This window comes from Pseudomonas sp. NDM, from assembly GCF_003105095.1.
In the GTDB taxonomy this organism is placed as follows: Bacteria; Pseudomonadota; Gammaproteobacteria; order Pseudomonadales; family Pseudomonadaceae; genus Aquipseudomonas; species Aquipseudomonas moraviensis_A.
Genome location: NZ_QETJ01000007.1, coordinates 56,031 through 99,141 on the forward strand (window position 1 = coordinate 56,031; position 43,111 = coordinate 99,141).

Below are 43,111 nucleotides of genomic sequence, written 5' to 3' on the forward strand. Positions count from 1 at the left end.
ACGCAGAACATCATCGCCAGTGCCACACCGTATCGGCACTCCACGGTTCGATTCTCCGCAGGGATTATCAACACCCCGCAGGACATCGAGCAAACCCTCAGGGTCATGCGCACTTTCGCCTGAACCGGCCTGGACCGAAGTCAGCCTCCAGCCAGCGGTTTTTTGCGCGGGCTGAGGCTGACCTCGGCTATTCGAATGATTGAAGCGCGCCTATCCATGGGCAGGAACAATGACATGAATAAAAACAACGAGACTCCCGGAGAACTGGCGATTTTCCTGTTCTGCTCGACCGTCTACCGGCTGTTTTCCGGGGCATTGCTGGTGTCGCTGACCTGGACCATTCTCAAACAGAGCAACGACGATTACCTGCCGTTGGCACTGGCGATCTTCTGCTCGTTCATACCCGCTTTCATCACCCCGATGATGATCAAACGCCTGTCGCGCAAGATGAATGGCCGGCAGATGAGCAGCTTGTTCATTCTGTGCCTGGCCGGTCTTGCCATGATCTCCGGGCTTTCGAGGAACTACACCGCCGGGCTGCTGATCACCAACCTCTTCGTCTGGTTGATGGTGATGTCACTGGAGGCCAGCCTGGACATGTGGTTTACCCAGCTGCAACGAGGGATGAACGAAGTCAGCGTGCGCCGCATCAGTGGCGCCACTACCGCCACCAGCCAGGCCGCATTGATGATCGGCCCGCTGCTCGCGGCGGGGCTGATGCCGATTTTGAGCGGTATCGGTTTTGCTCTGGTGCTCAGCGGCGGCTTCCTCCTGGTTGCCGGCATCTGCCATACCCGTGACAGTGTGCCGACCGTCATCGAGCCTGCCAGCACGCGAGCAGTTCCGGCCCCGCTGCCGCTGACCCTGTTTGTGCCGATGCTGCTGATCTGGCCCATCCTCGGGGCGTTCAACTTCATGCTGCCGGTTTATGTATCCAACCATGGCTGGTCATTATTGGAGCTCGGCGTACTCGACGCGGTGTTTGGCCTGGGCATGGCGCTGATCGGGGTGCTGGTGATCGTTGCCAACACCGGGCGCAATCTGCTGGCGTATCTGTTTGCCCTGATTGCGCTGGCGCTGATCGCCACCGCAATGTGGGTGCTGATGCCCGACACCCTCGTACTCAAAGCACTGAGCCTGTTGATTCTTGGGATGGCGTTCGGTGGCGCGCGGGTACACATCCGTGCTGCGATTGCCTGCCGATACAGTGAAGCCGCCGTCGGACTCTACGTCAGCAAGGCCAATGCGCTGGCGACGCCCGTGCTGTTCCTGATACTGACGCTGCAACTGGCGATTATCGAAAACGCCTGGCTGTTGCCCTTCGCATTGGTGTGTCTATCGGTGGGGCTGCTGCTCCAGACTTCAGCCACGCGTTTCGCCAGAGGGCAGGCCCCCATCGAAACCGTGGGGGCCTGACACCGGCGCGTAAGGAGGCGGTCCACCATGGACTGCCTTCGCGAGCAAGCTCGCTCCCACAGGGTTTGCGTGTGTCGTGTTATTCGGGTTAATCCGCCTTCTTCTGCTCCATTTGCACGGAGGCCTTGCTGTTGTCTTCGTCCTTGCTGGTGGCTTTGTTCGAATCGAAGCAGCCGTGCAACAGGAACATTGAGCAGAAGCCAAGGCATACACAGATTTTTTTCATGACGATCTCCTTAAAGCAGTGGTCAGGTTGCATTAAATATCAGCCCTTGCTGTGCTCCGGCGACGAAGGCCCTTCCTTGATGCCGCGCGGGCCGGCGATGCCCCACACGATCAGGCCGAGCACCGGGAACACGATCAAGCCGATCGCCCAGGCGGCTTTGACGCCGACGCTTTTGTTGCTGCGAAACACGCTGACGATCGCCCACAGGTCAACCAGCAGAATGATCACCGCCACGGCGATAGAAAAATAACTCGCTGCCTCGTTCATTTCGCGATCCTCCAATGACTGGTAAGCATTGGGCTGCGAGGCCTTTTGAGCGTTCAAAAAAATTGCGACCGCATGCCCTGTGCTGCGCTGCGCATACGCACGGGCGCCGGTTGCATCGTTTCAATGCTGACGCTTGTCGAGCATCTCATCGCCGATGTCCAGTTCCAGCTGATAGGCCATGTGTTCCTGTACCGGGAACTGCCTGCTGCGCAGATCGGGGTGATCAGCATCATCCTTCATTGACTCCACCCTCCTTCACCGCGCAAGGCGCGACGGTGGAAATCAGGCAATTGCTGCAAGGCGAATTCCGAGGCGCGGGTCTGCACTTCGCAGCGCGAGCCGGGAAACCATTGCTGCGTACTGAACAGAAAATGCCGGTCATCGAACTGAAATGCCCAGGCGAAACACACCGTACCGGCCTTGATCCCATCCATATCGTCGGGGCCAAGAATGCCGGTGGTGGCGACCGCGACGTTGGCGGTACTGTCGCGCAGCGCACCGATGGCCATTTCACTGGCGACTTCAACGCTGGTCAGATTGAAGGTCTCCATGGTCGCCGGGCGGACGTGCAACAAGCGCTGCTTGGCCTGCGGCGAATAGACGACGTAGCCGCACTCGATCAGCTCGCCGCTGCCGGGCACTGCCGACAACAGCATGACGATTTCCCCCGCCGTACAGGACTCGGCGGTGGTGATGATCAATGAATGTTGGCGCAGGTATTCAATCGTATCGTTGGCGATGGACATGGCGTGTTCTCGAAGCTTTTATTGCCGGTTGACCGTACGCTGCGCTGATCATTCCGCTGGAATTGACGCGTGTGCAGATGGTCCACGCCGAGAAAGTTTTCCGCCCCATTCGGCGCGATCACCTACCCTCATAGACTGTGTGATCCACTCGAGCCCGCCGCCGTTATGCGCTGTTCATTCAAGTCGTTGTTTTTGGCCTTGTTCCTGCTGCTGATTCCGGCCAGTGCTTCGCTGTGGGCGGCAGACCTGCCGACGCCGGCCCAATCAAGCGCGGCGCCGCTGCCGGTGATTTCGCAAAGTGATCTGCAAGCCTTGCAGCAACGGCTCGACGGGCTCAAGCAGCAGATTTCGGCGGCGAACAATTACAACCAGCTCGAAGGCCCGCAGGATCGGGTCCAGGCGTTCATTCTCGATGTCGATCGGTTGTCGGCTGCGCTGTTGCCGCAACAGGCGCAACTGGCGGTGCAACTGGGCGTTCTGGGCACCGCGCCAGACGCCGAGGTGGCCGCCGAGCAAGCCGATATCGTCGCGCAGCGGGCCGCGCTGGCGGAGCAGAAAAGCAAGGTCGATGGCACCCTGAAAAGCCTCGCGGCACTGAAACAGAACGCCGCCGATCTGATCACGCAGATTGCCGGCATCCGCCGCACATTGCTGGAAAGCGAACTGACCCTGAGTACCCGCAGCGTACTGAGTCCGCATTTCTGGGCGCCGCTGGTCAATCCGAGCGAGGACGACCGCCAGCGGCTGCGCCTGTTCGTTACACAGGTAGGTGACGTGTGGGCCACGGTCTGGGCGCCGGGCGAGCGTTTTTACACCTGCGTGCTGGTGCTGTTGGCGCTGCTGGTGTGGACGTTCGGCCGGCGTCTGGCTGAACGCGGGCTGACCTGGTTTTGCATTCATCGTGTAGCGGAGGGTCGCTTGCGCCGCAGTGCCTTGGCGTTCGCCTCGGCCGCCGCGACCTTCATCACCACCGCCATCGCCCTGAAACTGCTGTTCTACGCCTGCACCCGCCACGACGCCCTGCCGCCGGTGCTGGAAACCTTCTCCGAAGAGTTCGAAAAAGTCGTGTATGCCTGCGTGCTGATCACCGGGCTCAGCCGGGCGTTACTGTCGACCGAGCATCCGTCGTGGCGCTTGCCGGGCATTGCCGATCCGGTGGCGCTGGCCCTCAGGCCATATCCGCGAATTCTCGCCTGCTCCTTACTGGTGTTGGTAACGCTGGTGCAGGTCGGCAACGCCACGGGCATGAGCAGCCAGATCGTCATGGCCGGGCGCGGCGTGATTTCAATCGTGGTGCTGGCGATCATCGGCACCCTGCTGTTGCGCGTCGGCAAAGTGCGCAAGGCACTGGTCGCGGCCAATGACGCCTCGGCGACAAACAGCGTGTTCGCCGGGCTGATCTACAGCGTCGCCAGCGTTTCGATGTTTGTCACGGCCATTGCACTGCTTGCCGGTTACGTGTCGCTGGCGCGCTTCATCAGTTATGAACTGGTGTGGAGCTACATCGTGCTGTCGGGCTTCTACCTGCTGATTCAGTTGGTCAAGGACGCCTGCGAGCACCTGTTTTCACCGAAACACGCCAGCGGCAAGGCGCTCAAGCAGTTGCTCGGCATCAGTGATCGGCGTCTGGATCAGATTTCCATTCTGCTGTCCGGTTTCAGCCGCGCGGGACTGATGTTGATGGCGCTGATTTCGTTGTTCGTCGGCGGCATCGGCACCACGTTGGGCCAGTTGCTGACCAACATCATGTCGATCCTTGGCGGCGCCGGTTTGCGCAAGCTGAACATCGTCCCGGGGCATCTGCTCAACGCGCTGCTGGCGCTGATGATCGGCATCTGGCTGATCCGCGCATTGAGCCGCTGGCTCGACGAAGAGTTCCTGCCCAAGACCGACATGGATCCCGGGATGTGCGCGTCGCTGAGCACGCTGTTTTCCAATATCGGCTACGCCTTTGTGATTCTGCTGACGCTGTCGTCGTTGGGCGTGCAGTGGACCAACCTTGCCTGGATCGTCAGTGCGCTATCGGTGGGCATTGGCTTTGGCCTGCAGGAGATCGTCAAGAACTTCGTTTCCGGCCTGATTCTGCTCACCGAACGCCCGGTCAAGGTCGGCGACTTGATCAGCATCAGTGGCGTGGAGGGCGACATCCGCCGGATCAACGTGCGCGCCACGGAAATCCAGCTCAGCGACCGCTCGATCGTGATCGTGCCCAACTCGCAGTTGATCTCGCAGAACCTGCGCAATGTCACCCTCGGCGGCAGTGCTCAGGGCGTGGCGTCGCTGGAGCTGATGTTTCCACTGGATATCGATCCTGAGCAGGTCAAACAGCTGCTGCTCGACGCTTATCACGAAAATGAAACCATCCTCGATAAACCGGCGCCGTTCGTGCGCTTCAGCAAGTTGTCGCCGGACGGCATAACGCTCACGGTCACCGGTTACGTCGGCAGTCCGAGGATCGTCGGGCTGACCAAAAGTGATCTGTTGTTCGAAGTGCTCAAGCGCCTGGGCGCTGCGGGCATTGCGCTGGCGAAGCCGCCGGCGGCGTCTTGATCAGGTTATTCCCCACGCACCTATCAAGCTGCTTTTTCGGTCTTTATTGGCGCTTGGGCCGCAACCTTATACTCCAGCGGCTTACCCCACTTTCGATAAGGATGCTTCATGCCTCGACGTCTGTTAATGGCGACGCTTTTGCTCACGCTCGCCGGTTGCGCCAGCCCTCCTCCTGCGTCCGTCCACACGTTCGATCCCGCCAGTTCGACCCTGCAAGGCGATGCCTCACGGCCGGCGCAGGCACAGTGGATTCGCACTGAACTGTACTTTTCCGTCGGTTCGCTGGAGGGCCAGGAAGGCGCTGTCAGCCCCGCGCGCTGGCGCGAGTTTCTCGATCAGCAAGTCACGCCGCGCTTCCCTGATGGCTTCAGCGTGTTCGATGCATACGGGCAATGGCGCGACAAGGGCGCGAAGGAACCAGAGCGGCTGAGCACCAAGGTGATCGTGATCCTGCATGAGAACAGCGCAAAGCGTTCGAGTGATATCGAAGCCATCAGGTTGGCGTACAAGCGGATCACTGGCGATTTGTCGGTACTGCGGCTGTCGCAACCGGCACAGGTGTCGTTCTGAAAAGCCCCTCACCCTAGCCCTCTCCCAGAGGGAGAGGGGACTGATTGGGTGATATTCAGCATCTGCACCGACCTGAAAAGACTTCAGTGAATCCACAATCGACCCGGTCCTTCAGGTCGATGGATGACGCAAGAAACCTCGGTCGGCCCCCTCTCCCTTTGGGAGAGGGCTGGGGTGAGGGGCGGGGTTTGACGCCGATTTCAGGCTGGAGCCCCAAACCGGCGGCATCAGAAACCATAAGTGACCCGGGCGTAGTAATACGCGCCGTTGGTACCGATGGGTGACAGCACGTCGTACGGCAGGTTGCCGCCATAATTGATCGCTGAGCCCGAGCGCTCAGGGTAGTTATCGGTGAGGTTGTTGCCGCCCACAGCGAGGTTGAATGTCGGGGTGAATTTGTATGCCACCTCCGCATCCAGCTGCCACACCGCGCCGTAAGTCTGCTCGGGTTGCGAATCACCGAAATCGAACACGCGGGTGGTCTCGCCCTGGCGGGTCAGGCGTCCGAGCAGGCCCCAGTGTTCGCTTGCCCAGTTGGCGGAAAACACGACGCGATCCTTCGGCGCGGCATCGGTCAGGGTGTTGGTCTCCTCGACGCCAACCAGAGCATCATTGCCGATGCCCAGTGCGGTCAGTTGCGACGGCGTGCCCTTGGTGCTGGTGACTTTGGTGTGGTTGTAGGTATACGCGGTGGTCAGGCCGAGTTGCCCTTCATACAGCGGCTGGTGATAGTTGAGCACCAGTTCGGCGCCATCGGTGCGGGTGTCGGCGGCGTTGGTGAAGAAGTTGACGTCGTGGACGCCGGCCACGCCAAAGTTGTCGTCGATGTAACTTTCAAGCGCATCGTTGCCGATCCGCTGCGACAGGGTGATGCGGTCTTTGACGTCGATGCGGAACACGTCCAGCGACGCGTCGAAGCGTTCGTTCAACTGGAAAGTCAGACCGAGGCTGAAGTTCTTCGAGGTTTCCGGATCAAGCTTCTCTGCGCCGAGGGCGCGGGCGATCGGGTCGTTGACCGAGAGCACGCGGATGTCCGTCAGCGTACCGCCATCGCCGAAGTTGCTGGTGGTGTGCTGGAAGCCACTTTGCGCCAGCGAAGGTGCGCGGAAGTTGTTCGACACTGCGCCACGCAAGGCCCACTGTTGCGTCAGTTTGTAGCGGCCACTGAGCTTGCCGGTCAATTTGCTGCCGGCGTCATCGTAATGTTCCCAGCGTGTGGCAGCGTCGATGAAGAAGCGCTCGGTGAGATCGCCGGACAATTCGGCATAGGTGCCGAACACGTTGCGATCCAGATCCGACTCTTCGCTCGGGCGCAGACCGTTGGCACCATCCGCGCCGGCACCGACATAGGATGCTGCATCACCCGCGTAGGTCAGGTAGTTTTCGTAGCGGTATTCGCCACCGACTGCCAAGACGAACGAGCGCTCGCCAAGACGCAACTCACGGCTGAAATCGAGGTTGCCAGTAGTCTGGCGCAGTTCGTAGTCGCCGGTATCGAACCTGGTCGGCGAGTCCTCGCCAAGGCTGACGTTGAGGGTGCGCCGGGTCGAGCCTTCGAAGCGGTTGCGGCCATGGGTGACACTGCTGTCGAAGTCCCATTCTTCCCCGATCAAGCCCTTGAAGCCGGCGGTGGCAGAGATGTCCTTGTTGTCGCCCAACGACTGCGGCAGGTAACCGTTGGGGTAGAACTGCGGTTGCTCGTACGGGTAGCGATAGAACGCGGCGCCCGTGGTGTGGCGCTGGTTGTAGGTACCGAAGCTGTAGAGCTTGCCAGCGGCCAGCGGCAGTTCTCCGTTGAACCAGGCGTTGACGTCGCGCGCGAGGCCGTCGCCCATCACATAGTTGCGCTGTCCCGGGGTATCGGCGAAGCCATCGAAGCCGGCCCGGTTGGTCGGGTTGCGATTCTTGTATTCCGTGCCGCCGCGAATGAAACCGCCCTCCTCCCCCAGGCGTGTGCCGATCTTGGCCGTGGTCACGCTGTTCTGGCCGTCGGTGGTGGTTTTGTCGATCGCGTCCTGACGGGTGTGATAAGCGCCGTAACTGGTCGAGACTTCGCCGCCTTCGGGGGCGTCGTCGAGGATGATGTTGATCACCCCGGCGATCGCATCGGAGCCGTACTGCGCACCGGCACCGTCACGCAGTACCTCGATGCGCTTGATCGCGCTGAGCGGAATCGAGTTGAAATCCACTGGCGCAGTACCACGACCGATTTTCGACGAATCGTTGACCACCGCCGAGGTATGCCGACGCTTGCCGTTGACCAGCACAAGCACCTGATCGGGGCTCATGCCTCGCAGTTGCGCGGCGCGCACGTGGTCAGCACCGCCCGAGTTGGACTGACGCGGCAGGCTGAAGGACGGCAGCAGCGTCTGCAATGCCGCCCCCAGTTCACCGCCCGCAGCGCCGGCGGACTTGAGATCTTCGGCGGTCAGCACGTCCACCGGCACCGGCGAATCCAGCACCGTACGCGATGTACCGCGGGTACCGGTGACCAGCACGGTTCCGAGGCGGGATTCATCTTCGGCAGAAGTCTCTTCAGCTTGAGCAGGAAGTTGCCAGATCGCTGTCACAACAGCAGCGGCCAGTAATGAACGGGAACGGTAATGCATGTATCAGCTCCTTGAATTGCAGTTAATACCTGGCCGTTTGCCGACACTAAAAGAACGGCAATGAATGCGTAGTAATGGCTGCTGTAGTTTGGGTTTTATTACATCGGTTAATTATCTAAACACCAGTCTCTGATTGCAGATGTCCGTGTAGGAGTGAGCCTGCTCGCGATAGCGGTCTAGCATCGGACAATGATGTCGACAGATATAACGCTATCCCCAGCAGGCGAAGGCCCACATGTCGATCTGTGTTGGATAATGCTTAATCGAACTCCTTTTCCAGCCAGGCATCTTCGGCGATATCCAGTTCTCCACCACTGAAACGCTGTTCGGCAAACGGGTCAGCATGTAAATGAAAGCCGTTTTGTTCCCAAAAACCCGGTTGTTCCTGCGCTACAAATTCAAGGCCGCGTAACCATTTCGCGCTTTTCCAGAAGTATCGTCCCGCTATTACCAGCCGCAGTGGCCAGCCATGTTGCGCAGTCAGCGGTTGGCCGGCGTAATGGGTGGCCAGCAAACTTTGCGGGTGCAATAAATCGGCCAGTAACAAGTTGGTCTGGTAATCGGGGTCGGCATGGGCCATGACATACGACGACGTCGGCTGGATATCGAAAGCCTGCAACAAATCCTGCAGGTGTACTCCGCCCCACTCGGTATCGAACTTCGACCAACGCGTCACGCAATGGATATCGCAGCGCAAGACCCGTTGCGGCAGCGCCTGCAAATCGGCGTAACGCAATTCGATTGGCCGGTCGAGCGTGCCGAACAGACGTAATGACCAGTCGCCCGTATCGTATTCGGGCACCGCACCTTCATGCAGAATCGGAAAGCGCTCCGTCAGCACCTGCCCCGGCGGCAGGCGATTACCGGACGCCGGATCCACTTTCGGAGAACGGCTTTTGCGTAAGCGTGAAGCCTTGGTGTGCATCTTCACTCCTTGTCCGAAGGTCACCCATCCCTGTGGGAGCGAGCAGGCTCGCTGCCACCAGAACAATGTGGCGGCGATGTTCTAATTCACGACCGGAATCCACGACGCCCGCGCCACATTCGCGGTATCGCCGAACGCCGGGAGCTTTTGCGCCAGATCACGGACATTTTTCACGTCCAGATCCAGCAACTGCTGGCGGGTGATCAGCGTCGGAGGCACGAGTACCTGGTGACCCGGATCCTCACCGGCGATCAGCATCGCCAGGCTGCGTACGCTGATCGCCCCGGCGACCTGCGGATTGACCGCTGCCGTCGCCGCCCAGGCGCTGCCCGGTTCTTTCATGATCTGGATGTCGGCAGTGGAAATGTCGGCACTGTAGATCTTCACTCGACTGGCCAGCCCGGCTTCATCGACGGCGATTTTCGCGCCCTTGGCGAACTCGTCGAACGGCGCAAAGATCACGCTGATGTCTGGATTGGCGCGCAGTACGGCGCTGGCCTGATCCGCCACGGAGTTGGCAATCGGCGGATTCAACGTACCGAACCGCGCCTTTTCCACGATGCCCGGATTGGCTTTTTTGACCTGACTCCAGATCTCGTCGCGCCGCTCCATCGGTGTAAAGCCGCTGATGTAGACATAACCGGCGTCGAAGCGCGTGCCGTTGTCCTTGACCGCCTGATCCAGCGCCAGGCGTGCCAGTGCATGGTGATCCTGTTCGACTTGAGTCACCTGCGGTGTGTCCAGGTCGACATCGAACGCAACAACCTTGATGCCCTTGGCAATGGCTCGCTCGATGGGTGCTTTGAGGGTCTCCGCCAACCCGAGCTGGACGATGATCCCGTCGACGCCCAGCGCCGTCGCCTGATCGATCATCTCGCCCTGACTCGCCGCCTGCTGCCGCGCATCGAACACCCGCAGACTGGCGCCCAGCGCTGCGCTCTGCTGCTCCACCCCACGCAGATAGGCCTCAGGAAAATCCCCGGAAAACAGATAACCCACCAGCGCGATCTGCACCTGGCCCTGGTCGAACGGCGCCGGTGCGCCGGGCAGGGCTTTGGCCTGTGCGCTCAATGTCACCGCCGAAAACACAGCGACGGCAAAGCAACGGCGGACGAATGGGGTGATTGAACCGTGCATACAACTTCCTTGGCTGAAAGCGGCTCATCGCACCCGATGCGCGAGGCCGAAAGTGAACATCAGGGCCAGCACCAGCACCAGGCCCTTGACGAAGTCCTGCGCGTAATACGGCGCGTTGAGCATGGTCAGGCCATTCAGCAGCGAGGCCACCAGCAGCGCACCGACCAGGGTGCCAAAAGCGTTCGGCTTCTTCGCGCCGAGCACGGCAAAACCAATCAATGCGGCGCCCAGCGCATCGAGCACCAGGCCATTGCCTGAGCTGACATCGCCACGCCCGAGCCGCGCCGCGAGTAACAGACCGCCAAGCGCAGCCAGCAACGCTGAGAGCACGTACGCCAGCAGTTTGAACCGCTGCACCGGCGCACCCGCCAGTCGCGCCGCCTGCTCGTTGCCGCCGATGGCGTAGAACAGCCGACCGATGCGCGTGCGCTCGAGAAACAGCCAGACGGCCAGTGCGACCAGCGCGCTGATCAACACCGGAATCGGCACCACCTCCCACAAACGTCCGCGTCCCAAGGCGAGAAACCCGGCACTGAAGCTGCCCTCGGCTTCCGCACCGTTGGGAAGTGTCATGCCCACGGCAATCGAACGCCCCCCAGTGGGAATCAGTTGCACGCCGATCACCAGAAACATGCTGCCCAGCGTCGCCAGAATGTCCGGCACCCGCAGTCTGACGATCAGCCAGCCGTTGAGCAGTCCGACCAGCGCACCGCCCGCCAGGCTGATCAGCACTGCCGGCAGCGCACCCCAGCCGAGCACCACCATGACGTAACTGGCAATCATCAAACTCATGGCGGCCACTGCGCCGATCGACAGATCCAGTCCGCCGACGGCCATGGTCAACGTCACACCCAATGCCAGCAGCGCAACGATCGATACCGATTGCAGAATGCTGAACAGATTGCCAACCCGTAGAAACGCTGGCTCCGCGACACTGAAAACCACCACGATCAGCGCGAGCAGCCACAACAGGCCATAGCGGATCAGTGCTTGTAAAAAGCGCTCGGCGGGTGCCGGCGCGTGCGCGAGCAGTGAATGTGGATCAGGCACTGACGGTGCTCCTTGGCGCGGTTTGAGGGGAATGTTGACGGATCCCGGAGCCGGCCAATGCGGCGACCAGGGTGGCGCGATCCAGAGCCGCTCGCGAGTATTCGGCAACCACCGTGTGATCACGCACGAGCAGGACGCGATCAGCGATTTCCAGCGCTTCATCGACATCGGCGCAAATCACCAGCGTCGCCCTGCCCTGGGGGCTGTCGCGCAGCAGTTGGCCGATCTCGCGGCGAGCGCGCACGTCGACGCCTTGAAACGGCTCATCGAGAATCAATACCCTGCCCTCGCCCATCAGCCAGCGACCGAGGATGACTTTCTGCTGGTTGCCACCGGACAGCGCCGCCATCGGCACGTCGATGCCGACGGTATTGATGCCCAACGCTGCGACCTGCGCTTGCACCGCGGCCGCTTCGGCGCGATTGCGGATGAAACCGGCGCGAGTGAAGCGTTCGAGAAATGGCAGGGTCAGCGTGCGCCGCAAGGAAAAATCCGCCACCAGCGATTGATTGGCACGGTCTTCGGCTGCGTAAAACACGCCGCTGCGAATGGACTCGCGGAGCGAGCGCGGCAGCCACTCGGCACCATTGAGCTTGACCCTGCCCGCAGCCGGTTTGCGCAGGCCGAATAACACCTCGGCGATCTCGCTTTTACCGGCACCCAGCAATCCGCTCAGTACCACCACTTCGTTTTCGCGCAGGGTCAGATCGAAGGGTTGCGACTGCGGGAGGATTTTCATCCCGTGCACTTCCAGCACCGCGCGCCCCGGCAGACGCGGGGTGTAGCGATGCGCAGCCAGCGCCTGACCGAGCATGGTGTGCACCGCTGCGGGCAACTGCTGCGCAGTGAACTCACCGGCCAGTCGCCCGTCACGCAAGACAATGGCGCGATCGGCGACCCGCTGCAGGTCTGAAAGACGATGGGAGATGTACACGATCGCCACGCCTCGACTACGCAAGGTGTCGATCAACCCGAACAATCGCTGCGCTTCTGCATCCGACAACGCCGCCGTCGGTTCATCGAGAATCAGCAGGCGCGGCTGTAACGCAAAGGCCCGCGCCAATACTACAAGTTGCCGTTCCGCCTGGCCGAGTTGCTCGACGGGTTGCTCCAGCGGCAATGTCAGCCCGAGGCCTGCAGCAATGTTCCCGGCGCGGGTCAGCAGACGCTGACGATTGAGCCAGAAGTCCGTCTCTGGCCTGCACAGTTCATCGAGCAGCAGGTTCTCCGCCACGCTCAAGCCCGGCGCAATGCCTTCGTTGATCTGCTGATGCACCGCAACGATGCCGACACGTCGCGCCGACAGCGGTGAACTGAACTGTCGCCGTTCACCTTCGACGAGGATTTCGCCGCTGTCCGCTGGCTGACTGCCGGCGAGTATTTTCACCAGCGTCGACTTGCCCGCACCGTTGGCACCGAGCAAGGCGACCACTTCGCCTGGATGGATATCGAGGCTGACTCGATCCAGCGCGCGCTGCGCGCCAAAACGCTTGCTCAATTCCCGCAGGCGAATCAGCGGTTCACGGAGCATGGCGACCGGCTCACTCCTGTGTTTGCTCATCGCCGATGCGCCAGCGAACGCACCCATCGATCACCGAGGCTTTGCACGCCCTGGACCAGAATCACCAGCACCACCACCGTCGCCACCATCACCTCGTTGTTGAAGCGCTGGTAGCCATAACGAATGGCCAGATCGCCCAGCCCGCCGCCACCGATCACCCCGGCCATGGAGGAAAAGCCGATCAGCATCACCAGCGTCAAGGTGATGCCGGCGAGCAAGGCCGGCAACGCTTCGGGCAGCAGCACTTTGAAAATCACGTCGCGAATATTGCCGCCCATGGCGAGGATGGCTTCGATGCGCCCGCCGTCGACTTCATCCAGCGCGTTCTCGACGATACGTGCAAAAAACGGAAAGGCACCAATGGTGATCGGCACCACGGCCGCGGTGCTGCCCAGGGTCGTGCCGACCACCAACCGGGTCAGCGGGATCAAGGCAATCAGCAGCACCACAAATGGCAACGAACGACCAAGGTTGACCAGACCGCTCACCGCCGCATTGAAACGCGGCAGCGGCATCAACCCGTGGCGACGGCTGATGAACAGCAGCACGCCCAGCGGCAAGCCGATCAGCAAGGTGAACAGCCCGGCGAGCAAGACCATGTAGACCGTTTCGCCCGTGGCGGTGAGTAGCAATTGAAGGATTTCATCCCAGTTGATCGAGCGGTTCATGACTGGGCCGCCCGCACGCCGTATTGCCTGAGAAAGCTCAGCCCGGGCGCATCGTGACCCAGCGGCAAGCCACAGGTCGGGCGTAGCGATTGACCGAGAGACGATTGCGTATCCGCCAGCAGGCGCGGCACCGGCCCGGCTTCGACGATGCGCCCGTTGGCCATGTAGGCGGCGTGGTCGCAGATCGCTTTGACCACCTCCAACTCGTGGGTGATCAGCACGATGGTCACGCCCAACTGGCGGTTGATGTCGCGCAGCAGTTGAAGAATCGACTCGGTGGTTTGCGGATCGAGGGCGCTGGTGGCTTCATCCGAGAGCAGATAGGCCGGGTCCGCTGCCAAGGCGCGGGCGATACCGACGCGCTGCTTCTGGCCGCCGGATAATTGCGAGGGAAACGCTTGCGCCTTGTCGCTCAGGCCGACCAGTTCCAGCAGCTCGCGAACCCGCACATGGCGCCACGGTTTGCCGACCTTGGCGATCTCCAGCGGCACCGCGATGTTGTCGAATACCGTGCGCGAATGCAGCAGGTTGAAACCCTGAAATATCATGCCGATGCGCTGGCGTTGCTGGCGCAGTTCACTATCGGACAGCGTCAGCAGATCCACGCCATCCAGCACAACCCGCCCGCTGTCCGGGCGTTCGAGCAGATTGAGGCAGCGCAGCAACGTCGATTTGCCTGCGCCGCTGCGTCCGAGAATGCCGTACACCGCGCCGTCGGGGATATTCAGCGACACCTGATCCAGCGCCGGTGCCGAGGCCGACGGGTAGGTTTTGCTCAACTGCTCGACGGCGATCATGGCTTGCCGCCCGCCACCGGAATCACCGAACCGGCAAAGTGCTCGGTGATGTATTTGGCGACCTGCGGCGAGGTCAGGTCTTTGGCCAGTTGCACGATGCGTGGATCGTTCTGCAGCTTGGGCGTGGTCACCAGAATATTGGCGTAGGGATTGTGCTCCGCCTTCTCCAACCCCAGCGCATCCCTGGCCGGCACCAGCCCGGCGTCGAGCGCGTAGTTGCCGTTGATCACGGCGAGGTCAACATCGTCGAGCGAGCGCGGCAGTTGCGGCGATTCGATTTCGAGGATTTTCAGCTGTTTCGGGTTCTCGGCAATGTCCTTGGGCGAGGCCTGGTCGGCGGCGGGGTCGCTGAAACCGGGCTTGAGCCTGATCAATCCGTTGTCCTGCAACAGGTACAGGGCGCGACTGAGATTGGTGACGTTGTTGGGAACGGCGACCGTGCCTTTCTCCGGCACGTCAGCGAAGTTTTTATGCCGCCGAGAGTAAATGCCCAGCGGTTCGATATGCACCGTAGCGGCCACCGCCAGTTTTTCGCCAAGGGCCAGTTCCTGGGATTTCAGATACGGCAGATGCTGGAAATAATTGGCGTCGACATCGCCGTGCACCAGCAACTCGTTGGAGTTCACGCCGTTGGGAATTTCGATGATGTCGAGCTTGAGCTGCGGATCGATTTTCTGGATGTAGGCGAGAATCTGCGCATGGGGCACCGGGTCCACGGCAACCCGCAACGGTTCCAGCGCATGAGCGCCCCATGACGTCATCAGCGCGCCGAGCACGGTCAGGGTCAAACTTGCTTTTTTAATCATGAGCGCAGTCCTTGATCGAGGGGTGCATCAGGCAGTTTTGCGAACCGCCGCGGGAGGCAGCAGCGCGTCGGCGTAGAACTTTTGCGCAACATCCGGATGTGAGCGCAGACGGCCCTTGAGGTAGTTCCAGCCGACATCGCGAAACAGCGGATTGAGCGGATCGCTGGCCGGCCCCCGCGCCTCGCGAAGCAGCGCGGTGGGCAGCGGATACAGCGGCACCACGGCGTCGAGTTGCGCACCGAGAAAGAAGGCGATGGACAGGCGCTCGCTGCCCTCGGGCGGACTGACTACGCGATGCACAGTGGCGCGCAGATATCCGTTGCTGGCCAGCTCAAGCAATTCGCCGATGTTTACCACCAGGGTGTTCTCACGGGGCAGCGCGTCGATCCAGCGCCCCTCTTCGATTTCGACTTGCAGACCGGCCTGCTGGTCTTGCAGGAGAAAACTGAGAAAGCCGGAATCTTTGTGCGCTCCGACACCTTGCTGGCTGGCGTCGGCGGCCTGGCCGGGGTAGCGCATCAGCTTCACGTGTTCGTTGGGCTTGTCACCGTAGAGCTGGTCGAACGCATCGGCGCGCAATGACAACGCCTGAGCAAATGCGCGCAACAGACGCAGGGACATGCGGGTCATCGCCTGCTGCCATTCGAGGAGCAACGGCTTGAGTTCGGGCAACCCTGCCGGCCATTGGTTGGGGCCTTGCAGACGAGCCCAATATGGACTCTCGGCAGTCACCGGGAGGGCTTCGCGCTCGGCGCCCAGATCGAACTGCTCGCGCAAATCGGGCTGGCCTCGGGTGATCTCGGAAGCGGCGCGGTTGTAACCGCGAAAGTGCGGCGAATTGAGCATGCCGACGGCGTGTTTTTCACTGTCGGGCAAGGCAAAGAATTGCCGGGCGAGCGCCTGTACCTGCTTGAGCAAACTACTGTCGATGCCGTGGCCGGTGAGATAGAAAAAACCCACGTCACGCGCGGCATGGCGCAGGCTTTCAAGAAATTCGTAGCGCTGTTGCGCTGTGCCTTCGAACAGGGACAGGTCGAGGGTTGGCAATGTGCTGATGTCGAGGGTATGCGGCATGATTCACTCCCGTGTGAACCAAACCTGATGAGCCTTTGATCGATTCAGCGTGTGCCGTCATGGCAATCGGGGGTCAATCGGTTTGATGCGTTGATTCGTCGAGAGACAAAACTAAACGATCTTAAAAAAACCGATCCAATATCTTTTTCGCATTACCTTAGTTCTTCAGTGATTGGCCCTGTTCATCGTGAGTCGCCGTGCTGCCACGAGGTGTCAGCTCGAACGGCAGGATGACATGCCTCTCTGGCAGCGGCTGTTTTTCGATCAGGGCGATCAGCATCTCGACGGCTTTCTCACCGAAGGATTCGGCCGGTTGCGAAATAGTGGTCAGCGGCGGATCGCAGTAGGCAGCCATGGGAATGTCGTCGAAGCCCACCAGGGAAATGTCCTCAGGCACACGCAATCCCGCTTGGCGGATGCGCTTGAGCGCACCGATGGCCATTTCATCGTTTTCACAGAACAGCGCCGTGGGTCGCTCAGCCATTGCGAGCATTTTTTCCGCGCCTGCGAAGCCGGCCTCGAGGGTGAAGTTGCCATGGCAGATCAGTGCCTCGTCGAAGGCGATATCGGCTTCGCGCAATGCCGCTTCGTAGCCAGCCAGGCGATCTCGGGTCAGCGGGCTGTTCTTCGAGCCCTTGATCAGGCCGATGCGTCGGTGTCCCAATGCAATCAGGTGATCGGTCATGGCTTTGGCAGCGGCGACGTTGTCCAGGCTGATGGTCGGATAACGCCCGGCCTTGATCACTTCGCAAGCGTTGACGATGGGCGGCAGATCGGCGTCGGCCGGGGCGTTTTCGAACGGGTCGTAGGCGCGCAACTGGATCACGCCGTCGGCCTGATAGGCGTAGACCAGCTCGGCGAATTGCCGCTCCAGTTCTTCCCTGCCCTGGGTGTCGCAGAGCAGCAAGCGATAACCGGCCGCCTGCGCCGCTTGCTGCGCGCCGCTGATCACCCGGGCGAAAAAGGTGTTGGCGATGGTCGGCACCAGAATCACCAGATTGCCGGTGCGCCGCGAACGGAACTGCACGGCCATCAGATTCGGCCGGTAGCCGGCCTGCTCCACGGCGGCCATGACGCGCTCACGGGTTGGCGCGAGGACGCGCTCGGGCGATTTCAACGTACGAGACACCGTCGCCACGGAAACGCCGGCCAGCCGAGCCACTTCGCGAATATTGGACAAAACCACCTCGTTGTTCATGTCGATCAGGCGCGGAGCTTACCGCAGGCGACGAGGGATCGAAACGCTGTCGATCATCCGCGGGCATTTGACACTCGGCTAATTCACGCCTAGATTTCGCCCACGATGTAACCGGTTACATCACTCATCAGAATTGCACCCAGCAACCGAGACGACTGCCATGTACGCTGCCGCAAAAAAAATAAGAATGGGTTTTGTCGGAGGCGGTGAAGGTTCCTTCATCGCCCGCGCCCACCGGCAAGCCGCCGGCCTCGATGGACGCTTCGAACTGGTCTGCGGCGCGTTCAGCCGCGATTCCGAGAACAATCAGCGCACCGCGGCCGCGCTGGGTCTGGCCACCGAGCGCTGTTACGACGATTGGCAAACCCTGCTCGCCCGCGAGGCCGCCCTGCCTGCCGAGCAGCGCATGCAACTGCTGATCATCGTTACGCCCAATCATCTGCACGCATCGATTGCCCGTGAGGCATTGAGCGCCGGTTTTCATGTGTTCAGCGAGAAACCCGCGGCGCTGAACCTGGCCGAGGTGCAGGCGCTGCATTCGGTGGTCGTTAACAGTCAGCGCATTTATGGCCTTGCGCACACTTACTTGGGTTACGCGATGGTCTGGCAGGCCCGCGAGATGGTCGCCAGCGGCGTGCTCGGGCACGTGCGCAAAGTCATCGTCGAGTATCCGCAAGGCTGGCTCAGCACCGACATTGCCGGGCAAGGCAACAAACAGGCCGGCTGGCGCGACGACCCGGCGCAATCCGGGATCGGCGGCTGCATCGGCGATATCGGCACCCATGCGTTTTCCCTCGCAGAGTTCGTCGCCGGGCAATCGATCCAGTTCATCAGCGCAATGCTCGGTGCGCATGTCGTGGGCCGGCAACTGGATGACGATGTGGCGATGTTGTTCAAGATGAACGACGGCGCCAGCGGTGTATTGCTTGCCAGCCAGGTGTGCGCGGGTGAAGAGAACCCGCTGAAGATTCGCGTCTACGGGGACAAGGGTGGGCTTGAATGGCGTCAGGAGGAGCCGGCCAGTCTGATTCATCGACCGTTGAACGAGCCGATGCGCGTTCTGCGATCCGGGGTCGGTCAGCCGTGGTTGTGCGCCGCCGCAAACCAGCGCATGCGCCTGCCCGCCGGGCATCCCGAGGGTTATCTGGAAGCCATGGCCAATCTGTACGGCGACCTCGCCGAGGCGATTCTCCAGGACACCCACGGTCATCAAGCTCCGGGCGTGCCGGGCATCGAGATCGGCTTGCGCGGCATGGCGTTTATCGACACGGCGATCGCCAATCACCTTGGCACCGAGAAGTGGAGCGAGATCCCCGGCCAATTGACAGGAGCCAGCCAAAATGAACAGTGATCAGCAGAACGCGACAGGCCTGAAAGGTCCGGGGATTTTCCTTGCGCAATTCATCGCCGACGAGGCGCCATTCGACTCGCTCGCCAACATCGCCGAATGGGCAGCCTCACAAGGCTACAAAGCTATTCAGTTACCGACCCTCGGCACCCGCTTCATCGATCTGCAGCGCGCGGCGCATAGCCAGGAATATTGCGACGAACTCCTCGCCGTCTGCGCCCGCGCCGGTGTAGTCATCAGCGAGTTGTCGACGCACCTGCAAGGCCAACTGGTCGCGGTACATCCGGCGTTCGACAGCCTGTTCGACGACTTCGCCCCGCCCGCGCTGCGCGGCAAACCGCGCGAGCGCACCGAGTGGGCCATTGAGCAGTTGAAACTTGCTGCCCGCGCCAGCCAGCGTCTGGGCCTTACCGCTCACGCCACCTTTTCCGGCGCCCTGCTCTGGCCGTACGTCTATCCGTGGCCGCAACGTCCTGCCGGGCTCGTGGAGCAAGGCTTTGCCGAGCTGGGCAAGCGCTGGTTGCCGATTCTCGACTGCTTCGAGGAGGCTGGCGTTGATCTGTGCTACGAAATCCATCCTGGCGAAGACCTCCATGACGGCGCGTCGTTCGAGCAGTTTCTCGAAGCGGTGAATCATCACCCTCGCGCGGCAATCCTCTATGACCCGAGTCATCTACTCCTGCAGCAAATGGATTACCTCGGCTTCATTGATCGCTACCACCAACGCATCCGCATGTTTCACGTCAAGGATGCCGAGTTCCGCCCCGATGCGCGCTCCGGCGTCTATGGCGGTTATCAGGGCTGGGTCGACCGTCCGGGGCGCTTCCGCTCGCTGGGCGACGGCCAGATCGATTTCAAATCGATCTTCAGCAAATTGTGCCAATACGACTTCAACGGCTGGGCAGTGCTGGAATGGGAATGCTGCCTCAAAGACTCGGCACAGGGTGCGGCCGAAGGCGCGGCGTTCATCGAGCGGCACATGATCCGCAAGACCACCAAAGCCTTTGACGATTTCGCCGGGGTCAGCGCCGATGCTGCTTCCAACCGACACCTGCTCGGTCTGGCTGACGACTGATTTCATCCGCGTTACCGACATAAAAAAAATACGGTGATCTGAAATGAACGTAATGAATGCGCGACTCAGCGTGATGATGTTTTTGCAGTTTTTTATCTGGGGTGGCTGGTTCGTCACCCTCGGCACCTTTCTGGCGACAACGCTCGCTGCCAGCGGTGGCCAGATCGGCATGGCCTTCGCCACGCAATCCTGGGGCGCGATTCTGGCGCCATTTGTCATCGGCCTGATTGCCGATCGATTCTTCAATGCCGAGCGCATTCTGGCGGTGCTGCATCTGCTCGGCGCGGTATTGCTTTATCAGCTTTATCGCGCGGCGGATTTCAGTGGGTTTTATCCCTATGTGCTCGCTTACATGATGGTCTACATGCCGACGCTGGCACTGGTTAACGCCGTAGCGTTCCGGCAGATCAAAGACCCGGCGCTGGAGTTCTCGCGCATTCGCGTGTGGGGCACGGTGGGCTGGATTGTCGCCGGCGTGGTGATCAGCTTCGTGTTCGCCTGGGACTCGCAACAAAGCATCGCGGCGGGTGGCTTGCGCAATACGTTTCTGATGTCCGCTGTGGCGTCGCTGCTGTTGGGGCTTTACAGCTTCAGCCTGCCGAACACTGCGCCGCTGAAAACTGCAGCAGGGGCATCTAGCCTGAAACAGATGCTCGGCGTCGATGCGTTGGCATTGCTCAAGGATCGCAGCTATCTGGTGTTCTTCCTCGCCTCGATCCTGATCTGCATTCCGCTGGCTTTCTATTACCAGAATGCCAACCCGTTTCTGGCTGAGATTGGCGTGACCAACCCGACGGCGAAGATGGCCATCGGTCAGGTCTCGGAAGTGCTGTTCATGCTGCTGTTACCGCTATTCATTCATCGTTTCGGCATCAAGATCGCCCTGCTGGTGGGCATGGCTGCCTGGGCGCTGCGGTACGTGCTGTTTGCCTTCGGCAATAACGATGATCAGGCGTTCATGCTGCTGATCGGTACTGCCCTGCACGGTGTCTGCTATGACTTCTTCTTCGTTTCCGGACAGATCTACACCGATGCCAAGGCACCGGAACGCTTCCGCAGTTCGGCGCAAGGGCTGATCACCTTGGCCACGTACGGATTGGGCATGTTGATCGGGTTCTGGATTGCAGGGCGGATCACTGACCACTTCACTTCAAGTGCGGGTCATGACTGGACAAGTATCTGGCTGTTTCCCGCCGGTTTTTCTGTGGCGGTGCTGCTGTGTTTCTGGGCGACATTCAGGGGCCGCGATCGCGACAAGGCTGTGCTGCCGACGGCGGTTTGACTGAGGGTGGTGGTGCTTGAGTAATACGAATGCCGCCAGTAGTTGAGGCGGCATTCGCTGTCGACGCTCATTGTTGCGCTCAAGCAGTGCGGCGTTCGAGCAAGCGATCGGCACCGCCTTCAGCGACCCGATTGCCTTGCAGATGATCGGAACCGTCAGAGGCTACTGCGTCGCTGAACAGTGGATCGGTTTCGGTAGCAGCTACGGCGTCGCTGAACAACGGGTCAGTTTCGGTGGCCGCAACGGCGTCGCTGAACAGACGGTCGGTTTGAGTAGCGGCGACCGCGTCGCTGAACAGCGGGTCGGTTTCAGTGGCGGCGAAGGCATTCAGTGCAAAAACCGAGAAAGCGATACCGAGGATAGTCTGGCGTTTCATGATGATGTGCTCCGAGGTGCAGTGGTTGGGTATGGAGCCGATCTTACGCCGCGCCACGGATATGAGAACTTCATTGACTTAATGGTTGTTATTGACGCGATCAATGATTAAAGAAAGGAAGGCCATTGTTTACCCACCCGACAAGCTGCTGCTTACGTGTTCAAGCGAAACGCCCTACAACGTCGATAGCGCAAGACTGACAAATCGTATTTCTGACAGCTTTACGCAAGCAAAAAAAGACCCGAATCGATCAAAACCGAAACGGGTCTTTCCCCACTCAGACGACCCTTATTTCAGGTCGTCAAAGTGGTCTCGCAGGAACTCGTAAAAGCGCAAGGCTTTCAACAATCTCCATACAAGGCTCAGCGTACGCAGCAAAAGCTTCATACGTTTTGGCCTCCAGGCTGGCGGCCAAACCTCCAGCAAACTTACCGGACCATGCGTGCCTTCAGCCGACTGGTTAGGGTGGCGGATGAGGCGGCCGGTTGAAGTCCCTTCGAGACATCATTCCGGCACGGGTGCGAATCCGCGTCGAAGGGCGTAAAACCTTTTGCGCCCCCGGTCAAACCTCTCAGCCGCTCTATCAGTTGAGCGCGGCCATGTTAACCTGAAAACCCCAAGACAAAAACGCCACTCACACCGTTATTCATCAAACATCGGTACGCCTTTGTTAAATGTTATTTCTGCCAGTTAACTTCAACAAACATAAACATACGAATTTCTTAGCAGGGCTGAAGACGCGCTTGTTTCTAACGTCTGTTCAACCGTTGCAAGGAACGGTAAAACTCCATACCATTGCAATCCTGGTTAGGGTGGCTGGTGAAGCACATGGCTTCGATCGCAAACCGAGGCCTACAAAAAAACCGCCCCGCGAAGGCGGTTTTTTTTTCGCCTGCATTTTCTGGTAACGCCCGATTCAAGACACCCTGTCTGAACCGAACCCCCTCCTCACTTGCACAAATCTTCTAAACCTTCTCCTCCCCCGCGCGGTATTGTAAAAACGCCCCTGCTCAACCGCCCCTGGAGTACTCCCATGGACAAACGCAACTGGATCTCCCTGTCCCAGGATGTCGATACCGGGATCGAGTCGATTCGTGCGCATTTCCGTGGGCATGCCTACGATCCGCACTGGCATGACAGCTTTCTCGTCGGGGTCACCGAGCAAGGCGTGCAGCAATTCAATTGTCGCCGTGTGCGTCATCGCAGCACGCCGGGGCATGTGTTCCTGCTCGAACCGGGTGAAATCCACGATGGCCACGCACCGACCGACGATGGCTTTACCTACTCGATGCTGTACCTCGATCCGTGCTGGCTGGAGCGCGAACTGCACGCGCTGTTCGAAGAGGCGCCCGCCGACAGTCAGCCAGGCTTTGCCGACACCTTGAGCCACGACCCGCGCCTATCGACTGCGATCGGACAAGCCTTCCACGCATTGCACGACGGTGACCTGCGCATCGTCCGCCAGACCGCCATCGATGGCCTGCTGGCGTCCCTCACCCGCCACCTCGACTGGCGCAAGCGTCAGGCCTTCGATCCGCGCCTGCCACTGGTTGCACAGGTCGCGCGGGACTATCTGCATGCCCACACCTATGAAGACATCGGCCTCGATGATCTTGCGCAAGCCTGTGGCGTAGACCGTTTTCGCCTGACCCGCGCATTCAAGGCCGCTTTCGGCCTAGCCCCCCACGCTTACCTGATCCAGTTGCGACTGGCCAAGGCGCGGCAATTGCTTGCACGCGGTGAGACCCCGGCGCAGGTCGCCAGCGTGCTCGGTTTTGCCGACCAGAGTCACTTGGGGCGCTGGTTCCGCCGCGCCTATCAACTGACCCCGGCGGACTACCGCAAACGCTGCTCAAATCTTCCAGACTGATGCTCCGCCCCTGACGATCATGGTGTCCTGTTTCGACTTTCAGGAATCTGCACCATGGCTTCTTTACTGCCCTTTCTGCTGTTTGCTTTCGTCGCCTCGATCACGCCGGGGCCGACCAATATTCTGGTGTTGAGCCACAGCTCTCGACGTGGGCTGATCGCGACGTTGCCGATCATTTTTGGCGCCTGTGGGGCGGCGGCGTTGATCGTCCTGGTGGTCGGGCTGGGCGCTGGCGAAACCCTGTTGCGCTTTCCCCGTGTGCAGCAAGCGATGGCCTGGGCGGGTGTGCTCTGGTTGAGCTGGCTGGCGTGGCAGATCTTTCGCAGTCCGCCGCCGTCGCTGGACCCGAATGCGCCACAAGAACAAGGCTTGAGCGTATTCGGCGCGGCGCTGCTGCAACTGGTCAATCCCAAGGTGTGGATGATGGCGGTGGCCGTGGTCAGCGTATTTGTAGGCGGCGGCGACAAGACGTTGCGCCTGCTGGTGTTGTCACTGGCGTTTCTGCTGGTGTCGTTGCCGTGCATGACTCTCTGGGCGTTGCTCGGCGTCGGCAGCGCACGGCTGCTCGGTTCACCGCATGCATTCAAGCGGATGAACGCGGCACTGGCCTTTCTCCTGCTGCTCTCGGCCTGGCTGGCGGTGTTGGTCTAATGCCCGGTCGCCTGCCGGAATTCGCGTGGGGTAAACCCGGTCGAGGCCTTGAACTGGCGGGTAAAAGCGCTGTGATCGGTATAACCGCATTGCAGCGCAACCTCAGTGATCGGCAAGTCGCTGTGCAACAAGCGATGCGCGTGTTCCAGGCGGACTTTCTGAATCATCTGCCGTGGCGTCAGGTGAAAAACCCGCTTGCAGTAGCGCTCCAGTTGCGCCACGGAAATCCCGGCGATCCGCGTCAGTTCAGCCAGCGTCACCCGCCGATTGAAGTTGCCACGGATGTATTCGTCTACAGCCGCCAAGCGCTCGAACGCCGGGTGGGTTTCGCTGGCTGACTGCAAATCCACCGAGATCCCCACCAGGCCGATGATCAGCCCTTCACGATCGTAGATGGGTCGTTTGTGGGTCAGGCACCAGCCTGGTTCGCGACTGCCGTACAGGTGCAGTTCGAGCTGATCCTCCAGCACGAAACCTTCCTCCAGCACCTTGCGATCCTGCTCGGTGTACCCCGGGCCCAACTGCGCCGGGAACACCTGCGCACTGGTCTTGCCGAGCAACGGGCGCAGGTCCTTCAAGCCACAACGCTGCACCAGCGTGCGATTGGCCAGCACATAGCGCGCTTGCAGGTCCTTGATGAAGATCGCCGCATTGGGGATCACATCGAGTATCGGCAACAGCTGCGCGGCAGCCGCGACCATCTCTTCCAGCGTCTGCGGACGCAAGCCGTCAGTGCTCTGGCACAGGATCGAAAACGCAGACTGCATCAAAGACTTCCTCCTCGAAATGAACCGCCAGAAAAGCCGTTCGCGAGCAGATTGCAGCAACGTCGCAGCCCTGTCGAGGCCGCGCATTCATCGGCGCCATTGTGCTGAATTCGTCACCGTTCCCTGCATAAAACATCAATCGCCGCCGCCGTCGACCGGTGCAAAGTCTGGTCGTCCCCCGTGACACAACTGCCTATCCAATAACTCACAAGAAGGCGATGCCATGTCAGGCCAAGGCAAGTTCAAAAAACAGCTTTCATTGATCGACCTCACCTTTATCGGACTCGGAGCAATCTTCGGTTCCGGCTGGTTGTTCGCCGCCAGCCATGTCTCGGCGATTGCCGGTCCGGCGGGGATCTTCTCCTGGTTGCTGGGCGGTTTCGCCGTGTTGCTGCTGGGCATCGTCTACTGCGAACTCGGCGCCGCATTGCCCCGTGCCGGCGGGGTGGTGCGCTACCCGGTTTACTCCCACGGCCCGCTGCTCGGCTATCTGATGGGCTTCATCACGCTGATTGCGTTTTCCAGCTTGGTGGCGATTGAAGTGGTTGCATCGCGCCAATACGCGGCGGCGTGGTTTCCCGGCCTGACCAAGGCTGGCAGCGGCGATCCGACAATCCTCGGCTGGCTGGTGCAGTTCGGCCTGCTCTGCGTGTTTTTCCTGCTCAACTACCGCAGCGTGAAGACCTTCGCCAAGGCCAACAATCTGGTCAGCGTGTTCAAGTTCATCGTGCCGCTGCTGGTGATCGGCGTGCTGTTCACCTTCTTCAGACCGGAGAATTTCCAGGTTCAGGGATTCGCCCCATTCGGACTGTCTGGCGTGGAAATGGCCGTCTCCGCTGGCGGGATCATCTTTGCCTACCTGGGCCTGACGCCGATCATTTCCGTGGCCAGCGAAGTGAAGAATCCACAGCGCACCATTCCCATCGCACTGATTCTCTCGGTGCTGCTGTCGACCCTGATCTACGTGCTGCTGCAAATGGCCTTTCTCGGCAGCATTCCCACGGAAATGCTCGCCAACGGCTGGGCCGGCATCAGCAAGGAGTTCGCCCTGCCTTATCGCGACATCGCCCTGGCGCTCGGTGTTGGCTGGCTGGCCTGGCTGGTGGTCGCCGATGCGGTGATCTCGCCGAGCGGCTGCGGCAACATCTACATGAACGCCACTCCGCGAGTGATCTACGGCTGGGCGCAAACCGGTACCTTCTTCAAGGTCTTCACCCACATCGACGAAAAGTCCGGCATTCCGCGTCCGGCGCTGTGGCTGACCTTCGCCCTGTCGGTGTTCTGGACCCTGCCGTTTCCATCGTGGGAAGCGCTGATCAACGTGGTCTCCGCGGCGCTGGTATTGAGTTATGCGGTAGCGCCCGTGTCGGTCGCTGCACTACGTCGCAATGCGCCGGACATGCCGCGCCCGTTCCGGGTCAAGAGCATGGGCCTGCTCGGGCCGGTGTCGTTCATCATCGCCGCGCTGATCGTCTACTGGTCGGGCTGGAACACCGTGTCGTGGCTGCTCGGCCTGCAAATCCTGATGTTTGTCATCTACCTGCTCTGCGGCCGTTTCGTGCCGACGGCGCACCTGAGTCTGACGCGTCAGGTGCGTTCATCGGCGTGGCTGATCGCGTTCTACGCGGTGACCATCGTGCTGTCGAAACTCGGCACCTTCGGCGGCCTGGGCATCCTCGCTCACCCATTCGACACGATCGTCGTCGCCGCTTGCGCCACGGGCATTTACTACTGGGGCGCGGCGACCGGTGTGCCGGCGCATCTGCTGCGTCTGGACGACGAGGACGAGGAAAGCGAAAGCCCTGCACCCTCGCCCACCGTCAACGCCCGCCCTGCCGGCGCCTACTGAAATCATCCAACGGGATCTCTTCATGAAACGAGTACACGTCATTGACTCCCACACCGGCGGCGAACCGACGCGCCTGGTGATGAGCGGCTTCCCCGAGCTGTCCGGCAACAGCATGGCCGAGAAACGCGATGCCTTGCGCAACCAGCATGACCAGTGGCGCCGCGCCTGTCTGCTTGAGCCGCGTGGCAACGATGTGCTGGTCGGCGCGCTGTATTGCCCGCCGGTGTCGGCGGACGCTACCTGCGGGGTGATTTTCTTCAACAATGCCGGATATCTGGGCATGTGCGGCCACGGCACCATTGGCCTGATCAATTCGTTGCAGCATCTGGGGAAAATCCGGCCGGGCGTGCACAAGATCGATACGCCGGTGGGGCAAGTCAGCGCGACGCTGCACGACGATGGCTCGGTCACCCTCGGCAACGTACCCGCTTACCGGTACCGCAAGCAGGTGCCGGTGGACGTGCCCGGTTTTGGTCGCGTGCTCGGTGATATCGCCTATGGCGGCAACTGGTTTTTTCTGGTTTCCGAGCATGGCCAGACCCTGACCATGGACAACGTCGAACACCTGACGGCGTACACCTGGGCGATGCTCAAGGCGCTGGAAGACCAAGGCATCTCTGGCGAAGACGGCGCGGTCATCGACCACATCGAATTGTTCGCCGATGACGATCAGGCCGACAGCCGCAACTTCGTCATGTGCCCCGGCAAAGCCTACGACCGCTCACCGTGTGGCACCGGCACCAGCGCCAAACTTGCCTGCCTGGCAGCCGACGACAAGCTGCAACCGGGCGCACCGTGGATCCAGGCGAGCATCACCGGCAGCCAGTTCGAAGGCCGCTTCGAATGGGAAGGTGAACGCATTCGCCCGTTCATCACCGGCCGCGCCTACATGACCGCCGACAGCACCTTGCTGATCGACGAAACCGACCCGTTCGCGTGGGGCATCTGAGCCGCCACGCCGATTTTTTCCCTCGAATAAAACGAAATGCCAAGGAGTTGAACCATGAGCGACAACATCTTCACCGGTTGCATGCCGGCCCTGATGACCCCGTGCACCGCCCAGCGCAAACCGGACTTCGATGCGCTGGTGAGCAAGGGACGCGAGCTGATTGATATCGGCATGAGCGCCGTGGTCTATTGCGGCTCGATGGGCGACTGGCCGCTGCTGACTGAAGCCGAGCGTCAGGAAGGTGTGGCGCGCCTGGTCGCCGCCGGGGTGCCGACCATCGTCGGCACTGGTGCGGTGAATACCCGTGAAGCGGTTTCCCACGCAGCGCATGCGGCGAAAGTCGGCGCGCAAGGCTTGATGGTCATTCCGCGCGTGCTGTCACGTGGCGCTTCAGCCACCGCGCAAAAGGCCCACTTCGCCGCGATCCTGCAAGCCGCGCCGAACTTGCCGGCGGTGATCTACAACAGCCCTTACTACGGCTTCGCCACCCGCGCCGATCTGTTTTTCGAACTGCGCCGTGAATACCCGAACCTGATCGGCTTCAAGGAATTTGGTGGGGGCGCGGACCTGCGCTACGCGGCCGAGAACATCACCTCCAAGGATGACGACGTGACGCTGATGGTCGGTGTCGACACGCAAGTGGTGCACGGTTTCGTCAACTGCAACGCTACCGGCGCCATCACCGGTATCGGCAACGCCCTTCCTCGCGAAGTGCTGCAACTGGTCGCGCTGAGCAAGCAGGCGGCGCAGGGCGATGCCAAGGCCCGGCGTCAGGCGCGGGAGCTGGAATCGGCGCTGGCGGTGCTGTCGTCATTCGACGAAGGCTGTGATCTGGTGCTGTATTACAAACACCTGATGGTGCTCAACGGCGACAAGGAATACACCCTGCACTTCAACGAAACCGATGTGCTGAGCGACTCGCAACGCCGCTATGCCGAGAAGCAGTATTCGCTGTTCCGTCACTGGTATGAAAACTGGTCCGCCGAGCAGAACTTCGCCTGACCGCCACCTGCCGCGGATCGACACGACTCGCGGCAGGCCTCGCTCATTTCACAGGAAGACACCATGACTCTGACGGGCAACATGCTGATCGGCCAACAGTCCGTGGCGGGCAATCGTCCAGCCTTTCGCGGGATCGATCCGGCGACCAACCAGGCACTTGAACCTGAGTACGCCGGTGCGTCGGCCGAGCAGGTGGAACAGGCCTGCGCCCTGGCCTGGGAAGCTCAAGACGCCTTTCGCGAAACCAGCCTGCGTGACCGGGCAGCATTTCTCGAATGCATTGCCGAGCACATCGAAAAACTCGGCGATGAACTGATCGAACGTACCCACGCCGAAACCGGTTTGCCCCGTGCACGCCTCCAGGGCGAACGCGGCCGCACCTGCTCGCAATTGCGCCTGTTCGCCCGCACAGTGCGCGCCGGTGAACGGCTGGACGTACGCGTCGACACTGCGCAACCGCAACGCCAACCGCTGCCGCGTTCGGACCTGCGCCAGCGGCAGATCGCGCTGGGGCCGGTCGCGGTGTTTGGTGCGAGCAACTTCCCGCTGGCATTTTCCGTCGCCGGCGGCGATACCGCTGCGGCACTGGCGGCCGGTTGCCCGGTGATCGTCAAAGCGCACAGTGCGCATCCCGGCACCAGCGAACTGGTCGGCCGCGCGGTGGCGCAAGCGGTCAAGGCCTGCAATTTGCCCGAAGGCGTGTTTTCGTTGTTGTTCGATTCGGGCTATGAAGTGGGTATTGCACTGGTCAGCGACTGGCGCATCAAAGCCGCTGGTTTCACCGGTTCACGCAATGGCGGTCTGGCCTTGATGAAAGCCGCGCAGGCGCGGCCGGAGCCGATTCCGGTGTATGCGGAAATGAGCTCGATCAACCCGGTATTGCTGTTTCCTGCTGCGCTGGAAAATCGCACGCAGGCGCTGGCCGAAGGGTTTGTCGCGTCGCTGACGCTGGGCGCCGGGCAGTTCTGCACCAACCCAGGGTTGCTGATTGCCCGCAAAGGTCCGGCGCTCGACAGGTTTCTCGGCGCCGTTGCGAAGCTGATCGCAAGCAGTCCGGTGCAAACCATGCTGACGCCCGGCATCTTCAGCGCTTACCAAGCAGGCGTGACGGCGTTGCGAGACAATCCCCGTGCACGCGCCGTGGCGGCTGGAGAGATCGGCAACGGCCCGAATCAATGTCAGGCACAGGTGTTCAGCACCGAGGCGGCGGATTTTCTTGCCGATCAACGTTTGCAGGATGAGGTGTTCGGCGCTGCATCGCTGATCGTGCAATGCAGCAGCGACGAAGAAATCCGTGAGGTCTGCGCACACCTCGAAGGCCAACTGACCGCGACCCTGCACGTGGACGACGCCGACCTTGCACTGGCGCGCGCGTTGCTGCCAACCCTCGAGCGCAAGGCCGGGCGCCTGCTGGTCAATGGCTGGCCGACCGGCGTGGAAGTCTGCGAGGCGATGGTGCATGGCGGGCCTTACCCGGCGACCTCGGATGCGCGCAGCACCTCGGTGGGCACCGCAGCGATCCTGCGTTTCCTGCGGCCGGTGTGCTATCAGGATTTCCCCGACAGCCTGCTGCCGACGGAACTGCAACAGACCAATCCGCTGCACCTGCGGCGGCTGCTCGATGGTCAACGGGAAACGACACGCCATGGCGAATAATCCTTCGCACGACATCGCCGTGGTCGGCGCGGGGATCATCGGCGTCGCTTGCGCAGTGCGTCTGGCGCGCCAGGGCCTGCGCGTGGTTGTCATCGATCAGCAGGAACCGGGCCATGGCGCTTCGTTCGGCAACGCCGGGCATCTGGCCACCGAACAGGTGTTTCCGATCGCTGACGTGTCGATCCTCAAGCGCTTGCCGGCCATGTTGATGGACCCGATGGGGCCGCTGCGTCTGGACTGGAAGTACCTGCCGCGCGCCCTGCCGTGGTTTACCCGATTGTTGCTGAACCTGCGACCCGAACCGTTCCAGCAAACCGTCGCAGGTTTGCGGGCGCTCAACGAAAGCAGCCTCGACGCGTGGCAGCGCTTGCTCGGAGATATCCAGCGCACGGATCTGCTGAAAATTGACGGGTCCTTACTGGTCTTTGAAAAACCTGAATCCGGACAGGCCATCGAGGCGTTGCAGGCACGCCTGAAGCAGCAGCAAGTGCCGGTGGATTACTGGCACGCCGGGGCGATCCGCGAGACGGCGCCGCAGCTCAGCGAGCAAATTCAGGGCGGACTGTTTTTCCCGCGCACCGGGCATTTCCTCGACCCGTACCGCGTGGTGTGTGCACTGGTCGAGGCGGCTCGCAGCAGCGGCGTGAGTTTTCTCAAACAGCAGGTTCAGGGCGGCTACGTGCAGGAAAACGGTGTCTTGTTGATGACCGGCAACGGCGGTGTGACGGCCAGCCGCGTGTTACTGGCCTGCGGTGCGCATTCGACGAAACTCACCGCCGCTCTGACCGGCAAGCAGGTACCGTTGGACACTGAACGCGGCTATCACCTGATGCTGCCTAACGAGCATGATCGCCTGCCCTTCCCTGTCACCTCGCTGGAACGCAAGTTCATCATGACGCCGATGAGCGAAGGCCTGCGTCTGGCCGGCACGGTCGAGTTCGCCGGACTGGAGCGACCAGCCAACATGGCGCGCGCCTGGCAGTTGCAGCGCTTGAGCCAAGGTCTGTTTCGCCATGACCTGAACGCTGATGGCGCAACACCGTGGATGGGCTTTCGCCCGTCGCTGCCGGATTCGCTGCCAGTGATCGATCAGGTTTGCGCCGGCAAGGTCCTGCTTGCCTTCGGTCATCAGCATCTGGGACTGACGCAGGCGGCGGTGACGGCGGAGATGATCGGGCAGATGGTCTCAGGCGCGGCCGGCGAGTTGCCGAATGCCGACGCCTACCGACTGGAACGTTTTTAAGCGTGCTTCAGCGCGTCGCCGTGATGCATGGCGAGGTGGCCGGTCTTGTCGCTCTTGACCTCGTATTGCGGCGCGTCTTTCGAGGCTGGCCGGTGGCGGCCCATGAACTCGGTGTCACGGGTGTGCACCTTGACCACTTTGCCGTGAATCTCGCCGGCCTCGGAATTCCAGCGCACCGCGTCACCGACCTTGAATGAGCTGCTCATCATTGCCTCCTCACCTCTGGCTTGTTGGTGTATGGAGCCGCAAGCGTCGGAGAAATTCCGCTTTTTTGCGAGGCGACCACCGGCAGGCAAAAAAATCGAACGGTGAAAATCGCCCGCACCTCCAACCTGCACACGCCGTACAAAACGGCCATTGCGAGGTGTGAGATGAATAATGATCAAGGCAAGCAAGGTGACGATCCGCTCCCAACTACACCGGATCCGCTGAGTCCGGGGCGTACCGAGGTCGATCCGATGAAAGAGCGTGGCATCGACGAACTGCCCGACAACGAAGGCGAAATCCCGCTGGATGATGACGATGCCGGGCTGGATCCCGAACGCGTACGTCAGGAAACCGATAACGCCGAGATGGACGATCAGCCCAATCCGCGTTGAGCCCTGAACGGCAGCCGTCGCCATACGGCTGCCTTTCGGTCCTGCTGTCAACGGCAGAATCAGGCAAGCATTTCACAGAAATGCACTACTTCGCGTTCGGACCCGGACGCAACAATGGGCGTCCGAACCAACCATGGAGGATGCTTTCATGCTTGTACAAGCCTACGGCGCCCACGCTGGCGACCAACCCCTTGAGCCCATGCAGATCAACCGCCGCGCGCCGGCGGCGCATGACGTGCAGATCGATATCGCCTTCTGCGGCATCTGCCATTCCGACCTGCACCAAGTGCGCGCGGAATGGGCTGGCACGCAATTCCCCTGCGTGCCCGGCCACGAAATCGTCGGCCGCGTCTCGGCGGTTGGCGATCACGTCAAAGACTACAAGGTCGGCGATCTGGTCGGTGTCGGTTGCATTGTCGACAGCTGCAAACACTGCGCTGACTGCGAGTCCGGTCTGGAAAACTACTGCGACGGCATGATCGGCACCTACAACTTTCCGACCCCGGACGCACCGGGCTGGACCCTCGGCGGTTACTCGCAGAACATCGTCGTGCACGAGCGCTATGTATTGCGCATCCGTCATCCCGAGGCGCAACTGGCCGCCGTCGCGCCGCTACTCTGCGCCGGCATCACCACGTACTCGCCGCTGCGTCAGTGGAACGCCGGCCCCGGCAAGAAAGTCGGCGTGGTCGGCATCGGTGGCCTTGGTCACATGGGCATCAAACTGGCTCACGCCATGGGCGCCCATGTTGTCGCGTTCACCACTTCCGAATCCAAGCGCGAAGCGGCCAAGGCGCTGGGCGCGGACGAAGTGGTGGTGTCGCGCAATGGCGAGGAAATGGCGGCACACGCCAAGAGCTTCGACATGATCCTTAATACCGTCGCCGCGCCGCACGATCTCGACGCCTTCCTCGTCCTGCTCAAGCGCGACGGCGCCTTGACCCTGGTCGGTGCGCCCGCCTCGCCGCACCCATCGCCCAATGTGTTCAACCTGATCATGAAGCGCCGCACCATCGCCGGTTCGATGATCGGCGGCATTCCTGAAACCCAGGAAATGCTGGATTTCTGCGCCGAGCACGGCATCGTTTCCGACATCGAACTGATCCGCGCCGACCAGATCAACGAGTCCTACGAGCGCATGCTCAAGGGCGATGTGAAATATCGCTTCGTCATCGACAACGCAACCCTCGCCGGCTAAGCGCAAGCCGCCATCGGCAGCGCTGTGCTGCCGATGGCTCGGGGAATTCCATCGGCGCGATTTGACAGCGCCAGCGTTGCTCGCCAGAGTCGCACCCCTTTTTCCACCGTCGGGTGAACAGGGGTCGCCGTTGAACCAACAGACATTGTCCATGCGCCTTGAACGCGTCGCCGCCCACGTGCCGCTCGGTGCACGGCTGGCCGATATCGGCTCCGACCACGCTTATCTGCCGGTAGCCCTGATGTGTCGAGGCCTGATTGCAACGGCGGTGGCTGGCGAGGTCGCTTTGACGCCGTTCCACGCGGCGCAGCGCACCGTCAATGACAACGACCTGCACGGCCAGGTCAGCGTGCGCCTGGCCGATGGCCTGGCGGCGATCAGAGCTGACGATGCGATCAGCGCCATCACCCTATGTGGTATGGGCGGCGAAACCATTCGCGATATTTTCGATGGCGGCAAATCCCACCTTAATGGCAACGAACGGCTGATCCTGCAGCCCAACGGCGGCGAGCAGGCGTTGCGCCGGTGGCTGATGGACAACGGCTACCGGATCATCTGTGAAGAGGTGCTGCACGAGAACCGCTTCGACTACGAAATCATCGTTGCCGAACGAGCCTCTGAGCCGGTGACTTACGATGCCCGGGAATTGTTTTTCGGACCGCTGCATCTGCAGACGCAAAGCTCTGCCTTTGTGCAAAAGTGGCGACGCAGGCTGAATCAGCGGCAGAAGACGTTGGGGCAGTTTACGAGAGCGCAACAGGTGTTGCCGCAGGACAAAATCCGCGCGTTGAAGCAAGAGGTGCAGTGGATCAGCGAACTGCTCGGGTGACTGTGCCGCCGCCTTCGCGAGCAGGCTCGCTCCCACAGTTGAAGGTGTTTTCCTGTAGGAGTGAGCCTGCTCGCGATAGCGGTACACCAGTCAATGAAGATGTTGAATGTGTGGATGCAATCGCGAGCAGGCTCACACCTACAGTGACCACGTTTCATTTCGCGAACGCAAAAAAGCCTGCTTTCCAAGCAGGCTTTTTAGTTAGCGATGACTCACTTCTGCTGCGTCAGCGCCGAGTAGCTGTTCATCAGGTTGCGGTAGTTGGGAATCCGCTGCGACAGCAGGTTACCCAGACCTTCAATGTCGTTGCGCCAGTCGCGGTGCAGCTCACAGGCCACCGAGAACCAGTTCATCATCTGTGCGCCGGCTTGAGTCATGCGGCTCCACGCGGCTTGCTGCACGGTGGTGTTGAAGGTGCCGGACGCATCAGTCACCACAAACACATCAAAACCTTCCGCCAGCGCCGACAGGGTCGGGAACGCTACGCATACATCCGTGACCACACCGGCAATGATGATCTGCTTGCGCCCGGTGGCTTTGATCGCCTTGACGAAGTCTTCGTTGTCCCAGGCATTGATCTGACCAGGGCGAGCGATGTACGGCGCATCCGGGAACATCTCTTTCAGTTCCGGTACCAGCGGGCCGTTCGGGCCTTGTTCGAAGCTGGTGGTGAGGATCGTTGGCAGGTCGAAGAACTTCGCCAGATCCGCCAGCGCCAGCACGTTGTTCTTGAACTCGTTCGGCGAGAAGTCCTGCACCAGCGAGATCAGACCGGTCTGGTGGTCAACCAGCAGCACGATAGCGTCGTCTTTGTTCAGGCGGTTGTAGGTTGGAGTGGTCATGGTGTGCGTCCCTTTTCAAGTTTGAAGTTTTGTTGTTGCGTTCAAGTTGGATACAGATTACTGACGCACAGCAAAGGGATAAATCGGCTGAAAAGCGTTTCACCGTCCACCTGAACAGGACAATCGAAAGATGCCCCCTGTAGGAGTGAGCCTGCTCGCAATAGCGTCATGTCAGCCAACATTGCTATCGATTGAAATGACGCCATCGCGAGCAGGCTCACTCCTACAAACGCACCCTGATTAGATACACCGAAGTACAAATGAAGTACCCGCGCCCCCATTTATCAACTCCTCGCAACTTTCTAAAGTCGTCTCCAACAGCCACCCGCCATCCTGACGGGCAAGCGACAGAGGAAACCATCATGAGCACATCGAAAAAAGTAGTTGTCATCACCGGCGCCTCGCAAGGCATTGGCGCAGGTCTGGTCGAAGGCTTTCGCGCCCTTGGCCATCAAGTGGTCGCGACCTCGCGTTCGATCAAAGAATCGCGCGACCCGGATATTCTGGCCGTCGCCGGTGACATCGCCGATCCACAAACCGCTGAGCGAGTGATTCGCGCCGCAGTGGCCCGGTTCGGTCGCGTCGATACACTGGTCAACAATGCCGGGATCTTTCTGGCCAAGCCGTTCACCGCTTACAGCCAGGCGGACTACGCCCAGGTCGTGGCGACCAACATGAGTGGCTTCTTTCATATCTCGCAGCTGGCCATCGGCGAGATGGAAAAGCACGGCAGCGGCCACGTCGTCAGCGTGACCACCAGTCTGGTCGATCATGCGGTTGATGGCGTGCCTTCGGTATTGGCATCGCTGACCAAGGGCGGCATCAACGCGGCGACCAAATCCCTGGCTATCGAGTACGCCAAGCGCGGCATTCGGGTCAACGCGGTGTCGCCGGGCATCATCAAGACGCCGATGCACGCCGAGGAAACCCATCAGGCGCTGGGCAGCCTGCACCCGGTCGGCCACATGGGTGAAATCGACGACATCGTGCAAGCGATCCTCTACCTCGACAGCGCGAAGTTCGTCACTGGCGAAATCCTGCACGTCGACGGTGGCCAGAGCGCCGGCCATTGATCGAAACGCTGCAACGCCGCCGGTGGATACCGGCGGCGTCGTGGGTTGTGGTACACAGAGGATGAACGTCCGTCGATCTTCGGTGCGAGCCACAATGAAACGCCATTTTGAAGACTTGCAATTAGGCAGTATCGAACTGTTCTGCCTGGCTGCCGAAGCCGGCAGCTTCACCGCCGCCGCGCAACTGGCCGGGGTCACGCCTGCGGCTGTCAGCCGGTCGATTCTGCGTCTGGAGCAACGCTTGGGTTCACGCCTGTTCGCACGCACCACGCGCAGCATCCGCCTCACCGACGCCGGCCGCAGCTTCTTCGAACAATGCAGCCAGGCCCTGACGCAACTGGTCGAAGCGCAGCAGGAAGTCATGGGCGCGCAGACTTCGCCGTCGGGGCGACTGCGCATCAGCCTGCCAACCACTTACGGGCATCACCGCATCCTGCCGCTGCTGCCGAAGTTTCGGGCGTTGTACCCCGAGGTTACGGTGGACGTGCACTTGGGCAATCGCAATATCGACTTCGTCGAGGAAGGCTACGACCTGGCGATACGCGTGCGCGCGCAACCGGACTCGACCCTGATCGCTCGCCTGCTGGAAGACGCCAGCCTGGTGGTGGTCGCCTCCCCTGAATATCTGCAGAGAGCCGGCACGCCGCAAACCCTCGACGATCTGATCGAGCATGAGTGCATCCAGTTCGAACTGCCCAGCAGTGGCCGGCGGATTTCCTGGCTGTTTCAGGAAAACGGCCGGGACCGGGAAGTGATTTCCGACGGCGGCTACTCCTGCTCCGACGATGTGCTCGGCGGTGTGACGCTGGCCAAGCACGGCGCCGGACTGTTTCAGACGTACCGCTTCATCGTCGAACAGGAACTGGCGGATGGCCGCCTGATTGAAGTGCTGCAGCCGTACACCGGCCGTTCGCGGCCGTATACCCTGCTCTACCCGCACGGCCGCTATGTGCCACAACGGGTACGGGCGTTTGTGGATTTTCTCCTGGGGTTTCGTGACGAGTGGGCGGAACCCGCGCGTTAAACAGGGCGTCAGGCCGTCAACCGGTCTGGCGCAGGCGGCTGAGTTCTTTCGATGGCGGGCAGCCGAACTGGCGGTTGTATTCGCGGCTGAACTGCGAGGCACTTTCGTAGCCGACGCGGTAGCAGGCGCTCGAGACGTCCAGCCCTTCGTTGATGATCAGCCGACGCGCCTCTTGCAGGCGCAGCTGTTTTTGATACTGCAGCGGGCTCATCGCGGTGACGGCTTTGAAGCGATGGTGCAGCGCCGAATTGCTCAGGTTGGCCACCTGCGCCAGCGCGTCGATGCGCAGCGGCTCGGTGAAATTCCTGTTCAGCCAGTCGATGGCTCGGGTGACCCGGTGGGTCTGCGAATCGCTGACCGCGATTTCGTACAGCAGATGACCGTGCTGGCCGCGCAGCAGGCGGTAATACAGCTCACGCAACGCCATTGGCGCGAGCATGCCGATGTCGCGCGGGTTATCCAGCAGGCGCACCAGACGCAGCATGGTGTCGAGCAGGGTCACGTCGATCTTGTCGAGAAACATGCCGCGCCCGGCTTCCTGCGGCACCCCGGTCGGCGGCGATTCGGCAATCAGTTGCGTCAGTTGTGCAGGGTCGAAATCCAGGCGGACGCAAAAATACGGTGCCTCGGGCGAGGCTTCGATCACCCGGCCCGATACCGGCAACGTCACCGACACCACCAGATAATTCAGCGGGTCATACAGGAAACGTTCGTCGCCCAGCCCGACTTCCTTGCGCCCCTGCACGATCAGGCACAGCGCCGGGCGGTGCACGACATGGATCAGCTCGGACGGCCCATCGAGACGGATCACGTGCAGCGGCGCAATCGCCGTTTCAAAGGTGCCCGGCGCGTCGAAGCGTTGAGTCAGCAAGCGCACCAGTTCGGCGCGATACACCGCCGTGTCGTGGAGGATGGAAGCGTCGCGGTTATCCATGCAAAGGGCCTCGAAAGCAGACGAAGGTGGGTCAACTGCGGAGCAAGATTAGCCAGTTTTACCCAGCGACGACTAGATCAAAGATGCTGCAGATTTGCCTGATTCTGCGTCGGTCAGATTCTGGTAAAGCCATGGGCAGGTGATCGCACGTGCCCATGGCTTGCCGCCCCGCTATCAGCCTGCGGTTACCGTCATGCCGCCATCGGCCATGACCACCGAGCCGACCATGAAACTGGCGCGCTCGGAAGCGAGAAAGGTGACGATTTCGGCGATCTCTTCCGGCTGCGCCGCCCGACCGATCGGTGCCGCTTCACCGTGTTGCGCAAGGAATCCCGGGCCGTCCTCGACTACATCATTGAGAATATTGGTCACCACATCGCCGACACCGATGGCATTGACGCGTATCCCGTGCTCGATGACTTCCAGGGCTAGCGTGCGGGTCAGTTGCGCCAGCGCACCTTTGGAGGCGGTGTAGGCGGCAATGGTCGGGAACGCGAAGTACGAGGCATAGGAAGCGATATTGACGATTGCACCGGACTTGTTCGGGATCATCGCCTTGACCGCTTCGCGGCAGTGCAGGAAGGCCGCCGTGGCATTCACTGCCTGGATTTTTTCCCAATCGTCGCGACTCATGTCGATCACCGCTTTGTTGATGATGATCCCGGCGTTGTTGACCAGAATATCCAGGCGACCGAACTTCTCGACGGCAAGGCCTACTGCGCGTTCGGCGGCGCCGTCCTCGGTGATGTCCGCCACCAGCGGCAGCAGATCGGGACGAGCCAGCTCTTCAACAGCCGGGTTGAGATCTTCGGCAATTACCTTGGCGCCGCGAGCGTGCAGCATCAGCGCAATCGCCTTGCCGATGCCACTGGCTGCACCCGTGACCAGGGCAACTTTACCGGCGACTTCTTGTGGCAGGGTGTGATTGAAATCAGTCATGGTTTTAACTCCTCGATAGCGAATCGGTGTTGCGCCTGATGGCGCGGTCGTTAACACGGCCTCACTGTCGCGCACTGTCCGCCGCCGGGCTTTCGGGCGATTGCCGGGACTGTCGGAGTTTTGCGCTGGAGTTTCTCGTTCGCCCGCCCTAACCTTCGAAATCATCCGCAGCCGAAGCTTTTCATGGAGCGTCCTGTGCCCTCTGCCAGCCCCGCTACACCGACAATCAGCCAGCCCGCGCGCATCGCCGCCGAGGCCATGCCAGAGCATTTGCCCGGTGTTGCGGAAACCACCACGCCGCGACCGCAGATCAAGGATGCAGTGGTGCAACTGTTCCGCCATCAAACCCTGCTCGAACCGATTCGCGTGCCATGCGTGGCCGAACCGCTGCTGGTGCTGGTATTGGCCGGCACCGCGCGGGTCGAGGAACGTTCGTTGGGCGGAGAATGGCAGGCGAGCCAGGTCACGGCCGGCGATTTCTTCCTGACCAACACCCGCGAACCCTACGAAATGCGCTGGCAGACCGAAGGCTGTGAGGCCTTCGAAGTGATGCACCTTTATCTCGGCCTGGGTTTGATCGAACAAGCGGCGCGGGAAGCGTTCGGCGAACAGGCCGGTACAGTGACGTTCATCGACGTGTCGGGTGCGCGTGACGAGCAGGTCAGCTTCATCCTTGAACAACTGCGCATCGAACTGACCGAGCAACGCCAGCCCAGCGCACTGCTGGTGCACAGCCTGGCCCAGGCATTGGCGATCCATCTGCTGCGTCGTTATCTCGACCCGAACAGCAACCCGCGTCGCGACAACGCCCTGCCCGCCTACAAACTGCGCCGGGTGCTTGAAGCGATGAATGCGAATCTGGCGGAAGATTTCAGCCTCGGTCATCTGGCGGCCATCGCCGAGCTGAGCGACTACCACTTCAGCCGCACCTTCAAGCGCGCCACCGGCTTGTCGCCCTCGCAATACTTCATCCGCCTGCGCATGAGCCGCGCGCGTCATCTGTTACTGGAGACCGCGCGCAGCGTGATCGACATCGGCCTGGAGGTTGGCTATTCCAGCCCCAGCCATTTTTCCCAGGTGTTCCGCCGTGAAGTCGGGGTCACCCCGAGTGCCTACCGCGATGCGCCACGCGGGGCCTGAAAACCTGTCGAAAAGCGATGCAGCAGAATTGGGCAAATCCCGTGGAGGAATCGGTTAATAGCCTGTGAGCCGCCGCGCTTAACCTTCTTCCAAGCCCACTCCCGGGCACCGCGAAGAGGAAGACATCATGCTGAACATTCAAGACAAAGTGATCGTGATTACCGGCGCCAGCAGCGGCATCGGCGAAGCCACCGCACGCCTGCTCGCCAGCCGTGGCGCCAAAGTGGTATTGGGCGCGCGGCGCACCGAGCGTCTGGCGCTGATCGCCGAGGAAATCAACGGCACCGGTGGCCACGCGCAGTACCGCGCGCTGGACGTCACCGATCAGCAGGATGTGCAGCGCTTCGTCGATTTCGCCGTGGAGCATTACGGCCGCGTCGATGTGCTGGTCAACAATGCCGGGGTCATGCCGTTGTCGCGGCTGGACGCGCTGAAGGTCGATGAGTGGAACCGCATGATCGACGTCAACATCCGTGGCGTGCTCCACGGCATCGCCGCCAGCCTGCCGTTGATGCAGCGCCAGCGCGCCGGGCAGATCATCAACATTGCCTCGATCGGCGCCTACGCGGTCAGCCCTACCGCGGCGGTGTACTGCGCGACCAAATACGCGGTACGGGCGATCTCCGAAGGCTTGCGCCAGGAAGTCGGTGGCGATATTCGCGTCACCGTCATTGCACCGGGCGTGACCGAATCGGAACTGGCCGACAGCATCTCCGACGAAGGCGGCCGCGCCGAGATGAAGTCCTTCCGCAAGATCGCCATCCCCGCCGAAGCCATCGCCCGCGCGATTGCCTACGCCGTAGAACAACCGGCAGATGTCGACGTCAGCGAACTGATCGTGCGCCCAACGGCGAGCCCTTACTGAGGCTACATTCCTCCTGAAAAAACCCAATCAACTGTAGGAGTGAGCCTGCTCGCGATCGCGTCACGCCAGTCAATGAAGATGTTGACTGGCCTAACGCGATCGCGAGCAGGCTCACTCCTACAAGGGAACTCTGCCAGCCTGAAGATTCAGTGACATTATCGAACCTACCGCGCCCCCGGCCCGATCAACATGCTTTCGATCTCGGCGCCGGGCATCATTTGCTGCAAACCTTCGATCAGCCTGTCGCCGGCCTCGGTCAGCGCTTCCAGCGGCATGGCCGGCAGGCTTTCGAGGATGAACCACATGTGCTGGGCCTGGGCGTCAAGGCGGGTTCGCACACCCTGGCGCCAGTTCCAGCGCCGGCAGGTCACGCCCTGGTCATCGCGCCAGACCACTTCCCCAGCGTCCGGGAACTCATGCGCGGGCTGGCCTTCCTTCATCGTATCGAATGGTTCGCTGCCATCGGCCACGACCAGGCGCGGTGAGCCGACGTAGGCTTGAGCATTTTCGCCGCCTACTGGAATCGCATATTCGAGGCTGATGGCGTTGTACAGGTCGACCACCGGATCGATGCTCGGCAAGTTGCCGTCGCGCAATACGCGTTTGCGCAGTGCTTCGGCCGAGCAAGGCGTACGCTGCGGCTTGGCGCCGAACTGGCGGAACACGTCGGCCCAGGCCTGCAAATGCGCAGGCGCCCACTGCGGGCCACCCGCGGCGACGGCCTGGCAGGCTCTGGCCAGCGCAACACCTGCCACCTCAGCGTCAAGAATCGGTGCGGCTTGCACGACAATACTCAGCGCTCTGAAGCCCGGCGCCAGTTGCGCCACACCCGGATCGATTGACGGCACGACAGACAGCATCCCAGAATCCCCCTCAAACCCGAATTTCCAACGATGCTAGCTATCAATGACCACGAAAGTCAATATACCGACCGAGGCCGGCGCCGACGTCCAGACCGTCAGCGCAGCGGTTTCCCGCACGCTCAAACAGGCACGCAAACAGCAGAGCATCACGCTCGACGAACTGTCCCGACGCTCGGGCGTGAGCAAAGGCATGGTGGTCGAGATCGAGAAAGGCTCGGCCAACCCGAGCATCGCGACCTTATGCAAGATCGCCGCGGCGCTGGGCTTGTCCGTGGCGGACTTCGTCAATGTCGCCGCGACCCCGGCGGCGCACCTGATCGCCAGTCAGGACATCCCTACGCTGTGGAGCGGCGAGCTGGGCGGTTCGGCACGACTGCTGGCCGGCACCAGCGGCCCGAACATGCTCGAGTTGTGGCGCTGGGAGTTGTTTCCCGGTGAGTCGTTTGCTTCAGCCGGTCACCCGAACGGCACCACCGAGTTGTTTCACGTCGAGAAAGGCACGTTGCATTTGACGGTTGGCGATGCCGAACTGATTGTCGGGCCTGGGTGTTCGGCGGTAGCGCGTACGGATGTGGCGCATGGATATGCCAACCATGGCCGGTCGAAACTGGTCTTTACCATGTCGGTGACTGAACTGCATCTGGGTGCGCGGGAGAGCCTCTCACTCTAATTCCAGAGTGGGAGGCATCGATCAAATCGCTCGATCAGCGTGAGGGCGGATGCTCGGTCGAAACCGAGTTTGCCGCATCCACATCCGACATGTCTTCCTCAACCGGCGCTTCATCGTCCGGTGGCAAGGGCACCTCGGGATTTTCCCGCTTGGGATCGTGCCCCGTTTCGTTGTCGGTGGTGCGCGTTACGGCTTGTTGCGACTGGTTGCCCGGTGCGTTTTCGTCAATGTCCATGTCGGTCTCCGATGTGATTCAGCGATAGGTACCTGAACGTGTGAAATGCCAGCGCATGACAAGTGCCCGACAATGGACGAACGGTGGCTGGCCTGGCGGTCATAAACGCAAAAAGCCTGCTTTCAAAGCAGGCTTTTTAGTTAGCGATGACTCACTTCTGCTGCGTCAGCGCCGAGTAGCTGTTCATCAGGTTGCGGTAGTTGGGAATCCGCTGCGACAGCAGGTTACCCAG

43 protein-coding genes (1 of these 43 running past the window's edge) are annotated in these 43,111 nt (G+C 61.1%); 22 read left to right on the top strand and 21 right to left on the bottom strand.

The window, feature by feature from the left end:
• Together DCO47_RS03415 and DCO47_RS03420 are read left to right on the top strand one after the other, a co-directional pair.
• Nucleotides 1-123, top strand: partial view of an aminotransferase class V-fold PLP-dependent enzyme gene (locus DCO47_RS03415; protein WP_256590077.1) — the final stretch only. 1,227 nt of this gene lie to the left of the window's left edge; only the last 123 of its 1,350 coding nucleotides appear in the window; the start codon falls outside the window, past its left edge; the stop codon is at nucleotides 121-123.
• 111 nt (nucleotides 124-234) lie between these two features.
• A complete protein-coding gene (locus DCO47_RS03420) occupies nucleotides 235-1,416 on the top strand; it encodes an MFS transporter (RefSeq protein WP_116657445.1) in 1,182 nt (393 codons plus the stop codon).
• An 88-nt stretch (nucleotides 1,417-1,504) separates the two neighbouring features.
• Here the strand turns inward: DCO47_RS03420 and DCO47_RS26985 are convergent, their stop codons facing one another.
• From DCO47_RS26985 to DCO47_RS03430, 3 genes are all read right to left on the bottom strand, one after another.
• Nucleotides 1,505-1,642 carry a hypothetical protein gene (locus DCO47_RS26985; RefSeq protein WP_165839178.1) on the bottom strand — a complete coding sequence of 46 codons (138 nt, stop codon included), beginning with the start codon at nucleotides 1,640-1,642 and terminating at the stop codon, nucleotides 1,505-1,507.
• A 39-nt stretch (nucleotides 1,643-1,681) separates the two neighbouring features.
• Nucleotides 1,682-1,909 (bottom strand): PLD nuclease N-terminal domain-containing protein, encoded by a 228-nt coding sequence (locus DCO47_RS03425; protein WP_042609610.1) that lies wholly within the window; start codon nucleotides 1,907-1,909, stop codon nucleotides 1,682-1,684.
• Between the two features lie 236 nt (nucleotides 1,910-2,145).
• Nucleotides 2,146-2,655 carry a CinA family protein gene (locus DCO47_RS03430; protein ID WP_042609609.1) on the bottom strand — a complete coding sequence of 170 codons (510 nt, stop codon included), beginning with the start codon at nucleotides 2,653-2,655 and terminating at the stop codon, nucleotides 2,146-2,148.
• Between the two features lie 165 nt (nucleotides 2,656-2,820).
• Between DCO47_RS03430 and DCO47_RS03435 the strand changes: the two genes are divergently transcribed.
• Entirely contained in the window at nucleotides 2,821-5,205 is a 2,385-nt protein-coding gene (locus DCO47_RS03435; RefSeq protein WP_116657446.1) for a DUF3772 domain-containing protein, read from the top strand.
• 108 nt (nucleotides 5,206-5,313) lie between these two features.
• Entirely contained in the window at nucleotides 5,314-5,775 is a 462-nt protein-coding gene (locus tag DCO47_RS03440) for a DUF3574 domain-containing protein (RefSeq protein WP_116657447.1), read from the top strand.
• A gap of 227 nt (nucleotides 5,776-6,002) precedes the next feature.
• On the opposite strand, the gene DCO47_RS03445 is transcribed toward DCO47_RS03440, so the two are convergent.
• From DCO47_RS03445 to DCO47_RS03490, 10 genes are all read right to left on the bottom strand, one after another.
• Nucleotides 6,003-8,384 carry a TonB-dependent siderophore receptor gene (locus DCO47_RS03445; protein WP_116657448.1) on the bottom strand — a complete coding sequence of 794 codons (2,382 nt, stop codon included), beginning with the start codon at nucleotides 8,382-8,384 and terminating at the stop codon, nucleotides 6,003-6,005.
• Between the two features lie 259 nt (nucleotides 8,385-8,643).
• Entirely contained in the window at nucleotides 8,644-9,309 is a 666-nt protein-coding gene (locus DCO47_RS03450) for a sulfite oxidase-like oxidoreductase (protein WP_042609605.1), read from the bottom strand.
• Between the two features lie 81 nt (nucleotides 9,310-9,390).
• Nucleotides 9,391-10,446: a substrate-binding domain-containing protein gene (locus DCO47_RS03455; RefSeq protein ID WP_116657449.1), complete on the bottom strand. Its 1,056-nt coding sequence runs from the start codon at nucleotides 10,444-10,446 to the stop codon at nucleotides 9,391-9,393.
• A 24-nt stretch (nucleotides 10,447-10,470) separates the two neighbouring features.
• Nucleotides 10,471-11,496 carry an ABC transporter permease gene (locus DCO47_RS03460; RefSeq protein WP_064361958.1) on the bottom strand — a complete coding sequence of 342 codons (1,026 nt, stop codon included), beginning with the start codon at nucleotides 11,494-11,496 and terminating at the stop codon, nucleotides 10,471-10,473.
• A complete protein-coding gene (locus DCO47_RS03465; protein WP_116657450.1) occupies nucleotides 11,489-13,057 on the bottom strand; it encodes a sugar ABC transporter ATP-binding protein in 1,569 nt (522 codons plus the stop codon). The genes DCO47_RS03460 and DCO47_RS03465 overlap by 8 nt, the downstream gene beginning before the upstream one ends.
• Nucleotides 13,054-13,725 carry a methionine ABC transporter permease gene (locus DCO47_RS03470; protein ID WP_116657451.1) on the bottom strand — a complete coding sequence of 224 codons (672 nt, stop codon included), beginning with the start codon at nucleotides 13,723-13,725 and terminating at the stop codon, nucleotides 13,054-13,056. Before DCO47_RS03470 ends, DCO47_RS03465 begins: the two co-directional genes overlap by 4 nt.
• Entirely contained in the window at nucleotides 13,722-14,522 is an 801-nt protein-coding gene (locus DCO47_RS03475) for a methionine ABC transporter ATP-binding protein (protein WP_116657452.1), read from the bottom strand. The genes DCO47_RS03470 and DCO47_RS03475 overlap by 4 nt, the downstream gene beginning before the upstream one ends.
• Nucleotides 14,519-15,328, bottom strand: coding sequence for a MetQ/NlpA family ABC transporter substrate-binding protein (locus DCO47_RS03480; protein WP_116657453.1), 810 nt, complete (start codon nucleotides 15,326-15,328; stop codon nucleotides 14,519-14,521). The genes DCO47_RS03475 and DCO47_RS03480 overlap by 4 nt, the downstream gene beginning before the upstream one ends.
• A 27-nt stretch (nucleotides 15,329-15,355) precedes the next feature.
• Nucleotides 15,356-16,402: an isopenicillin N synthase family oxygenase gene (locus DCO47_RS03485; RefSeq protein ID WP_065617051.1), complete on the bottom strand. Its 1,047-nt coding sequence runs from the start codon at nucleotides 16,400-16,402 to the stop codon at nucleotides 15,356-15,358.
• Between the two features lie 157 nt (nucleotides 16,403-16,559).
• Nucleotides 16,560-17,582, bottom strand: coding sequence for a LacI family DNA-binding transcriptional regulator (locus DCO47_RS03490; RefSeq protein ID WP_116657467.1), 1,023 nt, complete (start codon nucleotides 17,580-17,582; stop codon nucleotides 16,560-16,562).
• A gap of 178 nt (nucleotides 17,583-17,760) precedes the next feature.
• On the opposite strand from DCO47_RS03490, the gene DCO47_RS03495 reads away from it, so the two are divergent.
• Genes DCO47_RS03495 through DCO47_RS03505 form a run of 3 tightly spaced genes read left to right on the top strand, consistent with a single transcriptional unit; the run spans nucleotide 17,761 to nucleotide 21,305 of the window.
• A complete protein-coding gene (locus DCO47_RS03495; protein ID WP_116657454.1) occupies nucleotides 17,761-18,951 on the top strand; it encodes a Gfo/Idh/MocA family protein in 1,191 nt (396 codons plus the stop codon).
• Nucleotides 18,941-20,023, top strand: coding sequence for a sugar phosphate isomerase/epimerase (locus tag DCO47_RS03500; RefSeq protein ID WP_116657455.1), 1,083 nt, complete (start codon nucleotides 18,941-18,943; stop codon nucleotides 20,021-20,023). Before DCO47_RS03495 ends, DCO47_RS03500 begins: the two co-directional genes overlap by 11 nt.
• A gap of 43 nt (nucleotides 20,024-20,066) precedes the next feature.
• Nucleotides 20,067-21,305, top strand: a complete 1,239-nt coding sequence (locus DCO47_RS03505) for a nucleoside permease (RefSeq protein ID WP_116657456.1) — start codon at nucleotides 20,067-20,069, stop codon at nucleotides 21,303-21,305.
• A 79-nt stretch (nucleotides 21,306-21,384) separates the two neighbouring features.
• On the opposite strand, the gene DCO47_RS03510 is transcribed toward DCO47_RS03505, so the two are convergent.
• Nucleotides 21,385-21,681 (bottom strand): hypothetical protein, encoded by a 297-nt coding sequence (locus DCO47_RS03510; protein ID WP_042609596.1) that lies wholly within the window; start codon nucleotides 21,679-21,681, stop codon nucleotides 21,385-21,387.
• 1,033 nt (nucleotides 21,682-22,714) lie between these two features.
• Here DCO47_RS03510 and DCO47_RS03515 point away from each other — a divergent pair.
• Both DCO47_RS03515 and DCO47_RS03520 read left to right on the top strand, forming a co-directional pair.
• A complete protein-coding gene (locus tag DCO47_RS03515; protein ID WP_042609595.1) occupies nucleotides 22,715-23,551 on the top strand; it encodes an AraC family transcriptional regulator in 837 nt (278 codons plus the stop codon).
• A 54-nt stretch (nucleotides 23,552-23,605) separates the two neighbouring features.
• The gene (locus tag DCO47_RS03520; RefSeq protein WP_116657457.1) at nucleotides 23,606-24,202 is read left to right on the top strand and encodes a LysE family translocator; all 597 of its coding nucleotides are present in this window, start codon (nucleotides 23,606-23,608) and stop codon (nucleotides 24,200-24,202) included.
• On the opposite strand, the gene DCO47_RS03525 is transcribed toward DCO47_RS03520, so the two are convergent.
• Nucleotides 24,199-24,969, bottom strand: a complete 771-nt coding sequence (locus DCO47_RS03525; RefSeq protein ID WP_065617046.1) for an AraC family transcriptional regulator — start codon at nucleotides 24,967-24,969, stop codon at nucleotides 24,199-24,201. The two genes, DCO47_RS03520 and DCO47_RS03525, sit on opposite strands and share 4 nt — an antisense overlap.
• 223 nt (nucleotides 24,970-25,192) lie before the next feature.
• Between DCO47_RS03525 and DCO47_RS03530 the strand changes: the two genes are divergently transcribed.
• The 5 genes from DCO47_RS03530 to DCO47_RS03550 all read left to right on the top strand — a co-directional run bounded on the left by DCO47_RS03530 (nucleotide 25,193) and on the right by DCO47_RS03550 (nucleotide 31,668).
• Complete coding sequence (locus DCO47_RS03530; protein ID WP_064361967.1) at nucleotides 25,193-26,818, top strand: APC family permease; 1,626 nt, start codon at nucleotides 25,193-25,195, stop codon at nucleotides 26,816-26,818.
• A gap of 22 nt (nucleotides 26,819-26,840) precedes the next feature.
• Complete coding sequence (locus tag DCO47_RS03535; protein WP_116657458.1) at nucleotides 26,841-27,767, top strand: 4-hydroxyproline epimerase; 927 nt, start codon at nucleotides 26,841-26,843, stop codon at nucleotides 27,765-27,767.
• Nucleotides 27,768-27,821: 54 nt separating this feature from the next.
• Nucleotides 27,822-28,769 carry a dihydrodipicolinate synthase family protein gene (locus DCO47_RS03540; RefSeq protein ID WP_116657459.1) on the top strand — a complete coding sequence of 316 codons (948 nt, stop codon included), beginning with the start codon at nucleotides 27,822-27,824 and terminating at the stop codon, nucleotides 28,767-28,769.
• A gap of 63 nt (nucleotides 28,770-28,832) precedes the next feature.
• Nucleotides 28,833-30,425 carry an aldehyde dehydrogenase (NADP(+)) gene (locus DCO47_RS03545; RefSeq protein ID WP_116657460.1) on the top strand — a complete coding sequence of 531 codons (1,593 nt, stop codon included), beginning with the start codon at nucleotides 28,833-28,835 and terminating at the stop codon, nucleotides 30,423-30,425.
• On the top strand, nucleotides 30,415-31,668 hold the full coding sequence (locus DCO47_RS03550; RefSeq protein WP_116657461.1) for an FAD-binding oxidoreductase: 1,254 nt from the start codon (nucleotides 30,415-30,417) through the stop codon (nucleotides 31,666-31,668). The genes DCO47_RS03545 and DCO47_RS03550 overlap by 11 nt, the downstream gene beginning before the upstream one ends.
• Here DCO47_RS03550 and DCO47_RS03555 read toward each other — a convergent pair.
• A complete protein-coding gene (locus DCO47_RS03555) occupies nucleotides 31,665-31,874 on the bottom strand; it encodes a DUF2945 domain-containing protein (protein ID WP_051600414.1) in 210 nt (69 codons plus the stop codon). The genes DCO47_RS03550 and DCO47_RS03555 overlap by 4 nt on opposite strands.
• A gap of 165 nt (nucleotides 31,875-32,039) precedes the next feature.
• On the opposite strand from DCO47_RS03555, the gene DCO47_RS03560 reads away from it, so the two are divergent.
• The 3 genes from DCO47_RS03560 to DCO47_RS03570 all read left to right on the top strand — a co-directional run bounded on the left by DCO47_RS03560 (nucleotide 32,040) and on the right by DCO47_RS03570 (nucleotide 34,294).
• Nucleotides 32,040-32,267, top strand: a complete 228-nt coding sequence (locus tag DCO47_RS03560) for a hypothetical protein (protein WP_042609586.1) — start codon at nucleotides 32,040-32,042, stop codon at nucleotides 32,265-32,267.
• 148 nt (nucleotides 32,268-32,415) lie between these two features.
• Nucleotides 32,416-33,465, top strand: coding sequence for an NAD(P)-dependent alcohol dehydrogenase (locus DCO47_RS03565; RefSeq protein WP_083354330.1), 1,050 nt, complete (start codon nucleotides 32,416-32,418; stop codon nucleotides 33,463-33,465).
• Between the two features lie 130 nt (nucleotides 33,466-33,595).
• A complete protein-coding gene (locus tag DCO47_RS03570) occupies nucleotides 33,596-34,294 on the top strand; it encodes a tRNA (adenine(22)-N(1))-methyltransferase TrmK (RefSeq protein WP_290128337.1) in 699 nt (232 codons plus the stop codon).
• 212 nt (nucleotides 34,295-34,506) lie between these two features.
• On the opposite strand, the gene ycaC is transcribed toward DCO47_RS03570, so the two are convergent.
• On the bottom strand, nucleotides 34,507-35,136 hold the full coding sequence (ycaC, locus tag DCO47_RS03575) for an isochorismate family cysteine hydrolase YcaC (protein ID WP_016774235.1): 630 nt from the start codon (nucleotides 35,134-35,136) through the stop codon (nucleotides 34,507-34,509).
• Nucleotides 35,137-35,498: 362 nt separating this feature from the next.
• Here ycaC and DCO47_RS03585 point away from each other — a divergent pair, with 362 nt between their 5' ends.
• A complete protein-coding gene (locus tag DCO47_RS03585) occupies nucleotides 35,499-36,209 on the top strand; it encodes an SDR family NAD(P)-dependent oxidoreductase (RefSeq protein WP_116657463.1) in 711 nt (236 codons plus the stop codon).
• Between the two features lie 94 nt (nucleotides 36,210-36,303).
• Nucleotides 36,304-37,233: a LysR family transcriptional regulator gene (locus tag DCO47_RS03590; RefSeq protein ID WP_042609581.1), complete on the top strand. Its 930-nt coding sequence runs from the start codon at nucleotides 36,304-36,306 to the stop codon at nucleotides 37,231-37,233.
• A 16-nt stretch (nucleotides 37,234-37,249) separates the two neighbouring features.
• Here DCO47_RS03590 and DCO47_RS03595 read toward each other — a convergent pair whose 3' ends face one another.
• Both DCO47_RS03595 and DCO47_RS03600 read right to left on the bottom strand, forming a co-directional pair.
• Complete coding sequence (locus DCO47_RS03595) at nucleotides 37,250-38,167, bottom strand: AraC family transcriptional regulator (protein WP_065617036.1); 918 nt, start codon at nucleotides 38,165-38,167, stop codon at nucleotides 37,250-37,252.
• A gap of 174 nt (nucleotides 38,168-38,341) precedes the next feature.
• Nucleotides 38,342-39,106: an SDR family NAD(P)-dependent oxidoreductase gene (locus tag DCO47_RS03600; RefSeq protein WP_064361979.1), complete on the bottom strand. Its 765-nt coding sequence runs from the start codon at nucleotides 39,104-39,106 to the stop codon at nucleotides 38,342-38,344.
• A 258-nt stretch (nucleotides 39,107-39,364) separates the two neighbouring features.
• On the opposite strand from DCO47_RS03600, the gene DCO47_RS03605 reads away from it, so the two are divergent.
• The gene (locus DCO47_RS03605) at nucleotides 39,365-40,246 is read left to right on the top strand and encodes an AraC family transcriptional regulator (protein ID WP_116657468.1); all 882 of its coding nucleotides are present in this window, start codon (nucleotides 39,365-39,367) and stop codon (nucleotides 40,244-40,246) included.
• Between the two features lie 127 nt (nucleotides 40,247-40,373).
• Complete coding sequence (locus DCO47_RS03610) at nucleotides 40,374-41,111, top strand: SDR family oxidoreductase (protein ID WP_064361981.1); 738 nt, start codon at nucleotides 40,374-40,376, stop codon at nucleotides 41,109-41,111.
• Nucleotides 41,112-41,275: 164 nt separating this feature from the next.
• On the opposite strand, the gene DCO47_RS03620 is transcribed toward DCO47_RS03610, so the two are convergent.
• Nucleotides 41,276-41,971 (bottom strand): B3/4 domain-containing protein, encoded by a 696-nt coding sequence (locus tag DCO47_RS03620; RefSeq protein WP_064361982.1) that lies wholly within the window; start codon nucleotides 41,969-41,971, stop codon nucleotides 41,276-41,278.
• Nucleotides 41,972-42,017: 46 nt separating this feature from the next.
• Here DCO47_RS03620 and DCO47_RS03625 point away from each other — a divergent pair, with 46 nt between their 5' ends.
• Entirely contained in the window at nucleotides 42,018-42,644 is a 627-nt protein-coding gene (locus DCO47_RS03625) for a helix-turn-helix domain-containing protein (RefSeq protein WP_116657464.1), read from the top strand.
• A gap of 34 nt (nucleotides 42,645-42,678) precedes the next feature.
• Here DCO47_RS03625 and DCO47_RS03630 read toward each other — a convergent pair whose 3' ends face one another.
• On the bottom strand, nucleotides 42,679-42,879 hold the full coding sequence (locus tag DCO47_RS03630) for a hypothetical protein (RefSeq protein WP_016774226.1): 201 nt from the start codon (nucleotides 42,877-42,879) through the stop codon (nucleotides 42,679-42,681).
• Nucleotides 42,880-43,111 lie beyond the last annotated feature (232 nt).

Excerpts from the sequence above, each read along its gene's own strand:
- DCO47_RS03550 (WP_116657461.1), top strand. The coding sequence starts at position 30,415 with ATGGCGAATAATCCTTCGCACGACATCGCCGTGGTCGGCGCGGGGATC.
- DCO47_RS03630 (WP_016774226.1), bottom strand. The coding sequence starts at position 42,879 with ATGGACATTGACGAAAACGCACCGGGCAACCAGTCGCAACAAGCCGTA.
- DCO47_RS03485 (WP_065617051.1), bottom strand. The coding sequence starts at position 16,402 with ATGCCGCATACCCTCGACATCAGCACATTGCCAACCCTCGACCTGTCC.
- DCO47_RS03585 (WP_116657463.1), top strand. The coding sequence starts at position 35,499 with ATGAGCACATCGAAAAAAGTAGTTGTCATCACCGGCGCCTCGCAAGGC.
- DCO47_RS03430 (WP_042609609.1), bottom strand. The coding sequence starts at position 2,655 with ATGTCCATCGCCAACGATACGATTGAATACCTGCGCCAACATTCATTG.
- DCO47_RS03535 (WP_116657458.1), top strand. The coding sequence starts at position 26,841 with ATGAAACGAGTACACGTCATTGACTCCCACACCGGCGGCGAACCGACG.
- DCO47_RS03530 (WP_064361967.1), top strand. The coding sequence starts at position 25,193 with ATGTCAGGCCAAGGCAAGTTCAAAAAACAGCTTTCATTGATCGACCTC.
- DCO47_RS03540 (WP_116657459.1), top strand. The coding sequence starts at position 27,822 with ATGAGCGACAACATCTTCACCGGTTGCATGCCGGCCCTGATGACCCCG.
- DCO47_RS03555 (WP_051600414.1), bottom strand. The coding sequence starts at position 31,874 with ATGAGCAGCTCATTCAAGGTCGGTGACGCGGTGCGCTGGAATTCCGAG.
- DCO47_RS03480 (WP_116657453.1), bottom strand. The coding sequence starts at position 15,328 with ATGATTAAAAAAGCAAGTTTGACCCTGACCGTGCTCGGCGCGCTGATG.
- DCO47_RS03505 (WP_116657456.1), top strand. The coding sequence starts at position 20,067 with ATGAACGTAATGAATGCGCGACTCAGCGTGATGATGTTTTTGCAGTTT.
- ycaC (WP_016774235.1), bottom strand. The coding sequence starts at position 35,136 with ATGACCACTCCAACCTACAACCGCCTGAACAAAGACGACGCTATCGTG.
- DCO47_RS03590 (WP_042609581.1), top strand. The coding sequence starts at position 36,304 with ATGAAACGCCATTTTGAAGACTTGCAATTAGGCAGTATCGAACTGTTC.
- DCO47_RS26985 (WP_165839178.1), bottom strand. The coding sequence starts at position 1,642 with ATGAAAAAAATCTGTGTATGCCTTGGCTTCTGCTCAATGTTCCTGTTG.
- DCO47_RS03440 (WP_116657447.1), top strand. The coding sequence starts at position 5,314 with ATGCCTCGACGTCTGTTAATGGCGACGCTTTTGCTCACGCTCGCCGGT.
- DCO47_RS03620 (WP_064361982.1), bottom strand. The coding sequence starts at position 41,971 with ATGCTGTCTGTCGTGCCGTCAATCGATCCGGGTGTGGCGCAACTGGCG.
- DCO47_RS03560 (WP_042609586.1), top strand. The coding sequence starts at position 32,040 with ATGAATAATGATCAAGGCAAGCAAGGTGACGATCCGCTCCCAACTACA.
- DCO47_RS03595 (WP_065617036.1), bottom strand. The coding sequence starts at position 38,167 with ATGGATAACCGCGACGCTTCCATCCTCCACGACACGGCGGTGTATCGC.
- DCO47_RS03435 (WP_116657446.1), top strand. The coding sequence starts at position 2,821 with ATGCGCTGTTCATTCAAGTCGTTGTTTTTGGCCTTGTTCCTGCTGCTG.
- DCO47_RS03450 (WP_042609605.1), bottom strand. The coding sequence starts at position 9,309 with ATGCACACCAAGGCTTCACGCTTACGCAAAAGCCGTTCTCCGAAAGTG.
- DCO47_RS03445 (WP_116657448.1), bottom strand. The coding sequence starts at position 8,384 with ATGCATTACCGTTCCCGTTCATTACTGGCCGCTGCTGTTGTGACAGCG.
- DCO47_RS03625 (WP_116657464.1), top strand. The coding sequence starts at position 42,018 with ATGACCACGAAAGTCAATATACCGACCGAGGCCGGCGCCGACGTCCAG.
- DCO47_RS03475 (WP_116657452.1), bottom strand. The coding sequence starts at position 14,522 with ATGATCGCCGTCGAGCAGTTGAGCAAAACCTACCCGTCGGCCTCGGCA.
- DCO47_RS03500 (WP_116657455.1), top strand. The coding sequence starts at position 18,941 with ATGAACAGTGATCAGCAGAACGCGACAGGCCTGAAAGGTCCGGGGATT.
- DCO47_RS03515 (WP_042609595.1), top strand. The coding sequence starts at position 22,715 with ATGGACAAACGCAACTGGATCTCCCTGTCCCAGGATGTCGATACCGGG.
- DCO47_RS03565 (WP_083354330.1), top strand. The coding sequence starts at position 32,416 with ATGCTTGTACAAGCCTACGGCGCCCACGCTGGCGACCAACCCCTTGAG.
- DCO47_RS03610 (WP_064361981.1), top strand. The coding sequence starts at position 40,374 with ATGCTGAACATTCAAGACAAAGTGATCGTGATTACCGGCGCCAGCAGC.
- DCO47_RS03520 (WP_116657457.1), top strand. The coding sequence starts at position 23,606 with ATGGCTTCTTTACTGCCCTTTCTGCTGTTTGCTTTCGTCGCCTCGATC.
- DCO47_RS03465 (WP_116657450.1), bottom strand. The coding sequence starts at position 13,057 with ATGAGCAAACACAGGAGTGAGCCGGTCGCCATGCTCCGTGAACCGCTG.
- DCO47_RS03525 (WP_065617046.1), bottom strand. The coding sequence starts at position 24,969 with ATGCAGTCTGCGTTTTCGATCCTGTGCCAGAGCACTGACGGCTTGCGT.
- DCO47_RS03510 (WP_042609596.1), bottom strand. The coding sequence starts at position 21,681 with ATGAAACGCCAGACTATCCTCGGTATCGCTTTCTCGGTTTTTGCACTG.
- DCO47_RS03605 (WP_116657468.1), top strand. The coding sequence starts at position 39,365 with ATGCCAGAGCATTTGCCCGGTGTTGCGGAAACCACCACGCCGCGACCG.
- DCO47_RS03495 (WP_116657454.1), top strand. The coding sequence starts at position 17,761 with ATGTACGCTGCCGCAAAAAAAATAAGAATGGGTTTTGTCGGAGGCGGT.
- DCO47_RS03455 (WP_116657449.1), bottom strand. The coding sequence starts at position 10,446 with ATGCACGGTTCAATCACCCCATTCGTCCGCCGTTGCTTTGCCGTCGCT.
- DCO47_RS03545 (WP_116657460.1), top strand. The coding sequence starts at position 28,833 with ATGACTCTGACGGGCAACATGCTGATCGGCCAACAGTCCGTGGCGGGC.
- DCO47_RS03470 (WP_116657451.1), bottom strand. The coding sequence starts at position 13,725 with ATGAACCGCTCGATCAACTGGGATGAAATCCTTCAATTGCTACTCACC.
- DCO47_RS03425 (WP_042609610.1), bottom strand. The coding sequence starts at position 1,909 with ATGAACGAGGCAGCGAGTTATTTTTCTATCGCCGTGGCGGTGATCATT.
- DCO47_RS03600 (WP_064361979.1), bottom strand. The coding sequence starts at position 39,106 with ATGACTGATTTCAATCACACCCTGCCACAAGAAGTCGCCGGTAAAGTT.
- DCO47_RS03420 (WP_116657445.1), top strand. The coding sequence starts at position 235 with ATGAATAAAAACAACGAGACTCCCGGAGAACTGGCGATTTTCCTGTTC.